Origin of the sequence: Bradyrhizobium sp. 956_D2_N1_4 (assembly GCF_052076025.1) — a bacterium.
GTDB lineage: Bacteria > Pseudomonadota > Alphaproteobacteria > Rhizobiales > Xanthobacteraceae > Bradyrhizobium > Bradyrhizobium barranii.
The window spans coordinates 861,440-918,882 of the sequence record NZ_CP197237.1 but is presented as its reverse complement, the minus strand read 5'-3'; the positions used below and the strand labels follow the sequence as shown (position 1 = coordinate 918,882).

General features: G+C 64.4%; 50 protein-coding genes (2 of these 50 running past the window's edge). 27 read left to right on the top strand and 23 right to left on the bottom strand.

Annotated features, from left to right (window positions below):
- The 3 genes in view from AB7535_RS04365 to AB7535_RS04355 are tightly spaced (each overlapping or abutting the next) and all read left to right on the top strand, a layout consistent with a single transcriptional unit that may run on beyond the window.
- Nucleotides 1-995: the 3' portion of an ABC transporter substrate-binding protein gene (locus AB7535_RS04365; protein ID WP_071915996.1), read on the top strand. The gene continues 355 nt to the left of window position 1, outside the view; the window shows 995 of its 1,350 coding nt (coding positions 356-1,350); the start codon falls outside the window, past its left edge; it ends in the stop codon at nt 993-995.
- Nucleotides 992-1,930, top strand: coding sequence for a carbohydrate ABC transporter permease (locus AB7535_RS04360; protein ID WP_085404495.1), 939 nt, complete (start codon nt 992-994; stop codon nt 1,928-1,930). The genes AB7535_RS04365 and AB7535_RS04360 overlap by 4 nt, the downstream gene beginning before the upstream one ends.
- Nucleotides 1,927-2,781, top strand: a complete 855-nt coding sequence (locus AB7535_RS04355) for a carbohydrate ABC transporter permease (protein WP_094184434.1) — start codon at nt 1,927-1,929, stop codon at nt 2,779-2,781. The genes AB7535_RS04360 and AB7535_RS04355 overlap by 4 nt, the downstream gene beginning before the upstream one ends.
- 58 nt (nt 2,782-2,839) lie before the next feature.
- Here the strand turns inward: AB7535_RS04355 and AB7535_RS04350 are convergent, their stop codons facing one another.
- The 3 genes from AB7535_RS04350 to AB7535_RS04340 form a co-directional block, all read right to left on the bottom strand.
- The gene (locus AB7535_RS04350) at nt 2,840-4,507 is read right to left on the bottom strand and encodes a regulator (protein ID WP_085404496.1); all 1,668 of its coding nucleotides are present in this window, start codon (nt 4,505-4,507) and stop codon (nt 2,840-2,842) included.
- Between the two features lie 4 nt (nt 4,508-4,511).
- The gene (locus AB7535_RS04345; RefSeq protein WP_085404497.1) at nt 4,512-5,216 is read right to left on the bottom strand and encodes a cysteine hydrolase family protein; all 705 of its coding nucleotides are present in this window, start codon (nt 5,214-5,216) and stop codon (nt 4,512-4,514) included.
- A gap of 329 nt (nt 5,217-5,545) precedes the next feature.
- The gene (locus tag AB7535_RS04340) at nt 5,546-6,499 is read right to left on the bottom strand and encodes a hypothetical protein (protein WP_085404560.1); all 954 of its coding nucleotides are present in this window, start codon (nt 6,497-6,499) and stop codon (nt 5,546-5,548) included.
- A gap of 164 nt (nt 6,500-6,663) precedes the next feature.
- Between AB7535_RS04340 and AB7535_RS04335 the strand changes: the two genes are divergently transcribed.
- Nucleotides 6,664-10,140, top strand: a complete 3,477-nt coding sequence (locus AB7535_RS04335) for an indolepyruvate ferredoxin oxidoreductase family protein (protein ID WP_085404498.1) — start codon at nt 6,664-6,666, stop codon at nt 10,138-10,140.
- 323 nt (nt 10,141-10,463) lie between these two features.
- On the opposite strand, the gene AB7535_RS04330 is transcribed toward AB7535_RS04335, so the two are convergent.
- The 4 genes from AB7535_RS04330 to AB7535_RS04315 form a co-directional block, all read right to left on the bottom strand.
- Nucleotides 10,464-12,194 carry an FAD-dependent oxidoreductase gene (locus AB7535_RS04330; RefSeq protein WP_085404500.1) on the bottom strand — a complete coding sequence of 577 codons (1,731 nt, stop codon included), beginning with the start codon at nt 12,192-12,194 and terminating at the stop codon, nt 10,464-10,466.
- A 59-nt stretch (nt 12,195-12,253) separates the two neighbouring features.
- On the bottom strand, nt 12,254-13,273 hold the full coding sequence (locus tag AB7535_RS04325) for a S1C family serine protease (protein WP_071916003.1): 1,020 nt from the start codon (nt 13,271-13,273) through the stop codon (nt 12,254-12,256).
- A 106-nt stretch (nt 13,274-13,379) separates the two neighbouring features.
- Nucleotides 13,380-13,829: a hypothetical protein gene (locus tag AB7535_RS04320; RefSeq protein WP_135215065.1), complete on the bottom strand. Its 450-nt coding sequence runs from the start codon at nt 13,827-13,829 to the stop codon at nt 13,380-13,382.
- Between the two features lie 7 nt (nt 13,830-13,836).
- Nucleotides 13,837-15,435, bottom strand: a complete 1,599-nt coding sequence (locus AB7535_RS04315) for a GMC family oxidoreductase (RefSeq protein WP_135215064.1) — start codon at nt 15,433-15,435, stop codon at nt 13,837-13,839.
- A 201-nt stretch (nt 15,436-15,636) separates the two neighbouring features.
- On the opposite strand from AB7535_RS04315, the gene AB7535_RS04310 reads away from it, so the two are divergent.
- Nucleotides 15,637-16,425, top strand: coding sequence for a thermonuclease family protein (locus tag AB7535_RS04310; protein WP_085404503.1), 789 nt, complete (start codon nt 15,637-15,639; stop codon nt 16,423-16,425).
- A gap of 214 nt (nt 16,426-16,639) precedes the next feature.
- On the opposite strand, the gene cyoD is transcribed toward AB7535_RS04310, so the two are convergent.
- The 4 genes from cyoD to AB7535_RS04290 are packed head-to-tail and all read right to left on the bottom strand — an operon-like array spanning nt 16,640 to nt 20,490.
- Entirely contained in the window at nt 16,640-17,029 is a 390-nt protein-coding gene (cyoD, locus tag AB7535_RS04305) for a cytochrome o ubiquinol oxidase subunit IV (RefSeq protein ID WP_028150137.1), read from the bottom strand.
- Entirely contained in the window at nt 17,026-17,667 is a 642-nt protein-coding gene (locus AB7535_RS04300; RefSeq protein WP_028150138.1) for a cytochrome (ubi)quinol oxidase subunit III, read from the bottom strand. Before AB7535_RS04300 ends, cyoD begins: the two co-directional genes overlap by 4 nt.
- On the bottom strand, nt 17,667-19,667 hold the full coding sequence (gene cyoB, locus AB7535_RS04295; RefSeq protein ID WP_085404561.1) for a cytochrome o ubiquinol oxidase subunit I: 2,001 nt from the start codon (nt 19,665-19,667) through the stop codon (nt 17,667-17,669). The genes AB7535_RS04300 and cyoB overlap by 1 nt, the downstream gene beginning before the upstream one ends.
- Entirely contained in the window at nt 19,657-20,490 is an 834-nt protein-coding gene (locus AB7535_RS04290) for a cytochrome ubiquinol oxidase subunit II (RefSeq protein ID WP_085404504.1), read from the bottom strand. Before AB7535_RS04290 ends, cyoB begins: the two co-directional genes overlap by 11 nt.
- A 233-nt stretch (nt 20,491-20,723) precedes the next feature.
- On the opposite strand from AB7535_RS04290, the gene AB7535_RS04285 reads away from it, so the two are divergent.
- Genes AB7535_RS04285 through AB7535_RS04275 form a run of 3 tightly spaced genes read left to right on the top strand, consistent with a single transcriptional unit; the run spans nt 20,724 to nt 22,904 of the window.
- Nucleotides 20,724-21,536 carry an SDR family NAD(P)-dependent oxidoreductase gene (locus AB7535_RS04285; protein WP_085404505.1) on the top strand — a complete coding sequence of 271 codons (813 nt, stop codon included), beginning with the start codon at nt 20,724-20,726 and terminating at the stop codon, nt 21,534-21,536.
- A gap of 11 nt (nt 21,537-21,547) precedes the next feature.
- Nucleotides 21,548-22,102: a carboxymuconolactone decarboxylase family protein gene (locus AB7535_RS04280; protein WP_085404506.1), complete on the top strand. Its 555-nt coding sequence runs from the start codon at nt 21,548-21,550 to the stop codon at nt 22,100-22,102.
- Between the two features lies 1 nt (nt 22,103).
- Entirely contained in the window at nt 22,104-22,904 is an 801-nt protein-coding gene (locus AB7535_RS04275; RefSeq protein WP_085404507.1) for an SDR family NAD(P)-dependent oxidoreductase, read from the top strand.
- Between the two features lie 46 nt (nt 22,905-22,950).
- Here AB7535_RS04275 and AB7535_RS04270 read toward each other — a convergent pair whose 3' ends face one another.
- Nucleotides 22,951-24,291, bottom strand: a complete 1,341-nt coding sequence (locus AB7535_RS04270) for a PQQ-dependent sugar dehydrogenase (RefSeq protein WP_063984870.1) — start codon at nt 24,289-24,291, stop codon at nt 22,951-22,953.
- 236 nt (nt 24,292-24,527) lie between these two features.
- Between AB7535_RS04270 and AB7535_RS04265 the strand changes: the two genes are divergently transcribed.
- The 3 genes from AB7535_RS04265 to AB7535_RS04255 all read left to right on the top strand — a co-directional run bounded on the left by AB7535_RS04265 (nt 24,528) and on the right by AB7535_RS04255 (nt 27,083).
- Entirely contained in the window at nt 24,528-25,718 is a 1,191-nt protein-coding gene (locus AB7535_RS04265; RefSeq protein WP_085404562.1) for a urate hydroxylase PuuD, read from the top strand.
- Between the two features lie 152 nt (nt 25,719-25,870).
- The gene (locus AB7535_RS04260; protein ID WP_085404508.1) at nt 25,871-26,728 is read left to right on the top strand and encodes a VOC family protein; all 858 of its coding nucleotides are present in this window, start codon (nt 25,871-25,873) and stop codon (nt 26,726-26,728) included.
- Between the two features lie 79 nt (nt 26,729-26,807).
- Complete coding sequence (locus AB7535_RS04255) at nt 26,808-27,083, top strand: hypothetical protein (protein ID WP_085404509.1); 276 nt, start codon at nt 26,808-26,810, stop codon at nt 27,081-27,083.
- A gap of 157 nt (nt 27,084-27,240) precedes the next feature.
- Here the strand turns inward: AB7535_RS04255 and AB7535_RS04250 are convergent, their stop codons facing one another.
- On the bottom strand, nt 27,241-28,215 hold the full coding sequence (locus tag AB7535_RS04250; RefSeq protein ID WP_085404510.1) for a Bug family tripartite tricarboxylate transporter substrate binding protein: 975 nt from the start codon (nt 28,213-28,215) through the stop codon (nt 27,241-27,243).
- A 420-nt stretch (nt 28,216-28,635) separates the two neighbouring features.
- On the opposite strand from AB7535_RS04250, the gene AB7535_RS04245 reads away from it, so the two are divergent.
- Both AB7535_RS04245 and AB7535_RS04240 read left to right on the top strand, forming a co-directional pair.
- Nucleotides 28,636-29,307, top strand: coding sequence for a hypothetical protein (locus AB7535_RS04245; RefSeq protein ID WP_085404511.1), 672 nt, complete (start codon nt 28,636-28,638; stop codon nt 29,305-29,307).
- Nucleotides 29,304-29,573 carry an HGGxSTG domain-containing protein gene (locus tag AB7535_RS04240; protein WP_085404512.1) on the top strand — a complete coding sequence of 90 codons (270 nt, stop codon included), beginning with the start codon at nt 29,304-29,306 and terminating at the stop codon, nt 29,571-29,573. Before AB7535_RS04245 ends, AB7535_RS04240 begins: the two co-directional genes overlap by 4 nt.
- Before the next feature lie 324 nt (nt 29,574-29,897).
- Here the strand turns inward: AB7535_RS04240 and acuR are convergent, their stop codons facing one another.
- From acuR to AB7535_RS04225, 3 genes are all read right to left on the bottom strand, one after another.
- Nucleotides 29,898-30,530, bottom strand: a complete 633-nt coding sequence (acuR, locus tag AB7535_RS04235) for an acrylate utilization transcriptional regulator AcuR (RefSeq protein WP_085404513.1) — start codon at nt 30,528-30,530, stop codon at nt 29,898-29,900.
- 127 nt (nt 30,531-30,657) lie between these two features.
- Nucleotides 30,658-32,343 (bottom strand): alpha/beta hydrolase domain-containing protein, encoded by a 1,686-nt coding sequence (locus AB7535_RS04230; protein WP_135215063.1) that lies wholly within the window; start codon nt 32,341-32,343, stop codon nt 30,658-30,660.
- Between the two features lie 28 nt (nt 32,344-32,371).
- Nucleotides 32,372-32,890, bottom strand: coding sequence for a hypothetical protein (locus AB7535_RS04225; RefSeq protein ID WP_085404515.1), 519 nt, complete (start codon nt 32,888-32,890; stop codon nt 32,372-32,374).
- Between the two features lie 174 nt (nt 32,891-33,064).
- On the opposite strand from AB7535_RS04225, the gene AB7535_RS04220 reads away from it, so the two are divergent.
- The gene (locus AB7535_RS04220) at nt 33,065-33,772 is read left to right on the top strand and encodes a LysR substrate-binding domain-containing protein (protein WP_085404516.1); all 708 of its coding nucleotides are present in this window, start codon (nt 33,065-33,067) and stop codon (nt 33,770-33,772) included.
- A gap of 173 nt (nt 33,773-33,945) precedes the next feature.
- Here AB7535_RS04220 and AB7535_RS04215 read toward each other — a convergent pair whose 3' ends face one another.
- Both AB7535_RS04215 and AB7535_RS04210 read right to left on the bottom strand, forming a co-directional pair.
- Nucleotides 33,946-37,128, bottom strand: a complete 3,183-nt coding sequence (locus AB7535_RS04215) for an efflux RND transporter permease subunit (protein WP_439037227.1) — start codon at nt 37,126-37,128, stop codon at nt 33,946-33,948.
- Between the two features lies 1 nt (nt 37,129).
- The gene (locus AB7535_RS04210) at nt 37,130-38,353 is read right to left on the bottom strand and encodes an efflux RND transporter periplasmic adaptor subunit (RefSeq protein WP_085404518.1); all 1,224 of its coding nucleotides are present in this window, start codon (nt 38,351-38,353) and stop codon (nt 37,130-37,132) included.
- A 355-nt stretch (nt 38,354-38,708) separates the two neighbouring features.
- Between AB7535_RS04210 and AB7535_RS04205 the strand changes: the two genes are divergently transcribed.
- From AB7535_RS04205 to AB7535_RS04150, 12 genes are all read left to right on the top strand, one after another.
- Nucleotides 38,709-38,993, top strand: a complete 285-nt coding sequence (locus AB7535_RS04205) for a hypothetical protein (RefSeq protein ID WP_135215062.1) — start codon at nt 38,709-38,711, stop codon at nt 38,991-38,993.
- Nucleotides 38,994-39,180: 187 nt separating this feature from the next.
- A complete protein-coding gene (locus AB7535_RS04200) occupies nt 39,181-40,425 on the top strand; it encodes an MFS transporter (protein WP_085404519.1) in 1,245 nt (414 codons plus the stop codon).
- 258 nt (nt 40,426-40,683) lie between these two features.
- Nucleotides 40,684-41,445: an outer membrane protein gene (locus tag AB7535_RS04195; protein ID WP_085404520.1), complete on the top strand. Its 762-nt coding sequence runs from the start codon at nt 40,684-40,686 to the stop codon at nt 41,443-41,445.
- A gap of 179 nt (nt 41,446-41,624) precedes the next feature.
- Nucleotides 41,625-42,818 carry a M20/M25/M40 family metallo-hydrolase gene (locus tag AB7535_RS04190; RefSeq protein WP_085404521.1) on the top strand — a complete coding sequence of 398 codons (1,194 nt, stop codon included), beginning with the start codon at nt 41,625-41,627 and terminating at the stop codon, nt 42,816-42,818.
- 90 nt (nt 42,819-42,908) lie between these two features.
- Nucleotides 42,909-43,670: an alpha/beta fold hydrolase gene (locus AB7535_RS04185; protein ID WP_201266257.1), complete on the top strand. Its 762-nt coding sequence runs from the start codon at nt 42,909-42,911 to the stop codon at nt 43,668-43,670.
- A gap of 163 nt (nt 43,671-43,833) precedes the next feature.
- A complete protein-coding gene (locus AB7535_RS04180; protein WP_085404563.1) occupies nt 43,834-44,922 on the top strand; it encodes a mandelate racemase/muconate lactonizing enzyme family protein in 1,089 nt (362 codons plus the stop codon).
- Between the two features lie 193 nt (nt 44,923-45,115).
- Nucleotides 45,116-46,264, top strand: coding sequence for an amidohydrolase (locus tag AB7535_RS04175; protein WP_085404523.1), 1,149 nt, complete (start codon nt 45,116-45,118; stop codon nt 46,262-46,264).
- Between the two features lie 294 nt (nt 46,265-46,558).
- Nucleotides 46,559-47,986, top strand: coding sequence for a sodium:solute symporter family protein (locus tag AB7535_RS04170; protein WP_135215061.1), 1,428 nt, complete (start codon nt 46,559-46,561; stop codon nt 47,984-47,986).
- Nucleotides 47,983-49,197, top strand: coding sequence for a sialidase family protein (locus AB7535_RS04165; protein ID WP_135215060.1), 1,215 nt, complete (start codon nt 47,983-47,985; stop codon nt 49,195-49,197). The genes AB7535_RS04170 and AB7535_RS04165 overlap by 4 nt, the downstream gene beginning before the upstream one ends.
- A gap of 4 nt (nt 49,198-49,201) precedes the next feature.
- Nucleotides 49,202-49,882, top strand: coding sequence for an SDR family NAD(P)-dependent oxidoreductase (locus AB7535_RS04160; protein ID WP_085404525.1), 681 nt, complete (start codon nt 49,202-49,204; stop codon nt 49,880-49,882).
- Nucleotides 49,883-49,949: 67 nt separating this feature from the next.
- Nucleotides 49,950-50,687 (top strand): caspase family protein, encoded by a 738-nt coding sequence (locus tag AB7535_RS04155; protein ID WP_161495920.1) that lies wholly within the window; start codon nt 49,950-49,952, stop codon nt 50,685-50,687.
- Nucleotides 50,688-50,803: 116 nt separating this feature from the next.
- Nucleotides 50,804-51,106 carry a hypothetical protein gene (locus tag AB7535_RS04150; protein WP_085404527.1) on the top strand — a complete coding sequence of 101 codons (303 nt, stop codon included), beginning with the start codon at nt 50,804-50,806 and terminating at the stop codon, nt 51,104-51,106.
- A 94-nt stretch (nt 51,107-51,200) separates the two neighbouring features.
- Here AB7535_RS04150 and AB7535_RS04145 read toward each other — a convergent pair whose 3' ends face one another.
- The 4 genes from AB7535_RS04145 to AB7535_RS04130 form a co-directional block, all read right to left on the bottom strand.
- Nucleotides 51,201-52,133 (bottom strand): dihydrodipicolinate synthase family protein, encoded by a 933-nt coding sequence (locus AB7535_RS04145; protein WP_085404528.1) that lies wholly within the window; start codon nt 52,131-52,133, stop codon nt 51,201-51,203.
- Between the two features lie 92 nt (nt 52,134-52,225).
- Nucleotides 52,226-53,584, bottom strand: a complete 1,359-nt coding sequence (locus AB7535_RS04140; RefSeq protein ID WP_085404529.1) for an ABC transporter substrate-binding protein — start codon at nt 53,582-53,584, stop codon at nt 52,226-52,228.
- A gap of 213 nt (nt 53,585-53,797) precedes the next feature.
- The gene (locus AB7535_RS04135; RefSeq protein WP_085404530.1) at nt 53,798-54,853 is read right to left on the bottom strand and encodes a LacI family DNA-binding transcriptional regulator; all 1,056 of its coding nucleotides are present in this window, start codon (nt 54,851-54,853) and stop codon (nt 53,798-53,800) included.
- A 105-nt stretch (nt 54,854-54,958) separates the two neighbouring features.
- Nucleotides 54,959-56,146: a CaiB/BaiF CoA transferase family protein gene (locus AB7535_RS04130; RefSeq protein WP_085404531.1), complete on the bottom strand. Its 1,188-nt coding sequence runs from the start codon at nt 56,144-56,146 to the stop codon at nt 54,959-54,961.
- A 172-nt stretch (nt 56,147-56,318) separates the two neighbouring features.
- On the opposite strand from AB7535_RS04130, the gene AB7535_RS04125 reads away from it, so the two are divergent.
- A complete protein-coding gene (locus AB7535_RS04125) occupies nt 56,319-57,206 on the top strand; it encodes a VOC family protein (RefSeq protein WP_085404532.1) in 888 nt (295 codons plus the stop codon).
- Between the two features lie 54 nt (nt 57,207-57,260).
- Here AB7535_RS04125 and AB7535_RS04120 read toward each other — a convergent pair whose 3' ends face one another.
- Nucleotides 57,261-57,443, bottom strand: partial view of a hypothetical protein gene (locus AB7535_RS04120; protein ID WP_135215059.1) — the 3' portion only. 102 nt of this gene lie beyond the right edge of the window; 183 of the gene's 285 nt are visible here — the last part of the coding sequence; its start codon lies beyond the right edge, outside the window; it ends in the stop codon at nt 57,261-57,263.

Below are 57,443 nucleotides of genomic sequence, written 5' to 3'. Positions count from 1 at the left end.
AGGGGGGCTGGCTCGCCGACCTGACGCCCTTCATGAAGGATCCGACGCTGACGGCACCCGATCTCGTCGAGAGCGATTTCTCGGCCGCCGGCCTGCAATACGCCAAGAACGACAAGGGCCAGATGCTGTCGCTGCCCTGGTCGGTCGATTACTTCATCCTCTACTACAACAAGGAGCTGTTCCAGAAGAAGGGCGTCGCCGTCCCCAAGACCCTCGACGAGATGGTCGCGGCCGCCGAAAAACTGACCGACACCAAGGAAGGCACCTACGGTTTTGTCGGACGGGGCCTGCGCAACGCCAACATGACGTTGTGGACCAACTTCTTCCTCAACTATGGCGGCGAATTCCTCGACGCCAAGGGCAACATCCTGACCGACGGTCCAGAGGCCGTAGCCGCGACCAAGCTCTACCAGACGCTCCTCACGAAGGTCGCCCCGCCAGGCGTCGCCGGCTTCAACTGGATGGAGTCGATGGCCTCGTTCACGCAAGGACGTTCGGCGATGTGGATCGACGGCGTCGGCTGGGCGCCGCCACTGGAGGACCCCGCCGCCTCGCGCGTCGTCGGCAAGGTCGGCTACACCGTCGTGCCGGCCGGACCGAAGGGGCAATATTCGGCCACCTATGGCGACGGCATCGGCATTGCCGCGGCGAGCAAGAACAAGGAAGCCGCCTATCTGCTCTGCCAGTGGGCGGTCTCGAAGCAGCAGGGCGCGCGGCTGTTGCAGGCCGGCGGCGGCGTCCCGTTCCGCAACTCGATCCTCGGCGATCCCGAGGTCCAGAACGGCGTGAAGATGCCCAAGGAGTGGCTGCAGTCGGTGATCGATTCCGCCAAGATCAGCAAGCTCGGCCTTCCCGTCGTGATCCCGGTCGCCGAATTCCGCGATCTCGTCGGCGCGGCCCTCACCTCGACACTATCGGGCGCCGATCCCGCGACCGAGTTGAAGAAGGCTCACGATCAGTACCGGCCGATCCTGGAGCGCAGCGAAAAAGCGTGAGTGCGTTGACACAATCGACTCCGGCCGCGGCACGGTCCGATGCCGCGCCGGAGAAGGAATTGCGGCCGCCGTCCTACTGGCCGTTCGTGGTGCCGGCGCTGGTCGTCGTGCTCGCGATCATCATCTTCCCGTGGGTCTTCACGATCTGGATGAGCCTGAACGAGTGGAAGGTCGGCTCACCGACCACCTTCGTCGGGTTCTCCAACTATCTGCGGCTGACGAGCGATCCCCGCTTCATCGAGGCGGTGGGCCACACCATGGTCTACACTTTGCTGTCGGTGCTGCTGCCGCTGATCCTCGGCACGTTCGCGGCCGTCGTGTTTCACCAGAAATTCGCCGGCCGCGGCTTTCTGCGCGGTATCTTCATCATGCCGATGATGGCGACCCCCGTCGCGATCGCGCTGGTCTGGACCATGATGTTCCACCCGCAGCTCGGCGTGCTGAACTACCTCTTGTCGCTGGTCGGGATACCTGCGCAGCTCTGGGTCTTCCACCCCGCGACCGTCATTCCCTCGCTCGTGCTGGTCGAGACCTGGCAATGGACGCCGCTGGTCATGCTGATCGTGCTCGGCGGCCTCGCCGCCATCCCGACCGAGCCTTATGAAAGCGCGCAGATCGACGGCGCCAGCTTCTGGCAGGTGTTCCGCTTCATCACCCTGCCGTTGATCATGCCGTTCCTGTTCATCGCCGGCATGATCCGCATGATCGACGCCGTGAAGAGTTTCGACATCATCTTCGCGATCACGCAGGGAGGACCGGGCTCGGCGTCGGAGACGATCAACATCTATCTCTACAGCGTCGCCTTCACCTATTACGACCTCGGCTACGGCTCGGCGATCGCGGTGGTGTTCTTCCTCCTCATCGTCGCCCTCGCGGCCGTGATGCTCTATGCCCGCCAGCGCATGCTGTGGACCGAAATTGCGAGCGGCGCATGAGCCCAAGTCAAGTCAACCCAAGTCGAATCAACCTACGTCAGGTCATTGGCAGGATCGGTCTGTGGCTGTCGGTGTTCGTCATCGTGTCGCCGGCGATCCTGTTCTTCCTCTGGATGGCGTCGCTATCGCTCAAGTTCGAGGTCGACAATGCCGCCTACCCGCCGGTGTTCTTCCCCGATCGCATCGCCTGGAAGAACTATGCCGACGTGCTCGCTTCCAACCGCTTCCTGACCTATTTCGTCAACAGCCTGATCGTCACCGGCGGCGCGACCACGCTGGCCCTGCTCGTCGGCGTTCCCGCCGGCTACGGCATCGCGCGCATGGCCGCGCACAAATCCGCGATCGTGATCCTGATCGCGCGCATCACGCCCGGCCTGTCCTATTTGATCCCGCTGTTCCTGCTGTTCCAGTGGCTCGGATTGCTCGGCACGCTGGTGCCGCAGATCATCATCCATCTCGTCGTGACGGTGCCGATCGTGATCTGGATCATGATCGGCTATTTCGAGACCACGCCGCTGGAGCTGGAGGAAGCCGCGCTGATCGACGGCGCCACGCGGTGGCAGGTCTTTCGGCACGTCGCCCTGCCGATCGCCAAGCCCGGGATCGCGGTCGCCTTCATCCTCGCCGTGATCTTCTCCTGGAACAATTTTGTGTTCGGCATCGTGCTGGCCGGACGCGAGACGCGCACCCTGCCCGTCGCCGTCTACAACATGATCTCGTTCGACCAGTTGAGCTGGGGCCCGCTCGCCGCCGCCGCGCTGATCGTCACCCTCCCGGTGCTGCTGCTCACAGTGTTCGCCCAGCGGCAGATCGTGGCCGGGCTGACCGCGGGCGCGGTCAAGGGCGGGTAGCAAATGAAGCAGCCGGGCGACACGACATCGCCCGGCTGCGTTTCATGTTTTCCGATGCCTACTCCGCCGGCGCGGCGTGCATCTCCGGATGGGTGGCATAATGCTCGGTGGCGCCGAGCCTGCTGGCCGCGAACAGTCCCGCCGCCATCACCGCGTAGGCGAACGCCACCGCGGGCGTGACGCCGAAGCCGCCGCCGATACCGACGGCTTCGCCATGCATGAAGCCGAAGTAGGTGAGCACGGCACCGACCAGCGCGAAGGCCGAGGCCTTCTCGAAGTCGCGCTCGATGATGAAGACACCGATCGCACCGAGGATGAGGCCGCCGAGGATGGAACCGCCGCCCATCACCTCCAAGCCGTGATAGAACACGCCCTGCTGCGGCAGCGCGGCAATCGCCGCGGCCTTGACCGCGTCGGCCTTGTCGGCGGCGAGACCGCCGACAGAGGTCGCCGCCATCATGGTCGAGCCGAGCATCGTGTCGATCTGGAGCTTGGCCCAGGCGGCAAGATGCGGCGTCAGCGCCAGCACGATCGCGGGCGCGTGCTTGACCGGCGTGGTCTGGAACGCCTGCGCACCGATCAGCATGCCGATATAGAGCAGGATCGGCGAGATCGCGACGACGGGCACGAGTGCCAGCAGCACCGAGATGATGCCGAACCAGGCCAGCACCACCACCATGATGCCGGTCGCAGCCGAATAGCCGATGCGGCCGCCCATCGCCTTCCAGCCGGGATGACCGATATAGACGGCGTTGATGAAGGGGTTGCCCATCAGGCAGCCGATCAGGCTGACGACGCCGTCGGCGGTGAGCACCCGCGTGGTCGGATATTCGTCGCCCGCCGCTTCCGCGCTCTCGACATTGTCCATGGCCTCGACGAGGTCGTAGATGCCGAAGGGAATGGCGGTAACCAGGATGATGCCGAGGAATTCGAAGCCCGAGAAGACGTAGCCCACCGCCGGGATCGGCACCGAGAAGCCGAAGTTCGCGAAAGCGTCGCCGACTCCCTTGACGCTCAGCCCACCGAGACCGAGGCCGAACAGGTTTGAGCCCCAGGCGATGACCATGCCGACCGCGATCGCGACGAGGCCCGCGGGAATGCCGCGCCAGTATTTCACGCCGCCGAACCAGCTCACCAGGATGATGGCGAAGCAGACGAGACCAATCTGCGGCGTCATGTACATCTCTAACGCCGGACGCATCGAGATGAAGGTGACGGAGACGCCGGCGAGCGTGCCGAGCAACGCCGCGCGCGGCGTGATCTTGCGGATGAACGGCGCGATGAAGCCCCCGATCATCAGGATAAAGCTCTGGAAGAACACCCAGACGAGGCCAGCCGACCAGCCCTTGAGCGGATCACCGGTCTTGATCGTGATCGGCAGCATGATCACGAAGGTGACGATGAACATGTGCGGTACGCTGACGCCCGAGGGCAGTGCGCAGACATCGTTGCGGCCCGTCTTCTGCGCCAGCCGATAGGCGAGATACGCATAGTAGAAGGTGGAGAGGCACATCATCAGCCCGAGCGCGGGCAGGATGCGGCCGAACACGAGACTATCAGGCATCTTCAAAACGAAGCGCAGCAGGCCCGTGAGCACCAGCATGTTGACGAGGATGTTGGTGCCGAAGCCGAAGAACGCGTTCCAGTCGCCCGATGTCCATAGTGCCGGCTTGAACTCGGACTTGCTCAGATCAGATTTGCCGGCCGTCCCCGTCAATGTGCTCATGATGCTACCCCTGTGTGGTCGAAGTCTTCATTGCCTCCAAGACTGCGGCTGAGTCCGCGACCCAGCCGAAGATGCCGCCTTGGGCCTTGATCATCTTCAGGCCCATCTCGTGAAATTCGGGGAAGTAGGATGCGCAGCCGTCGGAGATGACGACGCAGCGATAGCCGCGGTCATTGGCCTCTCGCACGGTGGTGTTGACGCACACTTCCGTGGTGACGCCGCAGACGAGCAAGTTCTCAATGCCGTATTTCTCCAGCACGTCCGTGAGCTCGGTGGCGTAGAACGCACCCTTGCCGGGTTTGTCGATCACGACTTCGCTGTCGAGCGGATAAAGCTCGGGAATGATGTCGTGGCCGGCCTCGCCGCGAATGAGAATGCGCCCCATCGGGCCGGGATCGCCGATGCGCAAGGACGGGGCGCCGCGCTCGACTTTTGCGGGCGGCGCGTCGGACAGATCAGGCAGATGCCCCTCGCGCGTGTGGATCACCAGCATGCCGGTGTCACGTGCCGCCTTCAGCACCGCGCCGATCGGCTTTACCGCGCGCGCGAGCTGGCTGACATCGTTGCCCAACGTCTCGCCGAAGCCGCCCGGCTCCATGAAATCCCGCTGCATGTCGATGATGAGAAGCGCGGTGGCAGGCCAGTCGAGCCTGATCGGCTCGGGCTCGGCGCTGATGACGCCCAGTGTCGGCTTGGTCGAGCTCAACATGACTCAAGGCCCCCGCGAGAACTCTCTTTGCCAGGAGTTCTGCAAACGCCGTGCCATTGTGTACAATAGCGGTGGGGCACAGGCCGCGAGAGAATTTGCTGCGTACTCAGAAGGTTACGCCGGCGATCGGCGCCTGCTTATTCCCTGTGCGACGGCTTTGCGACGTGCAGTTGCTTAAAGGATGAGCGGGCGGCGACGGACTCGCTCGCCGTCATTCCGTGGCGACGCGACAGCGTCGAGCCCGGAATCCATCGGGCCGCAGTACGCGAGGAAAGTGGATTCCGGGTTCGCGCTGCGCGCGCCCCGGAATGACGGCGGAGGCCGTAGCGCTACCGCCCCGTGCCGTACAGCTGCCGATACTCCATCTCATACGGCGCATACGAATCCTTCAGCGTCGCCATGTTGAGCAGCATGGTGGCCACCACCGCGCCCGTCTTGCCGAACACGCGCGTTTTAATCCAGGCACTCTCGGTGCGGCGGCTGCCGGAGAGTGCGACAACCTCACGCTCGATTTCGTACTCTTCGTCGACGAAGAGCGGCCCCTTGATCAGCCTGATCTCCTGATCCGCGAACAGGCCGACCGCCGGCCCCTTGGCCGGCAGCGGGTCGTCCTTGGAGCGGTACTGGAACAACACGCTCAGCATCTCCATCGGGATGATCGCTCTGCCCCAAGGATTGTCGGCGCCGGAATAACACGGCGAGTTCTCGGTGATGACGGCGAGCTTTTGCCTGAGGGAGAACGGATAGAGGTCGCCCATGTTCTGGTCGAACGCCATCCGCACCGCCTGCCGTTTGCTCGTCTGCGCCACCTTCACATCGCGCAGGATCACGGGATCGGCGAGCGGCTTGAGCTCGGTGAGGCGCGCCTCGAGCGCGGTCGCCGCATGCGGTTCGCCGACCGAGGCCGTGCCCCGCAGCACCTCGGTGCCGTCGCGCTTGACCATCTGGATCTGGCACTGGCTCGTGCCGGGCAGCGGCTTCGATAGCATCGCCTGCACCTCCTCGCCTTCGAAGCAGGCGTTGCGGTAATGCGCGGACAGGCAACCGCTCTCGAACCAGGCCTGCCCCCACAGCCGCGCGCCGAGCGGGGCGAACTGGCTGAAATGCGTCGGGCCTTCGATGGTGCCGCCCTTGAAGCCGAGCTTCTGCGCGGTGGCATCGTCGTGGATCGAGGCGTGCGCGTCATAGACTTGCGCGTGCAGCATCTGGCGCGGCTGGCGCCACGGCCCGATCAGCGCCTCGGCCGTCTCTGTAATCTCGGTGTCGAATGCGTTTGCAGCCATGGTGTCCTCCACAGGCAGCCATGACTAGCAGGAGCGCCACGGATGCGGCTAGCCGTATTGACTTCGCCGGCCCATGCTCTTGACTGTCACAATTCGCGTCGCGCCGCCGCTATCCCTCCCGCAGCGCAAACCCCCACGCCGAACGAGAGACGAGGACTCCTGAAATGACGCTGATGCAGGTCGAGCTGGACGACAAATACCGGCTCGAATCGAAGCGGATCTTCCTGTCCGGCACGCAGGCACTGGTTCGGTTGCCCATGTTGCAGCGCGAACGCGACCGGCTCCAGGGGCTCAACACAGGCGGTTTCATCTCGGGCTATCGCGGTTCCCCGCTCGGCATGTACGACCACGCGCTGTGGCGCGCGAAGTCGCACCTCCAGCAGCACGACATCGCCTTCGTCCCCGGCCTGAACGAGGACCTGGCTGCGACCGCCGTCTGGGGCAGCCAGCAGGTCGGCCTGTTCCCCGGCGCCAAGGTCGATGGCGTGTTCGGCATCTGGTACGGCAAGGGCCCCGGCGTCGACCGCTCGGTCGACGCGCTCAAACATGCGAATGCGGCCGGCACCTCGCTCAATGGCGGCGTGCTCGCGCTTGCCGGCGACGACCATGGCTGCCAGTCCTCGACGCTGGCGCATCAGAGCGAGCAGGTGTTCGCGGCGGCGCTGATCCCCGTGATCAATCCGGCGACGCTCCAGGATTATCTCGACCTCGGCCTCTATGGTTTTGCGCTGTCGCGCTTCTCCGGCTGCTGGGTCGGCTTCAAGGCGATCAGCGAGACCGTCGAGAGTTCGGCCTCGATTGACAGCGATCCTGAGCGTATCAAGATCGTACTTCCAGACGATTTCGAGATGCCGCCTGGCGGCCTCAACATCCGCTGGCCCGATCCGCCGCTGGAGGCCGAGCGACGTCTGTTCGGCCCGAAGATGGCCGCCGTGCAAGCCTTTGCCCGCGCCAACCAGCTCGACCGCATCGTGCTCGATTCCAAGCCGGCACGGCTCGGCATTCTCGCGACCGGCAAGGCCTATCTCGATCTGCGCCAGGCGCTGGCCGATTTGGGCATCACCGACAAGGACGCGCAGGACCTCGGCCTGCGCATCTACAAGGTCGCACTGACCTGGCCGCTGGAGGAAAGCGGCGCCAGGCGCTTCGCCGAAGGTCTTCAGGACGTGCTCGTGGTCGAGGAGAAGCGCGGCTTCATCGAAGACCAGCTGATGCGCACCCTCTACAATATCGCTGCGTCCAGGCGCCCGACCGTCACCGGCAAGCGCGACGAGCGCGGAGCACCGCTGTTGCCGAGCGAGGGCGAGCTGACGCCGACCATTGTCGCAGGGGCGCTGGTGGCACGCTTGCGCAAGCTCGGGCATCACAGCCCGGTGCTGGAGCAACGCCTCGCCCGGCTCGAGGCCTTCGACAATCCCGTCACATCAAGCACGCAGATCAAGCTCGCGCGCACGCCGTTCTTCTGCTCGGGCTGCCCGCACAACTCCTCGACGCGCGTGCCCGAGGGCAGCCGTGCCATGGCCGGCATCGGCTGCCACGGCATGGCCCTGAGCATGCCGACCCGCCGCACCGATCTAATCTCGCATATGGGTGCCGAGGGCGTGAACTGGATCGGCCAGTCGCCCTTCACCACCGAGAAGCACATTTTTCAGAATCTCGGCGACGGCACCTACACCCATTCCGGACTTCTCGCCCTTCGCGCGGCATCGGCCGCGGGCATCAACATCACCTACAAGATCCTCTACAACGACGCCGTCGCGATGACCGGCGGCCAGCCGGCCGAAGGCGCCTTCAACGTCGCGCAGATTGCGCACCAGGTCTGGGCCGAGGGGGTCAAGCGACTCGCGATCGTATCGGACGATCCGACGAAGTATCCGGAAGGCAACTACTTCCCGCAGGGGGCGACCATCCATCACCGCCGCGAGCTCGACGCCGTGCAGCGCGAGCTGCGTGACATCAAGGGCCTCACGGTCGTGATCTACGACCAGACCTGCGCCGCCGAAAAGCGCCGCCGCCGCAAGCGCGGGCTCTATCCCGATCCCGCCAAGCGTGCCTTCATCAACGAGCTCGTCTGCGAAGGCTGCGGCGATTGCTCGCAGGCCTCCAACTGCGTCTCGGTGCAGCCGCTGGAGACCGAGTTCGGCCGCAAGCGACAGATCGACCAGTCGAACTGCAACAAGGACTTTTCCTGCGTCGAAGGTTTCTGCCCGAGCTTTGTCACCGTGCATGGCGGCAGCCTGAAGCGGTTGAAGACGTCGGCGGTCGATTCCGGACAGTTGTTCGCCGACCTGCCGCTGCCTCCTGCCCGCGAGCTCGAGGCGCCGTACAACATCCTCGTCACCGGCATCGGCGGCACCGGCGTCATCACCATCGGCGCGCTGCTCGGCATGGCCGCCCATGTCGACGGCCGCGGCTGCTCGGCGCTCGACTTCACCGGCCTGTCGCAGAAGAACGGCGCGGTGATGAGCCATGTCCGCATCGCGCGGAGGCCGGAGGATATCTCCGCGGTCCGCATCACCACCGGCGGCGCCGACGTCATCCTCGGCTGCGACATGATCGTCTCGGCAGGTCCCTCCGCGCTCAGCCGCGCCGAGCGCGGCGTGACCAAGGCCTACATCAACGCCGACCTGCAGCCGACTGCGAGCTTCGTGCAAAACCCCGATCTCGACTTCGAGATGGGCACGATGCAGACCGTGCTGCGTGACGCCGTCGGCGACACGAACCTCGACATCATCGACGCGACAGGCATTGCCTCAGCCCTGATGGGCGACTCGATCGCGACCAATCCCTTCATGCTCGGCTTCGCCTTCCAGAAGGGCGCGATCCCACTGTCGCTGGAGGCTCTCCTCCGCGCCATCGAGATCAACGGCGCGGCGATCGAGATGAACAAGCTCGCCTTCACATGGGGACGGCTGGCCGCCCACGACATGTCGCGCGTGCGCAGCGTACTGCAGTTCAAGAGCCGCGCTTCCGCGCCGACGAAGTCGCTCGACGACGTGATCGCGACCCGCGCGGAGTTTCTGACCGGCTATCAGGACACTGCCTACGCCGACCGTTACCTCGCGGCCGTCGCCAAGGTGCGCAAGGCGGAGAGCACAGTCTCGCCCGCCTCCACCGAGTTGACCGAGGCGGTCGCGAAAAACCTGTTCAAGCTGATGGCCTACAAGGACGAGTACGAGGTGGCGCGGCTCTACACCGACGGCAGCTTTGCCAAGAAGGTGTCGGAGAAGTTCGATGGCGACTTCACGCTGAAATACCACCTCGCCCCGCCGATCTTCGCGCAGCGCGACAAGACGACCGGGCACCTTCAGAAGAAGGAATTCGGCGGCTGGATGGTCCACGCCTTCCGCGTTCTCGCCAAGCTGAAGTTCCTGCGGGGCGGCGCGTTCGACCCGTTCGGCCGCACCGAGGAGCGCCGGACCGAACGTAAGCTGGTCGCGGATTATCTCGGCATGATCGACCAGCGGATGGCCGGGCTGAAGGCGGAGCAGATCCCGCTGCTGGCGCGGCTCGCCCGCGTGCCCGAGACGATCCGCGGCTTCGGCCACGTCAAGGAAGCCAACATCAAGCTCGCAGCGGCCGAGACAGCCCGGCTGGAAGCCGAGCTGGAGAACAGCCGCTTTGCGGCGGCGGCGGAGTAGCGGTTAGGACGCAAACTCTCTCCACGTCATTGCGAGGAGCGAAGCGACGAAGCAATCCAGAGTCCCTCCGCGGAGGCAGCCTGGATTGCTTCGCTGCGCTCGCAATGACGGAGATTGTGGGACGAGCTCGCCACACACTCAGCGTCATCGCCCGGCTTGACCGGGCGATCCAGTACTCCGAGGCGGCTGTGATTGAACGGATGGGCCGCGGCGTACTGGATTCCCCGCTTGCCGCCTACGCTAAAGCTTCGGCGCCCCTGGACCTCAACCCCGGCGAAGCCTTGGCGTAGCCGGGTCGCGGGGAATGACAGCGGTGGAGATGGCTAGACGGGAGTCCCTGCAACCGCAGACGTCGCCGTCACAACACTCCCCTCCGCCAGATGCCGCCCCGCGATATACCCGAACGTCAGCGCCGGCCCGAGCGTGATCCCCGGTCCCGGATAATTCCCATTCATGATCGACCCCATGTCGTTGCCGCAGGCGTACAGACCCGCAACCGGCGTGCCGTCCTCGCGCAGCACGCGCGCCTGGGCATCCACCTTCATGCCGATGGCCGTGCCGAGATCGGCCGGATAGATACGCATCGCGAAGAACGGCGCGCGGAGGATCGGTGCGACACAGGGATTGGGCTTGTGGGTGGCATCGCCGAGGTGGCGCTGATAGATGGTGCTGCCGCGACCGAATTCGGGATCGCGGCCCTGCTTCGCATCAACGTTGTAACCTGCGATCGTCGCCGTGAGCACGGACGGATTGACGCCGATCTTCGCCGCGAGCTGCGCGATGTCGGGAGCCTTGAGCAACTCGCCGCCCGCCACATAGCGCCGGAGGTTGAGCGTAAACGGCTTGATGTGACCGAGGCCGTAGCTCCACAGGAACTGACGGTCGCAGACGAGATAAAACGGCCGGTCCGGCTCGCCATTGCAGTCGCGCAACATCGCCAGCACGAACTCATGGTGGGACAGCGCCTCGTTGACGAAGCGACGGCCGGCCGCGTTGATGGCGATCACGCCGGGCTTGGCGCGGTCGGTCACCGTATGCGGAAAAACGCCTCGGCTGCCATCGTCGCGACGGAACAGCGAGGCCGGCACCCAATAGGCCGGACTCGTCGCCTCCGTGTTGAGCGCGGCACCGGCCGTGGCCGCAAGCCGGAGCCCGTCGCCAGTGCCAGCGGTGCTGGCCGCCGAGACGAAACCAGCCGCGGCCGGGAAGAAGCGTTTGCGCAACACAGCGTCGTGCGAAAAGCCGCCGGTCGCAACCACCACGCCGCGACGCGCGGCGATCAGGCGGTCACGGGAGCCGTGGCGGATGACAACGCCGCCGACGCGATCGCCCTGCATCGACAGGTCCTCGACATCGGCGCAGAAGAGAATCTCGACCTGCCGCGCCAGCAGCGAGGCATAGAGCCGCGCCGCGAGCGCGTTGCCGAGATGCAGCGTCGTGCCGCGCCGATTGCGCAGCCGCTGCAACGCGTATTCCGAAACGAGCCGCGCCGCGCGCAGGGTCGAACGCAACGATTTTCCGGCCCGCCGCAGATGCGGGACGTCGAGGCGGTTGACCATCATCCCGCCGAACAGCGTGAACTCCGGCAGCGGCGCGCGCAGCCGCGCGAAAGGCGCGCCGAGCCGGGTGCCGTCGAACGCGACCGGCTCCAGCACGCGCCCGCCTGATGTCGCGCCCAGTCGCTCCGGATAACAGTCCGGACAGGCTTTCACCGGCTGGAGGCGCACTTCCGTGTTGGCTTCGAGATAGGCGACCGCCTCCGGCCCGCGCGCGAGGAAGGCGGCGCGCAAGCCGGCATTGGCAGGCTCCGGCACCGTGCTCGACAGATACCGGACCGCGTCCGTGATGCTGTCGGACAGCCCTACATCCTTCATCTTGGGATTGGCGGGGATCCAAACCATGCCGTCGCACCAGGCGGTGGTGCCGCCGACGAACGCCGTCTTCTCGATCACCAGCACGCGCAAGCCTTCAGCGGCGGCCACCGCCGCGGCCGTCATGCCCCCGGCGCCGGCGCCGACGACAATGACATCGTAGATCTCATGCGCAGGCATCATGCGGCAAGGGTCCGGGAACGAGGCATGACACCGTCATACCTCGCCCGGAGGCACCAACGCTAGCGCGCCGGCTTGCGCTCGATCGGGTCGATATCGATCGCCCGCAAGCGGCCGAGCCGCAGCACGTCCATGGCGAGCCGCCGGCCGATCCGGTCGCGGTCGAGCACGCGGATCAGATCGTCGACGCCGTTGATATCGACACCATCGAGCTTGATGACGACGTCGCCGGGCAACAGGCCCGCCTTCGCCGCCGGTCCGTCCGGCTCGATCTGCATCAAGAGCGCGCCCATCTTGTTGTCGACGCCGGCCAGTACCGCGTGCCGCCGCGGGACCGGTGCAGTCTGCCCGGCGACGCCGATAAAGGCGCGGCGGACATAGCCGTGGCGGATGATCTCCGACAACACGAACTGCGCGGTGTTGCTGGCGACCGCGAAACAGATGCCTTGCGCGCCGTTGATGATGGCCGTGTTGATGCCGATCACCTCGGCATTCGACGACACCAGCGGACCGCCGGAATTGCCGGGGTTGAGCGCAGCATCGGTCTGGATCACGTCCTCGATGGTGCGCCCGCTCACCGAGCGGATCGAGCGCCCCAGCGCCGAGACCACGCCGGCGGTCACGGTCGATTCGAAGCCGAGCGGATTGCCGATCGCGATCACGAGCTGGCCGCGGCGCAGGGTCTTGGAGTTGCCGAGCGCGGCATAGGGCAAGTCGCGCACGCCGTTGGCGCGGAGCAGCGCCAGATCGGTGTCGGGATCGACGCCGAGTACGCGGGCCTCACCGACGTTACCCTCGACGTCCCGCAGCCGGATCTCCCTGGAGGAACCGACCACGTGGCTGTTGGTGAGCACGAGCCCGTCCGGCGAGATCACGATGCCGGAGCCGAGCCCGCCGCGCTCGCGACCGTTCGGCACCTTTGGCCCGGTCTCGACGCGCACGACGGCGGGACCGACACGGTCGGTCACGTCGATCACGGCGTTGGAATAGGCGTCCAGCAGGGCTCGGTCATCGACCGGGGCAGACGCTGTCGCTCGCGATGACGCGGCGTCATCGACGATGTCTGAGGTAAAATCCAGCATGGCAAGAGTCCTTGAGGCTCACACAAATGGTGGCCTGTTCCTGCCAGCGCAAGGGACCCGCCTGGGGCGCAAGGCTGGGCTGTCAGGACTTGACCTACCAAGGTGGCTAGGGCGCGCGCCGCAGCGTGCCCGCCCTCGCCTTAACCGGGTCGAGCAGCGACCAGTCGCCGTCCGGGAGCACGTAACCCTTGGGGAACGGCGCGCGCAGCTCGATCCCGAGCGAGCGCAGCACCCGGTCGTCGCGGTAATAGCATTGCAGGACGACGCGGACGAGCGTTGCGGCGGCGCCGCCGCCGGAGCTGCGGAACTCCTGCGCCACCGCATCGCGCCTGGCGGCATCGAGCTCGGCGAACGGTTGCCCTGCGAGCCGGGCCAGATGGTCCAGCGCCGCCGCCACCAATTTGGTGTCGCGGCCCAGCGTCGTCAGAATATCGGCCTGGATCGCGGGGTCGTCGGCGCCGGGCACCTTGTACTCGTCGCTGGCGGGAACGATCATCGCAGCGATGGTACGGAGGTCATCGCGTTGGGCGCGGGTGAGTTGATTGTCTGCGGACATGGCGGCCTCAGTCGAACAAGTTTGCGAGGCGCTGCTTCATCTGGTCGGCGATGTAGAGCGCGAGGGCCTGGATGGTGGACGTCGGATTGACGCCGCCCGAGGTGACGAAGATGCTGCCGTCGACGATGAAGAGATTTTTCACGTCGTGCGTGCGGCCCCATTCGTTGACGACGGAGCGTTCGGGGTCGGTGCCCATCCGCACGGTGCCGAGCAGATGCCAGCCGCCCCACGGGATCGGCGAGTTGACGCAGATGTCGGTCGCCCCCGCCATTTCCAGAACCTCGCGGCCGCGCGCGAGCGCATGCTCCATCATCTTCCGGCTGTTCTCGCTGATGGTGTAGTCGATCCTCGGCGCGGGAATGCCGTGGCTGTCCTTCAGGACAGGATCGAGCGTGACGCGATTGTGCTCCTCCGGCAGGTCCTCGCAGATCGCGGAGAATCCCAGCCGATGGCCATTGAGCTTGCGGAAGACGCGGTGATGATCCGCGCCCCACGGTAAAATGCCCCTCTGCTCGCTCACGACAGCCTCGAACACGGGCCCTGCCCCGCGCACGAACTGGACGCCGTAGCCGCGTACGAAACCGCGCGACAGGTCGGTGTCATACCATTCCTTGCTCCACAGGCAGGTCGGCGGCGCGCGGTTGCTGTCGGTCGGCTCCTTCACATAGCCGTAGATCTGCGCATAGGGATGGAACATCAGGTTCTTGCCGACGAGGCCCGACGAATTGGCAAGACCGTGCGGGAAGCGGTTGGATGCCGAGTTGAGCAGCAGCCGGGGCGTGCCGACGCCGTTGCAGGCGATGATGACGACATGCGCCGGCTGGAACTGCTCGACGCCGTCCTTGTCATAATAGACCACGCCCGAGGCCATGCCGTTCTCGTCGGTGGTGATCTCGCGCACCCGGCAATGCGTGCGAAGCTCGACGCCGGCGCGGATCGCGTGCGGCCAATAGGTAATGTCGGTCGAGGATTTTGCACCTTGGGCGCAGGCCGGCGTGCAATGGCCGAGATTGATGCAGCGCGCGCGGCCCTCATAGTCTGTGGTCGCGACCGTCGTGTCCGACGGCCACCAGTGCCAGCCGAGCGTGTTCATGGCCTTGCCGATGATGGCGCCGGACAATCCCATCGGCTGCTGCGGCATCGGCGGATGCGTCAGCGGCGACAGCGGATCGCCCGACAAGCCTGACGTGCCCATGATGCGATCGTTCTCTTCGAAGAACGGCGTCAGCGCGTCGTAGTCGATCGGCCAGTCATCGGCGACGCCGTCGAGCGTCTTGACCTTGAAATCGGAGGGATGCAGCCGCGGCCAGTGCGCGGTGTACATCACCGTCGAGCCGCCGACCGCGTTGTAGTTGACGACCTTGATCGGCGAATTGTCGTCGTTGATCGGATAGTCCTCGGGCCGGCCGCGGACATTCGGGCTCGACGACCACTCCCCGTAGAACTTGGCCTCCCAGTCGCGGCCCGTGCTGGGATATTCCGCTGGGTTCATCCAGCCGCCCTGCTCCAGGCAGAGAATGTGCATCTTGGTCTCGGCCAGCGACCACGCGATCGCGGCGCCTGAAGCGCCGGCGCCGATGATCAGGACGTCCACGGGGTCTTTCATCGAACTTTCTTCCTCCCGCCCTCGCCGCTTCAAGGGCGATCCGGTCTACGCAGGTTTTTGATCGTGCCGAACGATAGGGGCAGACCGGCCGGTCAGTAAAGGCTGGCACGCGAATGTCGCACTTCGCAGGGCGCAGACCATTGGTATCGCGACTTCCGGATGCTAGGAACGAGGCGCCAGAGCAATCGATAGCGAGACGTTATGTCCTTTAGGAATTCATTTGCCGCCGCCCGCGCCTTCGCGCTTGTTTCGTGTCTCGCTCTGTCCGGGTTTCTGGCCTCGTCCGGGCCGGCCTCCGCGCTGACGGCGGCCGCGACCGTCCGGGACGCCAATTCGATCCAGCTCGGCGACGTCACCTACCGCCTCGACGGCGTCGACGCGCCCGAATTGGACCAGGTCTGCATCGACGATCACGCCGATCCCTGGACCTGCGGCATCGAGGCCCGCGACCAGCTGGCGAAGCTGATCAACAAACGCAGCGTGCGCTGTGACGATGTCGGGCCGGAAAAGAGCTTCGGCAAACGGCACCGGGCGATCTGCACCGCCGAGGGCGACAAGGTCTCGTTGAACGAGCAGCTGGTCAAGCTTGGCTATGCCATCGCCCGCGAGCCGATCAAGGCGAACGTCAAGGCTGCCGCGGCCGATGCCAAAACCGCGTCAGCCGGCATCTGGAAGGGCTGCTTTGTTGCACCGCAAGAATTCCGCATGGGCAAGAAGGACGGCGCGCTGCTCGGCGCCGCCTGCCGCGCCGACCGCGACAAGGAAATCCGCGCGGCGCTGTTTCCGGAGGAGCTGACCATGCCGCCGAGTTGCAGCATCAAGGGCAAGCTCGCCGTGCGCGCACGCGTCACCGGCAATATCGGCATCTATCACTTAAGGGGCTGCCCGAGCTATCCCGCGACCACCAAGCCGGACCGCTGGTTCTGCTCGGAGGACGACGCGCAGGCCGCCGGCTTCCGCAAGGCCTACAATTGCCGCCGACCGAAATGAGGAAGCCCGTCACGAGCATGTGAGCGGTAGCCGGAGACAGTATTGATCCGGAATTGAACTCTCTCGGTGGTTGCTACATCTAATATGTACGCAAGCGCTTTGCGCGAGCGTTCCTTGGCAGCAATCCGGCTTCGGTCCGATTGCTTTGCTCGGGCGTTTCCTCCCTAGACTTGGGCCGCTTGTCACAACAAGCGGCTCTTCTTTCTTGTGCGCCCTATTTCCGCATCGGCATGATCTGGTCCATCGGCGGCATGTTCGCATTGAGATGCCCCATGATCCAGACGGTGCCGCCGACGACCAGGAAGACGACCAGAAGGCCGAAGGCGAGCGCCAGCACGTTGTTGGTGTTGTCAGGCCCCGTCGTGATGTGCAGGAAGAACACGAGGTGCACGCCCATCTGCGCGATCGCCAGCACGATCAGAGCGACGGGGATGGATGGCTGCCAGACCAGGTCGGTTCCGGCGATGAAGAATGACGTTGCCGTGAGCAGCAGCGCGAGGCCGAGACCAACGACGTAGCCGAGCACCCGCTCGCCGACGCTGTGTTGCTCTTCCTCGCCCGGTGCGAGATCGTGTCCGGTCCGCACATGCGTCTGATCGCTCATACGGCACTCCCAAGCAGGTAGACGACGGAGAAGACCCCGACCCAGACGATGTCGAGCGCATGCCAGAACAGCGCAAAGCACATCATCCGGCGCAGGACGTCGGCGCGAAAGCCTTTTGCAAAGACCTGGGCCATCATGGTGAGCAGCCACAATATGCCGGCCGAGACGTGCAGGCCGTGGCAGCCCACCAGCGAGAAGAACGACGTCAGGAACGCACTGCGCGACGGGCCATAGCCGCGTGCAACGAGGTCGGCGAACTCGCGGAACTCGATGGTGAGAAAGATCAGTCCGAGCACGCAGGTCACGGTCATGCCGAGATAGAACCAGAACCGGTTGCGCACGTCGGCGGCAATGCTGGCCATGCCGCAGGTGAAGCTCGACAGCAGCAGGCAGACCGTCTCGATCGCGACGTTGCGCTGCTCGAAGATCTCCGAGCCGCTGGGGCCACCCGCGGTCTGGCCGGACAGCACCGCATAGGCCGCGAAGAAGCAGGAGAACATTACGATATCGGAGAGCAGGAAGACCCAGAAGCCGTAGGCGGTCACGATGCGCTTCGATGCCGGGCCTGGATGCTCGACGACGAGCCCGATGTGGTGGGGGTCGGCATGCGCGCGGCCGGCTGTCGCCGTCATCGACATCAGAGCGCTCCCGCCATGCTGACGAGGCTGCGCCGTTCCTCGAGATTGATACGATCGATCGCTGCGACCTCGTCGGCCGGAATGACGTATTCGTCATGATCGCGCCAGGCGAACACGACGAAGGTCGCGAATGCGCCGATGCCGCCCAGGATCACCATCCACCAGATGTGCCAGATCAGCGCGAAGCCCATGATGGTGGCGAAGAACGCGCAGATGAAACCGGTCGGTGAATTCCTGGGCATCTCGATATCCTGATACTCCGGCCGATCATGCTCGAGCTGCTGCTGCTTGGCATGGGCCTTCTGATCCCAATAAGCATCCTCGCCGCGCACATCCGGATAGAAGGCGAAGTTGAACACGGGCGGCGGCGACGAGGTCGCCCATTCCAGCGAGCGCCCGTCCCAGGGATCGCCGGTGCGGTCGCGCAGGGCCTCGCGGTTGCGGATGCTGACCACGAGCTGCACGATCTGGCAGATCACGCCGATCGTCAGCACCGCCATGCCGGCGGCCGCCACGAACATCCATGGCCGCCAGGCCGCGACGTCGTAGTGCTGCATGCGCCGGGTCATGCCGAGCATGCCGGCGATATAGAGCGGAATGAAGGTGACGTAGAAGCCGAGGAACGTGAACCAGAACGCGGCCTTGCCCCAGCGCTCGTCGAGACGAAAGCCGAACGCCTTCGGGAACCAGTATTCGAAGCCGGCGAAGGCGCCGAACAGCACGCCGCCGATGATGACGTTATGGAAGTGCGCCACCAGGAACATGCTGTTGTGGAGCATGAAGTCGGCCGGGGGCACCGCGACCAGCACGCCCGTCAATCCGCCGATGATGAAGGTGACCATGAAGCCGACCGCCCACAGCATCGGCGTCGCAAAGCGGATGCGGCCGCCATACATCGTGAAAAGCCAATTGTAGATCTTCACCCCCGTCGGTATCGCAATGATCATGCTGGCGATGCCGAAGATGGCGTTGACGTCGGGGCCAGCGCCCATCGTGAAGAAATGGTGCAGCCAGACCATGAAGGAGATGACGCAGATCGCCATGGTCGCGAGCACCATCGAGCGGTAGCCGAACAGCGCCTTGCCCGAGAAGGTCGACACCACCTCGGAGAAGATGCCGAAGGCCGGCAATACGAGGATATAGACCTCCGGGTGCCCCCAGGCCCAGATCAGGTTCATGAACATCATGACGTTGCCGCCGGCTTCATTGGTGAAGAAGTGGAAGCCGAGGTAACGGTCGAGCAGCAGCATCGCGAGCGTGGCGGTGAGGATCGGAAAGGCGGCGACGATGAGCAGGTTGGAGGCCAGCGTGGTCCAGCAGAACATCGGCATGCGCAGATAGTTCATTCCCTTGGTGCGCAGCTTCAGCACGGTGGTCACGAGATTGATGCCGGCGACCAGGGTGCCGACGCCGGAGATCTGGAGAGACCAGGCGTAGTAGTCGACGCCGACGCCCGGCGAATAGGACAGTTCCGACAGCGGCGGAAAAGCCAGCCAGCCGGTGCGCGCGAACTCGCCGACCACGAGCGAGATATTGACCAGCAGCGCGCCGGTCGCTGTCAGCCAGAAGCCGACCGAATTCAGCGTTGGGAAAGCAACGTCGCGCACACCGAGTTGAAGCGGCACGATCAGGTTCATCAGCCCGATCACGAACGGCATCGCCGTGAAGAAGATCATGATGGTGCCGTGCGCCGAGAAGATCTGGTTGTAGTGCTCCGGCGGGAGATAGCCTTGTGACTGGTAAGCGACCGCCTGCTGGAGCCGCATCATGATGGCGTCGCTGCCGCCGCGCAGCAGCATGACCGAGGCCAGCAGGATATACATGACGCCAATGCGCTTGTGGTCGACGCTGGTGATCCACTCGTGCCAGAGATACGGCAGATGTCCCTTAACGACGACCCAGATCAGCACGCCGAGGATCGCGACCAGCACCACGGCACCCGCAATGAGGGGTATCGGCTGGTCGAACGGGATCGCCGACCAATCGAGCTTACCGAGCATCGTGGCCTCCACTGTGCGGCCTGCCGGCATCGGAGAGCAGCTCCGGGCCGGGCCCTGGCGGAATGTGCTGGGTTGCGATCAGGTCGAACAGACGGGGATCCGCCAGGCGAAAGGTCAGCCTGTTCTTCTCGATGCCCTGCTGCATCAGCTTCTTGTAGCTGTCCTCGTTCAGCACGGCATCGGTCTTCGCCGTGGTCGCGACCCAGTCTGGGAAGGCGAGCGGCGAGATCACGTTGACGTCGAACATCATGTCGGGAAAGCCGTCGCCGGAGAAATGCGCCGACAGGCCCTGCAACTTGCCCTCATTGTCGGCGCGCAGGTTCAGCTTCGTCACCATGCCGTTCATGGTGTAGATCATGCTGCCGAGCTGCGGGATGAAGAACACGTTCATCACGCTCGACGACGTCAGCTGGAAATTCAGCTCGGCACCGGCCGGCACCGTCAGCGTGTTGACGGTGGCGATGCGCTGGTCCGGATAGATGAAGAGCCATTTCCAGTCGAGCGAGACCGCCTGGATGCGGACTGGACTGCCGGTGCCCGGCACGGGCGCGGCGGGATCGAGCTGGTGCGAGCCGATCCAGGCGACGCCGCCGAGCAGGATCACGGTGAGCGCGGGGATCGCCCACACCACCATCTCGACGCGGCCGGAATAGACGAAGTCAGGCTGGTAACGTGCTCTCGGATTGGACGCGCGAAACCAGAACGCAAAGGCCAAAATCGCGAAAATGGTCGGCACCACGATCACGAGCATGATGAAGACGGAATCGACCAGGATGGTGCTGTTGGCGACAGCCACCGGCCCTTGTGGATCGAGCAGATTCATCGGCAAGCCACTGACGATTGGGAAACCCCAGGCGAGAGCCTAGCGCGGAAAAGCCCCCGCAACAAACGCAAGCTCGGCAGAACGGTTCCGCGACATGCCCGCTTAATCGCGCGCCGTGCCGCCCGGCGGCATGCAATTCCATGCGATGTCAATGACATCTGCGCGGGACCATCGGCCTTCTCTCCTGTCAGGGCGATTGCTAATCTGCACGAAAATAATTGGGATGAAACGACATGCAGGGCCCCGAGGACGATGCCGGCCTCGCCGGCAAGGTGGCGCTGATCAGCGGCGGTGGCGCCGCTGGCGACGGCATCGGTAACGGCCGCGCTGCAGCAATTCTGTTGGCCCGCGCCGGAGCAAAAGTGCTGGTGGCCGATCGCGACCTCAAGCTCGCCGAGCGCACCGTGGAGATGATCCGGGACGAGGGTGGCACGGCAGCGGCGCATGGCGGCGACGTCACCAGCGAAGCCGATTGCAAGACACTGGTCGAAGCTACACTCGACCGCTGGGGCCGGCTAGATTTCCTCGACAACAATGTCGGCATCGGCAGCCGTGGCAGCGTGGTCGACGAGACACCCGAGCAGTATCGCCGTGTCATGCAGGTCAACGTCGAGACGATGTTCCTGCTCTCCAAGCACGCGATCCCCGCGATGATCAAGACCGCCAAGGGCGGCGCGATCGTCAATATCTCCTCGATCTCGGCGCTGCGGCCGCGCGGGCTCACGACCTACACGACATCGAAGGCCGCCATCATCGGTCTGACGCGCGCCATGGCTGTCGATCACGGCCGCGACAACATCCGCGTCAACTGCATCTGCCCCGGCCCGATGTACACGCCGATGGTCTATGCCCGCGGCATGAGCGAGCGGGCCCGCGCCAACCGCGCCAGGGCCTCGCTGCTGAAGACCGAAGGCACCGGCTGGGATGTCGGCCACGCCGTCAAATTCCTGCTCAGCAACTTTGCACGCTACATCACCGGCCAGGTGTTGGTGGTCGACGGCGGCGTGACGCTGCAAGCGCCGGAACGTGAATCACAGGAACACTGAAAGGAACACGGATGGCCCGCCTACCCTATCTCGAGGCCGACCAGGTCGCGCCCGAATATCGCGACATGCTCAAGCGCAACACGAACCTGCACAAGCTGCTGGTCAACTCGCCGGAGATGGCGCGCGCCTTCAACGGCATCGGCAGCTATATTCGCTTCAAGAGCAAGCTCGACCCGCGGCTGCGAGAGCTCGCGATCCTCCAGGTCGGCTGGATGGAGAAGTCGGAATACGAATTCACCCACCATGTGAAGATCGGCAAGGAGTTTGGCGTCACCGACGAGGACATCACAGGCCTGATGGCGGAGACCGAGGGCAAGCCGTCGAAGCTGGAGCCGCTCGCAAAAGCGATCCTGAAAGGCGCCCGCGAGATGGTGCGCCAGCTCGCGATGTCGGATGCCACCTTCGCCGAGATCAGGCAGCATCTCTCCGACGAGCACATGGTCGACCTCGTACTCACCATCGCCTTCTATTGTGGTGTGGTGCGGGCGCTCGCCACCATGAAGATCGACAACGAACCGTATTACAAAGAGGTACTCCAGCAGTACCCGATCCCGGGAGTGAAGTGACATGCGCTTGAAGGACAAGGTCGCCATCGTCGTCGGCGCCGGCCAGAGCCCCGGTGAAGGCATGGGCAACGGCCGCGCCACCGCGCTGACCTTCGCGCGCGAGGGTGCCAAAGTGCTGTGCGTCGACCACCACCTGGAATCGGCGCAGGAAACCGTCGATCTGATCGCAGCGGAGCAAGGCACCGCTGCGGCCTTCAAGGCCGACGTGACCAAATCCGCGGACATCAAGGCGATGGTCGTGGACGCGCAGGCGCGCTGGGGCCGCATCGACGTGCTGCACAACAATGTCGGCGTCAGCCTGTCCGGGGGCGATGCCGAGCTGCTTCAAATCACCGAGGAGGCGTTCGACCGTGTCGTCGCCATCAATCTGAAGAGCTGCATTCTCGCCGCGAAGGAAGTGATCCCGATCATGCGCGCGCAAGGAAGCGGCGCCATCATCAACATCTCCTCGATGGCCGCGATTACGACCTATCCTTACGTCGCCTACAAGGCGACGAAGTCGGCGATGATCGCCTTCACCGAGCAGCTCGCCTACCAGAACGCCGAATACGGCATCCGTGCCAACGTCATCCTGCCCGGCCTGATGAACACGCCGATGGCCGTCGACACCCGCGCCCGCGAGTGGCACAAGACCCGCGCCGAGGTCGAAGCCGAGCGCGACAGCAAGGTGCCGCTGCGCAAGAAGATGGGCACCGGCTGGGACGTCGCGAACGCCGCGCTGTTTTTGGCGTCGGACGAAGCGAATTTCATCACGGGCGTGACGCTGCCGGTGGACGGTGGCGCGAGTGTGAGACGGGGGTAATTCGAGCGCGCTGCTTACCCTCCCCTGGAGGGGGAGGGAAACAGCGTCACTGCGGTGCGCGCGTCGCCCGCCAGATGGTGCCATTGCCGTCCTCCGACACCAGCAGCGATCCATCCTTCGCCACGGCGACACCAACCGGCCTTCCCCAGACCTCCGTGTCACTCACGACAAACCCCGTGACGAAATCCTCGTACTCGCCGGTGGGCTTGCCGTCCTTCATCCTGATACGGATCACCTTGTAGCCGGTGCGCTTGGAGCGGTTCCAGGAGCCGTGCTCAGCGGCGAAGGCATCGCCTTGATAGTCGGACGGAAACTGCGTGCCCTGATAGAAAGTCATGCCGAGCGAAGCCGAGTGCGGCTGGATCAGCACGTCGGGCACCGTCACCTTGTCCTTGAGATCCGGCCGCGCGCCGGCGTGGCGCGGATCTTCGTTGCCGCCGATATAGAACCACGGCCAGCCGTAGAACGCGCCCTCCTTCACGCTGGTGACGTAATCGGGCACGAGATCGTCGCCGAGCCCGTCGCGCTCATTGGTCGAGCACCAGGGCAGCCCGCTCTGCGGCTCGATCGCAAGACCGACGCAATTGCGGATGCCGGTGGCATAAATCTTCCGGTCCTTGCCGTCAGGCGTGAATGCCATCACGGTGGCGCGCTCGAGCTCACTGGCCCAGGCCGCGCCGAGCGGCTGCGTCTTCGACCAGCCATCCAATCCGCCCGGCGGCGTCCCCATGCCCTCGGCGACGTTGCTGAGCGAGCCGACCGAGACCAGCATGCGCTTGTTGTCGGGCGTGAAGACGATGTCGCGGGTGGAATGGCTGCCGTCCTGCGGCAGGCTTGCCACGATCGTCTCCGCCCTGCCGCGCGCCTTGAGATCGCCGGCCTGATAGGGAAACCGGACGACGCTGTCGGTGTTGGCGATATAGACCCATTGCGGATTGTCGCCGTTCGGAAAGAAGGCGATGCCGAACGGCCGTCTCAATCCGCTGGCAAACACCTCGTTGGTCGCGGCCTTGCCGCCATCCCCGGCGCGCAGCACGCGGATGGCGTCGGCCCGCGTCTCCGCGACGAAGACATCGCCGTTCGGCGCGACCCTCACAATGCGCGGCGCGCGCAAGCCTTCGGCGAACAGCTCGATCTTGAAACCCGCCGGCACACGTGGCGTGGCCTCCGGCGGTCGCGACGCCACACGCGCGGTGCTCGCAACCGACCGTGTCGCGCCGGGCCTGACGAGGTCCTGCGGCCGGATCAACCTGACCGTGCCGGGCTTGTCGGCCTGCCAATCGCCATAGGCGTCCTTGCCTTGCAGAACCGGCTCGGCCTGCGCGCTGGCAGCAACCGCGACCAGCAATCCCGCAGCCGTTGCTGCGGACGAAATCCTGCTTTTCACGTCGTCTTCCTCCCAGCCTGCGCGTCCTGAACGTCGACGCTTATAGGTCCGCAAATGTTCTACGGCAGTTCAAACACCTGCCGAATCCCACGTCAGCTCATGCCCGCACGATGTGCATCGGCCACGGCCCATCGTACTGGAAAATGCGGCAGATCGGTGCGACACATTGTAAGGGCGCGACCGCCGGTTGCGGTCATCAAAGCTGCGGCATCCAGGTCGCAATTGATGGGGTGATCATGTGGGGATCCATCATATCGGAATGGGCGAGCCTGCTGCTGCGCTGGCTGCACGTGGTGGCGGCGATCGCCTGGATCGGCAGTTCCTTCTACTTCATCGCCCTCGATCTCAGCCTGAAGCCGAAGACTGACCTGCCGGACGGCGTGCAGGGCGAAGCCTGGCAGGTCCATGGCGGCGGCTTCTACCGGATCATGAAATATCTGGTGGCTCCGAGCCAGATGCCGGAGGAGCTGACCTGGTTCAAATGGGAGGCCTACACCACCTGGCTGTCCGGCTTCGCGCTGATGGTGGTGGTGTACTATCTCGATGCCGACCTGTTCCTGGTCGACAAGTCGATTCTCGACCTCACACCGATCCAGGCCGGGCTGTTCAGCTTCTGCAGCCTGGCGCTGGCATGGCTGCTCTATGAGGCGGCCTGCCGCACCGGGCTTGCGCAGCGCGAGCTGCCCTTTGCCATCGGCGGCTATCTGTTCCTGGTCGCGCTCACTTACGCCTTCACCCACGTCCTGAGCGGGCGCGGCGCCTTCAACCAGATTGGGGCGATCATCGGCACCATCATGGTCGCCAACGTGTTCGCATTGATCATCCCGAACCAGAAGAAGATCGTGGCCAGCCTGATCGCGGGACAGGCGCCCGATCCGAAGCTCGGCAAGGCCAGCAAGGAGCGCTCGGTTCACAACAACTACCTGACCTTGCCCGTCGTCGTGCTGATGATCAGCAATCACTATCCTCTGCTCTACGCGACGCGCTTCAACTGGATCATCGTCGCGATCATTCTGGCGCTCGGCCCCGTGATCCGCCACTTCTTCAACGAGCGGCACGCGGGGCACAAATCGCCGTGGTGGGTGTGGGGTGTCGCCGCATTGGGCGTGATTGCGATCCTCTTGCTCTCCGCCGCAGGCCCGCGCGAGGTCAAGACGGGCGCGCTGTCGGCACAGCCGACGCGCGCCAATGTCGAGGAGATCGTGATGTCCCGTTGCAGCATGTGCCACGCGGCAGAGCCGGTCTGGGCCGGCATCGTGACCGCGCCCAAAGGCATCTTGCTCGACGCGCCCGAGCACATCCATCGCAACATCCGCCTGATCGGCCGCGTGGCGGCGTGGTCCAATGCGATGCCGCCGGGCAACATCACCGACATGACCAGCGAGGAGCGCGCCATTCTCGCCGCCTATATCGAGCAGGCGCAGTGACGCCATCGCGCGTCGATACCGCATTTCGCGAAATGAAATTCCGCATCTAGCGCCGATTTGAAAATGACTTGATCGCCTATCCGGCGTAGACAGGGCCAGCGGCCGCTGGCGCGGTCCAGATCGAAATTTGCATTTGCTGCGGGGAAAGAACAGTGGCCCTCAAGAACATCATCGGTATCGACCACGCCGTGGTCATGGTTCGGGACCTCGACAAGGCCGCCGAAAACTACAGGCAGCTCGGTTTCACCCTGTCGCCGCGCGGCACCCACAGCGCGCATATGGGCACCGGCAACTACACCATCATGTTCGACCCCGACTATATGGAGCTGCTCGGCGTGCTGGTGGCGACTGAGCACAACGCACCGGCCCGCGCCTTCGTCGACAGGCACGGCGAGGGCATCGAGCGCATCGCCTTCACGGCGATCGACAGCGCAGCCGGCGCCGAGGAGATCCGTGCGCGCGGCCTGACGCCGATCGGCCCGACCGATTTCGAACGGCCGGTGACGCTGCCCGATGGCACGATCTCGGCTGCAAAATTCCGCACCTTCATGTGGCCGACCGCTGAGGCGCCCGGCGGCGTGCGCATCTTCGCCTGCCAGCACAAGACCCGCGAGACGGTGTGGATTCCTGAATTGATGAAGCACGCCAATGCGGCGAAGCGGATCAGGCAGACGCTGATCGCAACGCCCGAGCCCGCGCAGGATGCGGCGCATCTCGGCCGCCTAATCGACCGCGAACCGAAGGCGGAAGCCGACGGTGCAGTCGCCGTGCCGTCCGGCGGCGACCGCGCCGACTTCGTCTATCTGACGCTGGACCAGCTCGGCAGACGCTATCCCGGCGTGCCGCTCACCGGCCTTTCCGCGCGCGGTGGCGCCGCCCTGGTCCTCGTCAGCGGCGATCTCGCAGCCACCGAGAAGGCGTTGGGTCCGGCTGCGTTGCGCAGCGGGGCCGCGATCTGCGTGCCACCGGCCAAGGCCAACGGCACCCTGCTCGCCTTCGTTGCCGGCTGATTTGAACTAATTCTTTAACAAGCGTTTACCGGGCAAGCCTAGGCTTTTCGGGCTTTTCACGCCGCCCGAGGCCAAGCGCATGTTCAAAGAGGAATCGCCGATCGCCTATGACGCGCCGGCCGAACTGAAGAAGTGGCCGTCGCTGAAAGGCGAGAGACAGAAGGACCGGGGTCCGCCCTATCTCGTCTACAACGGCACGCTCGCCGACTGCGTTCGCGTGCTCATGGATAAGCCGATCAAGGGCATTTCGCTCTATGACATCATGACGAAGCCGCAGCCGGCTTTTGAGCAAACGGTGCTGTCGCCCGGCGACGCCGCCGAGATCGCGATGCGCAAGGATTTTCCCAAGGACTAGCTCGAAGCCCGCTTCGCGGCCGGTTTTCCCTGCTGCTTTAATGAGGATTCCGTCGGCGCATCGAGGAAGACGACCGGCGCGAAGGCCCGCGCCGTGCGCCTCGCATCGAGCGAGCCCTGATCCGCTACCGCAAGCAGATCCTCTCGCGTGACGCCCCCTACTCCGCCTTGATGTTCGCGGCCGCGACGACCTCGGCAAGATCCGTCGTCTCCTTGGCGATCTTCGCGGCGTAGTCGGCCGGGCTGAGCACGCTGACGACGCCTTGCGACTCCAGGCGCTCCTGCAACGCCGGATCCCTGGCGGCGGCGACGATCTCACGGTGCAGCGTCTCGCGGATCGGCGCGGGCACGGCCTTCGGCATGAAGAAGCCGACCCAGAACGAGATATCGAAGCCGGGATAGCCGGCCTCCGCGACGGTCGGCACGTCAGGCAGCGCCGGCAGCCGCTCGGCCGATGACACCGCAAGCGCGCGCAGCTTGCCGGCCTTCACCAGCGGGACGGCGGACAAGGGATCGAACACCGCCAGGACCTCCTGCGCGAGGATGCCGACCTCGGATGCCGCGCCGCCGCGATAGGGCACGTGAATCAGCTTGATGCCGGCCTTCTGGCTGAGCAGCTCCATGGCGAGATGGGCAAGGTTGCCGTTGCCGCCCGAGCCGTAGGCGAGCGCGCCGGGCGCGGCCTTCGCCGCCGCGACCAGATCGGCGACGGTGTTGATGTTGGCCGTTTTGGGATTCTCGGGATTGACCACCAGAACGAGCGGCGCCGAGATGACGGTGGTGAGCGGCGCAAAATCGCCTTGCGGATCGTAGCGGGCGTCCTTGAACAGCGTCTTGTTGAGCGTGATCGTGGACGAGTTACAGGCGAGGATGGTGTAGCCGTCCGCGTCCGCGCGCGCCACGCCCTCGGCTGCGATCATGCCGTTGGCGCCGGCGCGGTTCTCGACCACGAAGGGTTGGCCGAGCTTGTTGCTCAGCCGGTCGCCGACGATGCGCGCGACCACATCGACCGGGCCGCCCGCGCTGAAGCCGACCATGATCTTGACCGGACGCGTCGGATATTTCTGCGCGAGAGCCTCGGTCGTCACGCACAATCCGGCGACAATCGCCAGCAGGCGAAGCGTTCGTTGCATTCGTTCTCTCCCCGGACCCGCGCTGCCGCTTTTGCATGGTGCGGCGCCTCTGGAGATCATGATTAGCGGTCGCGCCGGATTTCGCAATCGCGTTTGCACGCCGGCATTCCGTCGTGCGGCACGCGAGAGCCGCATCCAAACAAAAAATGCGAAAACAACCCCATGCACAGTAGCCGGCCCCTGTCAGGACAAGGACTTGCGCAGGACAAGAACCTTCGGATACCACGAAATGCAGTTTGACACGTCGGGCAAAACACCGGCATGATGGCATCATCGCAACAATCGCCAGCGTCCAGGCCGCCCGCTCCTCGGGCGACTCGCCGCGATCGCGCGCAAGCCTCTCATCGACATCTCAAAATTCGTAGCCGCGCAGCACGCGAGCGGTCGTTCGCGCACCTGCGCCGGTAAAGGACACGACACATGACGACATCCCCCGATCGCCACACCACGCCGCCGGTTGCGGCAAACGATCGCAGCGACCCGGCTGCGAGCCCGCGCGTCAAACTCTACAGGCGGCGCATTGCCATCGATCATCCCGACCCGAGAACCGGCGAACGGCTGCTAGCCGACGCGCTCGGTGCCGTCGACCGTGACGCGTTGCAAGGCATCCTGAAGCAATTGGTGAAGGCCAGCGTGACTGCGCAGAAGCCGGACGAGGCCAATCTCGCCTTCATGATCTCGATGATGAAGAGCATCGCGCCGCGGGACTCCATCGAGGCCATGCTGGCGGCACAGATGGTCTCCATTCACGTCCTGGCGATGCGCTGCGCCCATCGCCTCGCCTTCGCTGACGACATCCCGCGGCAGGACAGCGCGTCACGCGCGCTCGCCAAGCTGGCGCGAATCTTTCCGGCCCAGGTCGAGGCGCTCAACCGGTACCGCAACAATGGCGAGCGGGCGATCACGGTGGAGAGTCTGACGGTGCAGGATGGCGCAGGAGCCATCGCGAGCCACCCCGTCCAGCACACGGGCATGATCGTAACGGAGCAAAGCGTCGCGGACACGCCGATGGGAGCAGGATCGGTCTCGCCTCGCGAAGCCGGCGAAGGCGAACATGAACTGGTCGATGCCGCACAAGGTGCCACCGCATGAGCGGCGATCACCCCCGCAACATGGCTGCGATGCTGGCGAGTCCGCGCTGCGGCGCCAGGACACGCAGCGGCAGCGCCTGCCTCGCGCCGGCGGTGCACGGCAAGACCCGCTGCCGCATGCATGGCAGCGCCGCGAGATCAGGCGCACCGAAGGGAAATCAAAATGCGCGGAAGCATGGGCTATTCACGCAGGACCGGATCGCAGAACGAAGGGCGATACGGGCGTTGCTGGGCGAGACGCGGAAGCTGCTGCAGGAGCTGGGCTAGGCCGTGTGCCCATAAACCCCGCGGCGTGATGCGAAGGCTACGTCTGCGTTGCCCCAATAGCGACCAGGTTCGTGCGGCAAGGCAAGAGGTCGCGATGGGCCAGAAGGCGACATTTATTCAGATCAACTCGGGGATGCACTTGCAAAACCAAGAATCGCAACCTTAGCGCCGTTTGCCACGAGCATGAGATCGATCAGCTCAACGGGATGCTCTAGATCGGCAGGCTCTCGCGGCCGAGCGCGAGCGGCTGATCAAGTCGGTTGAAATGATAGCGCGGAGATAGTGTGGTGGATTGTGCCTTCGGCCATCTACACGAAAAACGACTCATTCACCGAGGAGCTTGAAAAAGCCCTTCGAGAAGGAATGAAGCGGTTCGGAACGGCGTTCGAGTTTGGCGCGAAGAACCGCGCCCTCCCAACCGATCCAGAAGAACTCGGCAAGCCAGTCGCAATCTTGGTTGGAAGAGATTGCACCAGTAGCCTGGGCAGCTCTCAAGCACTTGGCAGTGCGCTGCTGCCAGTCGATGAACACATCGAACAGCTGCTGGCGAAATGATTGTGGAAGTACGCTCATCTCCTGCCCAAGATTGCCCACCAAACAGCCTCGCGCATAACGGAAGCGCTTCATGGCGGACGTAGCATCGTCGGTAAAACTTCTGAGCCTTTCGAGCGGGGAATGCTGCTCGTTCAGGAAGAAGCTGTCGAGCTTTCGCGAAAAGTAGCCAGCGTAGCTGTCGATCAGCTCCGCTCCAAATGCCTCTTTGCTCGGAAAGTAGTGGTAGAACGACCCCTTTGGCACGTCGACGCTCCGCAAGACTTCCTCGATCCCCGTCGCGGAATAGCCCTTCTCCGTCAGCATAACGACACCTGCACGGACAAGCGCGTCACGGGTCGCGCTGGTGCCGGCAAGTTCCTTAGGAGGTCGCCCGCGACGGCGGCGAGGCAGCGTCTTGCTCATGCAAATCGTAATAGACCGATCGTCTAGAAGAAGCAAACTGCCCGTGATGCGGCGTTCTGCAGGTGGCGGAAACCCTCTCACTCCATCCACCAGTTCGGTGGTAGGCCTAGGCTCCGGCTTGGCTCACTCAACGTGGCTCGGCATTCGTTGGTGCGGGCGCGAACAGGTTAGTCGACGCGGCTTCCTGAACGATCACTGCCGCGTCTTCCGGCAGCAGAAACCCACGCGCTAGCAGATCCTGGGCGGCGATCCGGATCCGGTTCACGTAATCGTCGCGGCCGTGATAGCGCTCTTCGATCGACGGGCGGGCGTCACCGGTACGCTCTCGTTCCGCTTTCGTCGCTGCGAATGGCGAGAAGGACCCGATCAGCATGCAGGTGAATGTCTGCGGCTGGTTCTGGGCGCCATTGGTGCCGGTCGGCACCGCGACATCCGGCAGCCGCACGCCGCCGAGCGCATTGCCGTCCTGATCGCGCTTTGGCACTTGTATCACTGCGGCGGAAAGCCGAGTCGGGGCGCGCAGCGCAGGTGGCTCGCCGCCCGCGGCTTCAAGCGACATCAGCTCGCTGGCGGGCGGCTTGGTGCCGCGGCTTACCCAGGCATCAAGGTGCAGCAGGAGGGCCCGCGACAGCGGCGACCAATCGAGGCGGCCTGGCGTCAGTGTGCAGGCCGGTGCCTTGGGGGCGGGTATATGCGGGCCTCCCGCGATATCGTACATCCGCACATTGGCGGGCAGTGGCTGATCCGCGGTTCCGGACGCGCCCGTGCGGCCAAGCGAAGCGCGCAGCGAATAGTAGTCCGTGGTGGAGCTCACGAGTATCATCCTCGGAGGCACCTCGCCGCGCGCCTCGACCTTGGCCGTGATCTCCCCGATCGTGAGCGGTCCGTCATTCACGCCGGGAAAATCCGGGTTGTCGAATGTTGGAGCCCCCTCGGCGCTCGACATTGGTCCAAGGCCCGTCTGCAGGATCGGTAGAAGGCCAGCGGCCGAGACGAACACATGCATTCCGTCGAAGACGCGCCGGTTGCCCATCATGTTGAAGCCGTTCAGGAGAAAGGTCTTCAGGAATCGTCCATCCTGCGACCTGCCGCTCGCGAGCACGCGGTTGATCGCTCCCTTGAGCGGGTTGGGCGTTCCACCCTTGTCAGAAGCTGCATGCGCGAAGAAATCCGCGGCATCGCGGACGATCGCAAAGCCCACTCCCTCGACGAACCGTGTCTTGCCATCGGCGTCAGCGAACGAAGGCAGGTCCGCACTCTGTCCAAGCTCCCAAAATACCTCCGCAACCGCGAAACCATGGTCTTGAAGAAAGCCGGTGCCCTGCTCCAGCGTGCCCGGGAGAAACCGCACGTCGCGTGGCGAGTTGTAGATCGCCTCGGCCCAGACTTGCCCGCGGTTGGGTACGTCTACCAGCAACGCGCCGTTTTCCCCGCGCGGAGCCGCCGGCATCATGAGAATGACCTTCGCCGCGTAGTCGACGCGCCCGCGTTCATTGCGCGGCGCCTTGTTGATCCCAGGGATGGCTTCTTGCGGCGATAGGTCGCCGCGGATCTTGCCCTGCCAGATCACATAGTCGCCGGCGCGAAATGTGCCGTAAGGCTGCTTCGACGTGAACTCGATCCGGGTAACTTCTGCGCTCACTGGCCGCGCCGTAGAGATCAGGCTGAACAAGCAAAACAAGAACATCACAATTCGCCCGTTTCGACGGTGCGGCATGAGAATTCTCCATAGGGGATAGCGGCTGGTTTCGAGCATTTTTTGATCACGACACGCCGTATCAGAACGGACATGATGGACCGGCAACTTTTTCACCGGTCCATCGCCTATGGCGAAGGCCTTCTCACTCCATCCAATAGTCGATGTCCGTCTGATTTGCATTGGTGCCGGCCTTCGGCTCGGACGGGCCATGACTGCTGATGATGCCACGCATTCTGGCGAGGCTACCCGTGCCACCGGTAATGACGCCCGATGTCATGTTCGTAAGTTTCCCATCTCCACTGCTTTGAGCGACCAGAGATGTCCTGACAAAAAACTTCTCCCCGTTCTCCAGTATCCAAACGTTGTAGATGAGAGCCGGACCGTTGTTGTCGATGTAGTCCGACATGCCGCGTGTCCACTGCTCCTTCAACCTCGATCCGTTGATAAGGGGGGCATCGTCACCATAGGTCCGCCGAATTTCGAAGAGCCGAGCTTGATGTCCCGGAATGTCGCCAACGTCGATGACGTGTTGTTGGGTGTATACCGTCTGAGTTGCCGGCGTATCATAGCTGACGTGGTGCTTTTGCTGCGCAATGGCCACCGGCGCGGTTAGAGCCATTGCGAGAGTGATCATCATTCCAAGCGCGATACTGCGAAACATGCGTGACCTCTCATGCTGAAATCCACCCAACCATGAAGATATGGTCGGACGATGTTTGTTGAAGATTCCCTCATCAACCAGTCAGCGCTCGGTAGCGACCGAGCCCCAACCAAAGCTGATTTCACCGCGCTTTTCCGAGGTGCCATACATTAGACCGATCGTCTAGTATTCGGCTTGGCTGCAAGCGATTTCGCCCATCAATCTTTTTTGACAGCGCTTTGTCGGACAAGGCCGGCGGAGCGCTCCATTCGCGCCGCGCAGAGGGCTGCGCGGGGTCAAATCGGTTCGCTGCGGGTGGGCTTTACCAACTCGGCACCATTTAATCCCGTTGTTACCTCGACAATCCGATCGTTTCGCCGAGCTTATCCCGATGTGGATCTGACGCTGGAGGAAGCAAGCACATCCCGCCTCCTTGCGGGCCTTCGGGAAGGAGAGCGGGACGCGGTGTTCCTGCGCCCCGATGAGGGCGAGGACGATCTACAGTTTCGGCGTCTCTCCAACGAGCCGATGCTCGTCGTATTGCCCGCAAGCCATCCGGTGGCGAAGTCGACTGAAATCGATCTTATCAGGCTGAAGGGGGATCCGCTCATTCTGACGCCGCGCGGATCGGCCTGGGTTGACACAGTCATCGCGGCCTGTCGGCGGGCGGGCTTCGAGCCGACCCTCGGGCAGTCCGCGCCGCAGATCAGCTCTGTCGTCAGCCTGGTGGCAGCTGAGCTTGGCTTTTCGCTCGTGCCGGCGTCAATGCGCCAGCTTCATGTAACCGGCGTCACCTATCGTGAGGTCAAAGGGATCGCTCCAATCGTGCGCTTGGCTCTGGCGTTCCGGCGTGGCGAGACCTCGAAGATCGTCCGCAACTTCATTGCCCAGGCGGTGGCGTGAAGCAGGGGGAGACTGTCAGACGGAAGCTGAAATGCTGATCGTCAAACGGTCCGACAATCACGAAAATCAGGTACAACCAGTCCGAATTTGCGCATGGTTAGCCGCCGCGCGTTGGCCATGCATACATGAGCCAGATCGCCGCGCTCGCCGTCGTCGGCGCGGATGTCAAACAGTCATTCTGCCGCAAAGACCCTTGATTTCTTCGGGTCCAGCTTTTCGACGACGTCCAGATCGCCGTCGTCGACAACGTCCTCTTCCTGAGGATCGCTTCCTGCGTGTGGTTTCGGACTGAACCATTGCGAGACACGGTCCAGATAAAGATAGACAACCGGCGTGGTGAAGAGCGTCAGGACCTGGCTGACCAAGAGACCGCCGACCATGGCGTAGCCGAGCGGTTGACGCAGCTCCGAGCCGGTGCCGTGGCCGAGCATCAGCGGCACGCCGCCGAGCACCGCCGCCATCGTGGTCATCAGAATCGGACGGAAGCGCAGAAGGCATGCCCTTCGAATGGCCTCAACCGGCGACAGGCCCTGATCCCGCTCCGCCGCGATCGCGAAGTCGACCAGCATGATGCCGTTCTTCTTGACGATGCCGATCAGCAGGACGAGGCCGATCAACCCGATCAAACTGAAGTCGAAATGGAAGATGAGGAGCGTCGCCAGAGCACCGACACCGGCCGACGGCAGGGTCGACAGAATCGTCAAGGGGTGAATGTAGCTCTCGTAGAGCACGCCGAGAATGAGATAGACCACGATCAGCGCCGCCACGATCAGCAAAGGCACAGAGGAGAGAGACTCCTGGAATGCCTTCGCCGTGCCTGCGAAAGTCGAGGTGATCGCGGCCGGCACGTTCATCTGCTGTTCCATCGCGTCGATCGCCTGCGTCGCCTGGCCGAGCGCGACGTTGGGCGCGAGATTGAAGGAGATCGTCACCGCAGGAAACTGGCCCTGGTGATTGATGGCCAACGGCCGCACTGGAGCCGTGGTCCACTTGGTGAACGCCGACAATGGCACCTCTCCCCCCGTCGTCGGTGAGCGGAGGTAGATCTGCTCCAGCGTGGACGGATTCTTCTGGAGCGAGGGCAGCACCTCGAGGACGACATAGTAGGTCGACAATTGGGTGAAATATGTCGCGATCTCCCGCTGCCCGAATGCGTCATACAGGGTCGCGTCGATCACGTCGGGCGTGATCCCGAAACGCGCGGCCTGATTGCGGTCGATCGACAGCGTCAGCGTGGTGCCTGACGTCTGCTGGTCGGACGCGACGTCGCGAAGCTCGGGCATCTCCTTCATCTTCGCGAGCAGCTTCGGGGCCCATGTGTTGAGCTGGTCCATGTCGGTCGACTGCAGCGTGAACTGAAATTGCGTCCGGGAGGCCCGGCCGCCGACACGAACGTCCTGCGCCGACTGGAGATAGAGCCGCGCGCCCTGGACCTTCGCCGTCTGGACCTGCAGACGACGGATGACCTGGTCGGCCGAGTCGGTGCGTTCATCCCGCGGCTTCAACGTAATGTACATCGTGCCGTCGTTGAGCGTATTGCCGCTTCCGCCCATCCGCATCGCCATGTGGTCGATCGCAGGGTCCTTCAGCACGATCGCGCCGATCTCCTGCATGTGCTTCGCCATATCGGCGATCGACACGTCCTGCGACGTTTCGACGACTCCGGTGATCAGCCCGGTATCCTGCTGCGGAAAGAACCCTTTGGGGATGATCACGAAGAGATAGACCGTCAGCGCGATCGTCGCGAAGAACACCATCAAGGTGATGAAGCGGAAACGCAGCACGAGGTCGAGGCCGCGCGCGTAGCCGTTCACGAGGGCCTGGAACATCCGCTCGCTGAGCATATAGAGCCTGCCGTGATGCTCCTCGTCGTGCGATTTGAGGAAGCGCGACGCCATCATCGGCGTCAACGTCAGCGATACCAGGGCCGACACGGCGATCGTCATCGCGAGCGTCACCGAAAATTCGCGGAACAGGCGGCCGATGATCCCGCTCATCAGCAATAGCGGAATCAAGACCGCGATCAGCGAAACGGAGATCGAGATGATCGTGAAGCCGATTTCGCTGGCGCCCTTGAGCGCGGCGGCCATCGGCGTCTCGCCCTCCTCGATGTAGCGGGTGATGTTCTCCAGCATCACGATGGCATCGTCGACCACGAAGCCGACCGCGATGGTGAGGGCCATCAGTGACAGATTATCGAGGCTGTAGCCGGCTATCCACATCAGCGCGCAGGCGCCCAGCAGCGCGAGCGGAACCGTGATCGACGGGATGATGGTGGCCCAGACGCTGCGCAGGAAGACGAAGATCACCATCACGACGAGGCCGATCGTCAGCAGCAGCGTGAACTGCACGTCCTTCACCGCCGCGCGGATCGTCTGCGTGCGGTCCGACAGCACCGAGACCTTGATGGCCGGCGAAATGCCGGCCTGCAGATGCGGCAGCTGCTTCATGACGCTGTCGACGGTGTCGATGACGTTGGCGCCGGGCTGCTTGAAGATGACCAGGAACACCCCGGGCTTGCCGTCGACCCAGCCGTACTGGGTATTGTCCAGCGGCGCACTGACGGCATGGCCGATGTCGCCGACACGGACGGGACTGCCGTTCCGATAGGCGATGACGATGTCGTTCCAGGCCTCGGCCTTGGTGAACTGATCGTTGGCATAGACGGTGTAGGTGCGCGTGTCGCCGTTGAGGGTTCCCTTGGGATTGTTGACGGTGATCACCGAGAGCGGGGTGCGCACATCCTCCAGCGACAGGCCCTTGGCGACCAGCTTGGCGGGATCGATCTGGACACGGATCGACGGCGCCTGCTGTCCACCGACACTGACCTGGCCGACGCCGCTGATATGGCTGATCGCCTGCGCGAGCTTGGTGTAGGTCTCGTCGGACACCTGCGTCATCGGCAGCGTCGTCGAGGTGGCACCGAGCGTGAGAATGGGCGAGTCGGCCGGATTGACCTTTCTGTAGGTCGGCGGGGCCGGCATGTTCTTGGGCAATTGCCCGCTCGCGGCATTGATGGCGGCGAGCACGTCGGAGCCGGCGCCATCGATGTTGCGCGAGAGATCGAACTGCAGAACGATCTGGGTCGAGCTGGTCTGGCTCTGCGACGTCATCTCCGAGACGCCGGGAATGAGCGCAAACTGCGATTCGAGCGGTTGCGCCACCGAAGAAGCCATCGTTTCCGGATCCGCGCCGGGAAGGTTGGCGGAGACCTGGATGGTGGGGAAGTCGACTTCCGGCAGCGGCGCCACCGGCAATTGCGGATAGGCGATGATCCCGACGAAGACGATGCCGACCATCAGCAGCGACGTCGCGATGGGGAGGCGAATGAAGGGAGCCGAGATACCGCCAGCCATGTCAGTCAGCCGATCCGGTGGTCTTGGTTCCGCTATTGGCCTGAGCAGTGCTGGCGCTCGCATCCGCCGTCGGCGCGGCCTGGGGCTTGTCGTCGACCAGTGCGCCATCGAACAGGCGTGACTGTCCGGCCACCACGATCCTGTCTCCGACGTTCAGGCCTTCGGAGACCACGGCATTTGCATCGCCGCTCTGGCTGACCTTGATCGGCCTCGCGCTGACCTTGCCATTGTCGCCTATCACATAGGCGAACAGACCCGACGGCCCGTGCTGCACGCCATCCTGCGGCACGACGATGACGTCCTTGCGCGTATCGATCAGCATCCGCGTGGTCACCGACAGGCCGGGCCACAGCGCATTGTCCTTGTTGTCGAAGCGCGCTTTCAGGCTGATGGTCCCGGTGGCCTGGTTCACCGAATTGTCCATGACCACGAGCCTGCCTTGCGACAGTGTCCTGGTTCCGTCCGAGGTCAGCGCCTCGACCGGCACCTCGCCGGTGTCAAAGGCCTTGTCGATGGCCTGCAATTGCTCTTCAGGCTCCGTGAACTGCACTGCGATCGGCTGCAGCTGGGCGATGGTGACGATCCCCGTCGTATCCGCGGCATGCACGATGTTGCCGGGGTCAACCAGCCGGAAACCCGTTCGTCCGCTGATCGGCGCCTTGATCGAGGTGTAACCGAGATTGGTCTGCGCATTGTCGATGGCGGCCTGGTCGCCCTTCACCTGCGCGATCATCTGATCGACCAGGGCCTGCTGGGTATCGAGATTTTGCTGGGTCTCGAATTGCTGCTTCGCGAGCTTCTGAAAGCGCTCCAGGTTCAAGCGGTCGTTCCTTAGATTGGCCTCGTCCTGGGCCTTCTTCGCCACCGCCTGCTCGAGAGCCGCGGTAAAGGGGCGTTGATCGATCTCCAGAAGTGGATCGCCCTCCTTCACCATCTGCCCCTGTTTGAAGAACACCTTGATGATCTGACCGTCGACGCGGCTCTTGACCGTCACCGTCTTGAACGGCGAGACGACTCCGAGACCGTAGGCGCGCACGGGAAAGTCGGCCTTCTTCACTACGAACGAGGTGACGGGAATCTTCGCCGCGGCCTGACTGGCAGCGCTTTGGGCGGCCGCTGCGGCTGGCTTGACGCCCCCGAGGAGCTCATACCACACGCCATAGGCCACCGCGGCTATTGCAAGGATTCCAAACAGCGCAACGCTGAGCTTCGGTCGCGTTGACAAATTGATGGCCCTCTAACTGTTTGTACCTGCCTACGGGTGACTCGACTGATTGCAGGTGAAACCGCCGCCTCTGATTGGAAGTATCGCGGACAAAATCCCAGCGTCAAAATGACGATCGCGTGCGAAAATCTGTACAAATTTTCATGTTCGCTCGTCGCAAAACGCAGTCGCTCGATCAAAGCCGTCCAACGAAGGACAGGCAGAAACAAACAGAAACGAAATGGAGAGACGTGAGAGGTCACCGCGGCATCACGCTGAATTGCGCCAACAATCGCGAATTTCAGGACCGCTCGCCTCAAGTCAGGCCCTATCATTGAAATTCAGCAAGCGCTGCTTGATGGGAACGAGGCGCGGGATGAAGGCTGATCAACCGAACCACCGGGGAAATGTCGTACCGTTTCGAACGCGATCGGGAGGCGGCCGAGATCCGGCTGATGATGCACGGCCCGACAACATCTTGCGCATGCTGGACCTCTCGAAGTTCGAACACCATCGCGCCACTGTCGAGAACCGCCCCAGCATGCGTTCCAACATCGCAGCAATGGTTCTGCTCGGACTTCTCGTATTCATTGCAACAGAGGACTTTTCCAGGCTCGAGCAATCGAACCTGTGCTTCGATAAATCGGAATGCAGGAATTGAACAGCGCCCGTCATCAACTGGCGACGTAACGACGAATCGCAATTTCAGCGGCATCGACGCGGGGCATGGCTCGATCAGCGGGGCTCCGGAAGACACAAAGCATCGCGCACCGGATCGGCCCTCCCCCATTGGCACCGTCCCGCCAATCGTGTAACCCGGCCGAAACCCTCGCCGGGACGGGACGCTGATGAGTGCGGTTGCTACTGATAACGCGGGAGATGGCACCCGCGCGCTGATCTTTGCGCTGCTTGCGCTCGCCTGCGGGCACATGCTCTCGACCTTGCTGCGCACGATTCCCGCCGTCAGCCTCGACCTGATGGCGGCGGATTTCCACATCGAGCCGCAGGCGCTGGCGAGCCTCACCTCGGTCTATCCCTTTGCCTTTGCCGCCGCGCAGATCCCGGTCGGTGCGGCGATGGATCGCTTTGGCGTGCGGCCGGTGTCGCTGAGCCTGCTTATGGGAACCGTGATCGGCGCCATCGCGTCGGGATTCGCGACGGGGCCGGAAAGCTTTGCGGTCGGGCAGGTGATGCTGGGCATCGCGACGTCGGGCATGCTGATGTGCCCGATGACGCTGGCGGCCAAGCAATTGTCGGCGGCGCGGTTCGGGCTATGGTCCGGCGCGATCCTCTCGATCGGCAATATCGGCATGCTGCTGTCGTCGAGCCCGCTCGCCTTCGTGGTCGATCATTACGGCTGGCGCGCCGGATTCTGGATCTCGGCGCTCGGCGGCGTCCTCGTCGCGCTCGCCGTGTTCTTGCTGGTGCCGAGGCAACCGGCCGAGCACAAGGACGAGTCCTCGCCGCTGTCGCAGATGATCGAGGTGCTGCGGCTCGGGCTCTCGCGCCCCCTGCGTGGCCTGATCGCGCTGGCGCTGGTGTCGCTTGCGACCTCGCTGGTGCTGCGCGGCCTGTGGGGCGGACCTTGGCTGATGGAGATCAAGGGACTGACGCGGGTCGAGGCCGGCAACCAGCTCGGCGCATTCACGCTGGCTATGATCGCAGGTCCCCTGTGCATCGGCATGATCGACCGCAGGCTCAGTCGCCGCCGCGAGCTGGTGGCGGGCACGCATATGGTCGGCGCGCTGCTGCTGGCGCTGATGGCGCTGGGGGCGCCGCATTATGCGGTCTCGATGCTGTTCGGCGTGCCCGTGATGCCGCCGCAATATGATCTCGTGCTGTTCGTGCTCATCGGCCTTGCGACCTCCGCCCAGCCGCTGCTGTTCGGCATGTCGCGGCAGCTGGTCGATGCGCAAACCGCGGGCAAGGCGCTCGCGGCGATCAACCTCGCCTTCTTCCTCGGCGCCGCCCTGATGCAGTCGATGACGGGCGCGGTGGCGGCGTTCGCGGGGCTGCCGGCGGTGCTGCTGTTCATGGCGGCGGCGCTTCTTCTGGGCGCGCTGATCTTCCTGGCCTATACGCGCACTGCGTGAAGCAGCCTCGTACAACAGCGTGGCGCAGGGGATGCTCCCGATTCGTCCTGTCGCGCCAGCCTCTGTGAAAAGTCGCAACCTGCAGTGGCCGTTATTTCCACTGTGACCCGGTGGTTACAGCCGCCGCATGACTCGCCGGATATTGTGACCGGATCGCGAAGTCGGACAACTCACCAGATGAAGTCGCTGGCCTGTGCGATGCCGACACGCACGATGCGCCTCAGGCGCCATTGCCGTTAGTTGAAGGAAGATCCTCGCATGACCACCAAAACCCTTTTCAGCGCCATTGCGCTGGCCGTTTCGACGTTGACCTCGGCCATGGCGGCGGACGTGTCGATGCCGTACAAGGCGGCGCCTGCGGCCCCGGCGTTCTCCTGGACCGGTTGCTATGTCGGCGGCAATGGCGGCGGTGGCCGCGGGGTCAACGAGCAGCAGCCCATCGTCGGGCAAACATTCAATGCCGATCACAACAGCGGCTGGCTCGCTGGCGTGCAAGGGGGCTGCGACTATCAGGTCGGCTCCCTGGTGGTCGGCCTCGAAGGCCAGTTCGATTGGGCCGACATGAAGGACACCAGCACGACACTGATTCCGGGCGGCGCCGCCGGCTTCCTGCTGACGACCCAGCTCGATCGCGTCGCCACCGCGACCGGCCGCATCGGCTACGCCTTCGATCGCGTGCTGTTTTACGCCAAGGGCGGCGCCGCCTTCGCTCACTTCAATTATCAGATGACGCAGACCGATTTCGCCGCCTTCTCGGTTGATTTCAAGGGGTCGCGCGATGTGACGGGATTCGTCGTCGGCGCCGGCCTCGAATATGCGCTGCTGCCAAACCTGTCGTTGAAGGCCGAATACAATTATTTCGACTTTGGAACGAACGGCTACACCCTGAACTGCACCAGCAGTCCCGGATGTGCTACTCCCTTCTTCCCGGCGAGCGTCCGGCAGAACATGCAAACCGTCATGCTCGGCGTGAATTGGCGATTCAATACGGCTGTCGCCCCGCTCGTCGCGCGATACTGATTTTTGTGCCGAAAGCGTCGGCGGCGCGTCGTGTTCGGCGCGCCGCCGCCAACAGCCGCCGTGGCTTTGATGCGGTCGTCCCTGCCCCGCCCTAAAACTCACCGGACTGTCCGAGAGGCCTTGCGAAACACGGCGCAGCGAAGGATGCTGACGCGTACCGTGCATCAAAGGACCATCTCATGCCTGTCGATACCAAAGCCGCCACCGATCGCCTCATGCGCTTCCTCTCCGTCGAGGGCGTCACCGGACAGGAGGCGGCGATCGGGCGTGAGCTCACCGCTGCGCTGAAGGAGAGCGGCGTGCCGTCCAAGGCGATCCGGCTCGACGACGCCAACACCCGCATTCCCGTGCCGACCGAGACCGGTAACCTCATCGTCGACCTGCCCGGCCGCGGCGCGCTGCACAACCAGCCGCGCATCATGTTCATGACCCACATGGACACCGTGCCGCTGTGTGCCGGCGCCAAGCCGAAGAAATCCGGCCGCAAGATCGTCAACGAGGCCAAGACCGCGCTCGGCGGCGACAACCGCTGCGGCTGCGGCGTGCTGGTGACGCTGGCCGCCGAGCTCGCCAAGCAGAAGCTCGATCATCCCCCGATCACGCTGCTGTTCTGCGTGCGCGAGGAGAGCGGGCTCTACGGCGCGCGCCACGTCAAGCTGGACGAGCTCGGCTCGCCGGCGATGGCCTTCAACTATGACGGCGGCTCGGCCTCCAACGTCATCATCGGCGCCGTCGGCGCGGACCGCTGGAATGTTGAGATCTTCGGCCGCGCCTCGCATGCCGGCGTTGCACCGGAGCGCGGCATCTCCTCGACCATGATCATGGCGCTCGCGCTTGCAGACGTGAAGTCCAGCGGCTGGTTCGGCAAGGTCGTGAAGGGCAAGAGCCAAGGCACCAGCAATGTCGGCCCCGTCACCGGCGGCGAGGGCCGCCCGGCGGGCGATGCCACCAACGTCGTCACCGACTACGTCCATGTGCGCGGCGAGAGCCGCAGCCACGACGGAAAGTTCTTCAAGGAGATCACCAAGGCCTACAAGGCCGCGTTCGAGAAGGCCGCCAAGAAGGTGACGAACGCGCAGGGCAAGTCCGGCAAGATCAAGTTCAAGGCCGAGACCGACTATTTTCCGTTCCGCATGAAGGACAATCTCCCCGTCGTCAAACGCGCGGTCGAGGCGGTGTCCGCGGTCGGCGGCACCCCGAACGTCCGCACCGCCAATGGCGGCCTCGATGCCAACTGGATGGTCCGCCACGGCGTTCCCACCGTGACCTTCGGTGCCGGCCAGAACGAGGCGCACACGATCGACGAGTGGATCAACCTCGACGAATACGACCGCGCCTGCGCGCTGGCCGTGCAGCTCGCGACGATGCGGTGAGGCGCGTCGCGCGTGAGCTCAGAGAGATCATTTGTCGCCAATGACGGCACCGTCATTGGATATCGGCAACTGGGCTCAGGCCCCGGACTGGTGCTGCTCCATGGCGCGCTGCAGAGCGCAGCGAGCTTTACTGACCTTGGCGCAGCGCTGGCCGACCGCTTCACCGTTCTCATCCCGGACCGGCGCGGTCGTGGTCTGAGCGGACCGTTCCGGCCCGACCACTGCATGGCGACCGAGATCGATGATCTCGGCCGGCTTCTCGCCGAGACGGGCGCACAAAATGTGTTTGCATTGAGCGCCGGGGCCTTGGTTGCCATGCACACCGCGCTCGCCAATCCGGCGATCGCGCGCCTCACGCTTTACGAGCCGCCGCTCGAATTCGGCGGGGTCCAGCCGCGCTACTGGGCCGCTGGCTATGAGGCGGCCCTGGCGAAGGGGGATCTGCCGGGCGCCCTTGTTGCCGTGCTCAAAGGCACCGGCGACAACGAGATCATGACAAGGCTCCCTGCGCCTGTCCTTAAATCGTTCTTCGCCATGATGATGCGGCTCCGTCCCAACGCGGCCGTTGGCAACGGGCCGCCTCTGGCCACGCTCATCCCCACGGTCCACTACGACATCGAGCTGATTGCGGAGAAAGCCGGCGACCTTGACCGCTTCAGGAGCTTGAGCACGGAAACGCTGCTGCTTGGCGGCGATCGGAGCCAGGGCTATCTCGCCACCGCTCTCGATGCTCTCGCCGCGATCCTGCCGAACGCGACGCGCGTTGAATTCAAGGGCGCCGGACACATCGCGGCAGACAACGAAGGCGACCCGATTCGCGTTGCGGCGGAGCTGCGTCGTTTCTTCGCATGAAGTCGTCCGCAGGATGGGGAGAGTGCAGCGAAACCCATCGCCGCGGTAACGAAGATGATGGGTTTCGCTTCGCTCTACCCATCCTACAGAACTGCCCTGCATCGCCCGCGGTTGCCCGCCGATGCCTGTCGGCCTAGCCTGCAAGGAAAAGCAGGAAGGAAACATGGCACGCATCTCGACAATCGAGACCGGGTTCTACCGGATCCCCCTCCCCGTCACGCTGTCGGACTCGACGCATGGCGAGATCGCGGCGTTCGAGCTGATCACCTGCCGCATCCGCGATGCCGACGGCGCCGAGGGCGTCGGCTACACCTACACGGTCGGGCGCAATGGCGGGGCGACTGCCGACATCCTCAAACGCGAGATCCCGCCACTCGTCGAAGGACGCGAGGCCGACGACACCGAGGCGATCTGGCATCACGTCTGGTGGGGCCTGCATTATGGCGGGCGCGGCGGACCGGCGGTGCTGGCACTGTCCGCGCTCGACATCGCGTTGTGGGACCTGAAGGCGCGGCGCGCGAAATTGCCTCTGTTCCGCCTGCTCGGCGGCTTCGATGCGCACGTGCCCTGCTATGCCGGCGGCATCGACCTCGATCTCTCCGTCGAGGCGCTGCTCGCGCAGACCGACGGCAATCTCGCCAAGGGCTTTCGCGCCATCAAGATGAAGGTCGGCCGGCCCGATCTCAAATCCGACGTCGCGCGCGTCGCGGCCATGCGCAAACATCTCGGCGACGGCTTTCCGCTGATGGCGGACGCCAACATGAAATGGACGGTCGAGGACGCGATTCGCGCCGCCCGCGCCTTCGTCCCCTACGACCTCACCTGGCTCGAGGAGCCTGTTATCCCCGACGACGTCGCGGGCCATGCCCGCATCATGCAGGCCGGCGGCGTGCCGATCGCGGCCGGCGAGAATCTGCGCTCGCTGTGGGAGTTCAAGAACTACATCGTCGCGGGCGCGGTATCCTATCCCGAGCCTGACGTCACCAATTGCGGCGGCGTGAGTGCGTTCATGAAGATCGCGCGGCTGGCGGAGGCGTTCAATCTCCCGGTCACCAGCCACGGCGCGCACGACATCACGGTGCATCTGCTCGCGGCCTGTCCGAACCGCTCGTATCTGGAAGCGCATGGATTCGGGCTGGACAAGTATATCGAGCACCCGCTGGTGCTCGCGGACGGCAAGGCCGTGGCGCCGGACCGGCCGGGCCATGGCATCAGCTTCGACTGGAAAGGACTGGCGAAGCTCTCGCCGTAGGGCAATCCGTCATGGCCGAAGCAAGACGTGGATGGCCGGGTCATAGGCGAGCGGAAGCGACGCCGTCCTTCGGACGGCTATGCCCGGCCATGACGATGTTGCTGCACGCGAGACACTCGCAGGCGCTTGACGGGTCGGCTCAATATTCGGCTATGCTGGCATTAGCCGGCCCTCCTTACGAAAGATCCCCGCCTTGCCCCCCGAGCTGCACCAGAAACTGACCCAGTGGCGCCGGCATCTGCATGCGCACCCGGAACTGGGCCTCCACGAGAAGGCCACCTCGGCCTTCGTGCAGGAGAAGCTCACCGAGCTCGGCATTCCCTTCGAAGCGGGCATCGGCGGCCACGGCGTCGTTGCGACGCTGACGCGAGGGGCGGCGCAGGGCCGCGTCGGCCTGCGCGCCGACATGGATGCGCTGCCGATCACCGAGGACACCGGCCTGCCCTACGCCTCGACGACATCAGGCGTGATGCATGCCTGCGGTCATGACGGGCACACCGCCTCGCTGCTCGGCGCGGCCGCGCTGCTGGTGGCCGACACCGGCTGGAGCGGCACCGTCGACTTCATCTTCCAGCCGGCCGAGGAAGGCCTTGGCGGCGCGCGCGCGATGGTCGGGGCGGGCCTGTTCGACCGCTTTCCGATGACGCGGGTGTTCGGCTTCCACAACTGGCCGGGGCTCGCAGCCGGCACCATCGCGGTCCACGACGGCGTCGTGATGGCTTCCGGCGGACGCGTCAGCATCACCATCGACGGCCATGCCGGACATGCCGGCATGCCGCATCTGACCCGCGATCCCGTCATGGCGGCGGGACACCTGATCGTGGCGCTGCAATCGGTCGTGTCGCGCAGCATCGATCCGCTCGACACCGCCGTGCTCTCGCTGTGTACGCTCGAAGGCGGCACGGCGCGCAACCAGATCGCGGGACGCGTCACCATCGGCGGCACGCTGCGGTATCATCGCGACGCGGTGAAGGACGTCATCCTGGCGCGGATCGGAGAGGTCTGCGCAGGCATTGCAACGACCTTCGGCGTCAAGGTCACGCCCGAAATCGTCATGGGCGTCGGCGTGGTGGTCAACACGCCTGCCGAGGCGGGCCTGGCGCGCCTTGCCGCGGAGAGGGTGCAGACCGAGGTGCGACGCGATCTCGCGCCGAGCATGGCCGGCGAGGATTTTGCCTTCTTCCTCAAGCAGTGCCCCGGCGCCTTCGCCTGGATCGGCAACGGTGAATTGCGCGACGGCGCCGAGCTGCACGGCCCGCGCTACGATTTCAACGACGCGATTTTGCCCGTCGCGTCCAGCTGGATGGCCGAGGTCGCCAAGGTGGCGCTGAAGTCGAACTGACCCCGGAACGGCAGGACCTCGGATTCCCTGCGCATGACGTCGGCCGTGCGCCGACCGTCCCGCCGCACTGTCCCACCGACACTTTTTTCTTTGGCCTGCAACCCTTTGAACATGCAGCGGCGATGACTGCCCGACCGGGCGCGTTGCAGCACCGCACCGCTGCGCGCGCTTGACGCGGGACGTGCGGGCAGGAATAATGAAATTAAAGAACAATTGTTCGCATTCCGAACAAACTGCAGCGGGACCAAGCGGGCTCACAACACCGCATCCGCGCCACCAGAGGAAACGTCATCGATGCAAGCCATCCTCAATGGCGACAGCACGCTCATCGTCGCAATGATCGTCGCCTACATCGCCTTCACGTCCTGGCTCACGTTCAAACTGCGCAGCAGGACCAGCGATCAGTTCATGACGGGCGCACGCGCGATGCCGGCGGTGGTCGTCGGCGTGCTGATGATGTCCGAATTCGTCGGCGCCAAATCGACCGTCGGCACGGCGCAGGAAGCGTTCCAGTCGGGCATCGCGGCGGGGTGGGCCGTGCTCGGCGCCTCGATCGGCTTCCTGCTGTTCGGGTTCCTGATGGTGAAGAAGCTCTACAGTTCCGGCGAATACACCATCTCGGCGGCGATCGCGCAGAAATACGGCAAGTCGACCATGCTCACGGTGTCGGTGATCATGATCTACGCGCTGCTGCTCGTGAACGTCGGCAACTATGTGAGCGGCGCAGCCGCGATCGCCACCGCACTGCATGTCAGCATGCCCGTTGCGATGTGCATCATCGCCGTGGTCAGCACCTTCTACTACGTGTTCGGCGGGCTGAAGGGCGTCGCCTGGGTGACGATCCTGCACAGCGCCATCAAGGTCGTCGGTATCGTCATCATATTCTCGGTTGCGATGTCGCTGACCGGCGGCATCGCGCCGATCCAGGCCAAGCTGCCCGCCTATTACTTCAGCTGGGACGGCAAGATCGGCTTTGCGACCATCTTCGCCTGGACCTTCGGCACCGTCGGCGCGATCTTCTCGACCCAGTTCATCGTGCAGGCGATCTCCTCGACGCCGAGCGCTGATGACGCGCGCAGGGCCACCTTCTATGCGGCGGCGTTCTGCCTGCCGCTCGGATTTCTGCTCGCCCTGATCGGCGTCGCGGCGAAATTCCTCTATCCCGACATGAACAGCCTCTACGCGCTGCCGGTGTTTTTGGAGAAGATGCCGCCGCTGGCCTCGGCTTTCGTGACCACCTCGCTCGTCGCCTCGATCTTCGTCAGCGTCTGCACGGTTGCGCTCGCGATCGCCTCGCTGGTGGTGCGCGACTTCTACGTCCCCTACTGGAAGCCGACGCCCGAGCGGGAGCTGAAGATGACCCGCCTGTTCTCGGTGGCGATCGGCATTGCACCGCTGGTCTTCGTCTTCTTCATCCCGGAAATCCTCAAGCTGTCGTTCTTCACGCGCGCGCTGCGCCTGTCGATCACCATCATCGCGATGATGGGATTCTATCTGCCGCTGTTTGCCAGCAACCGCGGCGCCACCGCGGGCCTGATCGGCGCCGCGATCTCGACGACGGCCTGGTACATGCTCGGAAACCCCTTCGGTATCGACAACATGTATGTCGCGGCCGCGACACCGCTGGTGGTGATGGCGGTCGAGCGCCTGGTGATGGGCCGCGCTCCGGCCGCCGCCGCGACGTCGCAGCCAAATGCATTGATGGAAAGGACTTCGACATGATCATCGATACCGAGATCGTGACCACCGACATCGGGACCGCCGCCGACGGCGTCGTTCGCCCGGCCGCCGGCGATCCCGACCGGTCCGACGCTTTCATTCCCTCGCCTTGCGTGCAGAACCACGCCGCCAATCTGATGCCGCTCGCGAACGGCGATCTGGCCTGCGTCTGGTTCGGCGGCACGCAGGAGGGCATGTCGGACATCTCGGTCTATTTTTCGCGCCTGCCCCGCGGCGCGACGCAGTGGTCTCCGGCCGAAAAGCTGTCCGACGACAACGGACGTTCGGAGCAGAACCCGGTGCTGTTTCCCGCACCTGACGGCACGCTGTGGCTGATGTGGACGGCGCAGCTGGCGGGAAACCAGGACACCGCGCTGATCCGCCGCCGCCTCTCCCGCGACAACGGCAAGAACTGGGGCCCGATCGAGACGCTGTTTCCCGAGCAGCGCGGCCGCGGCACCTTCATCCGGCAGCCGATCGTCGTGCTCGACAATGGCGACTGGCTGCTGCCGGTGTTCTATTGCCACAGCACCCCGGGACGGAAATGGAACGGCGACGAGGACACCAGCGCGGTGAAGATCTCGTCCGATTCCGGCGCGACCTGGCGCGACGTCGACGTCCCCGGCAGCCGCGGCTGCGTGCATATGTGTATCGCGCGCCTCGACGACGGCTCGCTGATTGCCCTCTACCGCAGCCGCTGGGCGGACAACATCTATCAGAGCCGGTCCACCGATCACGGCCGCACCTGGTCGGCGCCGGTCCAGACCGTGCTGCCCAACAACAACTCCTCGATCCAGGTCACGCGACTTGGCAACGGTCATCTCGCGCTGGTCTTCAACGATTCCAGCGCCAGGGATGCGACCGGGCGCCGCCTCTCGCTCTATGACGAGATCGAGGACGATTTGCCGCCCGTGCTCGCCGGCGACGGCAAAAGAACGGATGAACGCACCGCGTTCTGGGGCGCGCCGCGGGCGCCGATGACGCTGGCCGTCTCCGCCGACGGCGGGCGGACGTGGAGCAAGCGCAATGTCGAGACCGGTGACGGCCTTTGCATGACCAACAATTCACGCGATCAGACCAATCGCGAACTGTCCTATCCTTCGGTCAAGGAGACCGCCGACGGGGCGATCCACATGGCCTTCACCTTCCATCGCCGCGCGATCAAATATGTGCGCGTGACCGAGCCATGGGTGAAGCGCGCCATCCGGGACTGAGAGCATGGACAAGAGGCCGCACGCGCTAGTGACGGGCGCAAGCTCGGGGATTGGTGCGGCGATCGTCGAGCAGCTGCTGCGCGACGGCTGGCGCGTCACCGGGATCAGCCGCCGCCTTGCGACGTTCGACCATCCGGCGTTCGATCATTTGTCGCTCGACCTCGATGATGTCGACAGCATTGCCGACGCCTTGGCAGGCTTCACGCCGACCGCGCTGGTTCATGCCGCGGGCCTGCTCAAGGTCGGTGCGCTCGGATCGCTCGACCATGACGACGGCGCGGCGATGTGGCGGCTGCATGTCGACGTCGCCGGGCGCCTCGCCAACGCGCTGGCGCCGCGCCTGCCGAACGGCGGACGCATCGTCTTCATAGGCAGCCGCACCGCATCGGGCGCCGCGGGCCGCGGGCAATATGCCGCGACCAAGGCGGCGCTGGTCGCGCTGGCGCGGTCCTGGGCGCTCGAGCTCGCACCTCGCGGCATCACCGTCAACGTCGTTGCCCCCGCCGCAACCGAGACGCCGATGCTGAAGGATCCCTCGCGCGCCAATGTCATGCCAAAGCTGCCGCCGATCGGCCGCTTCATCCGCCCGGAGGAAGTCGCAGCCGCCGTGGCCTTCCTGCTCTCGACGGAAGCGGCCGCCATCACTGGACAGCAACTCGTCATCTGCGGCGGCAGCTCGCTCTGAGTTCGACCCGTGGCTACTCCAAATCGGTTGTTGTACGATGGATCTCGTTCAAGCAAGCGAGATCCCAATGGACCGACGCGAATTTGTTTCGGGACTGACCCTTGCGACTGCCGCGGCAGGCCTGATGCCGACCGGCGCCGCGGCGGAAGGCAGGCGCGTCGCGCTGGTGATCGGCAACGGCGCCTACAGGAACGTGCCCACGCTGCTCAATCCGCCAAACGACGCCGGCGACATAGCTGCAGCGCTGAAGCGGCTCGGCTTCTCGGTCCGTCTGGTCACCAATGCCAGCTTCGACGAGATGCGTCGCGGCCTGATCGCATTGGGGCGCGACGCCGCCGGAGCCGATATGGCGACCGTGTATTTCGCGGGCCATGGCATGGAGATCAATGGCGAAAACTGGCTGATCCCGATCGACGCAGAACTGAAGCGGGACACGGACGCGGCAAACGAAGCCATCAGCCTGCAGAGCGTGATGTTGCAGGTTTCCAATACCACGAGCCTTGGCCTCGTCATCCTCGACGCCTGCCGCAATAATCCATTTGCCGCCAGGATGAACCGCACGCTCGCCACCCGGGGGACGCCGACCGGCGGGCTCGGTCGCATCGAGCCCGTCGGCAACGTTCTGGTCGCTTATGCCGCACGAGACGGCACCACGGCGCTTGACGGCGACACGCGTAACAGTCCGTTTGCAGCGGCGCTCCTTCGCAACATCGAGACACCGGGCGTCGAGGTCACGTTCATGTTCCGCAACGTCCGCGACGAAGTGATGGAAGCCACCCGAAACGAGCAGCAGCCGTTCGTCTAGGGCTCGCTGTCTCGCAAGGGATTTACCTGGCCGGGCAACCAAAGGGCGGCGCCGAGGGAGCGGAACCTGTCGCCCCGCTTCCGGCTGTCGCGTCCCCGGCACCGTCAGGCGCGTCGATGTCATCGACGATCGATCCTGCGTTGGTGGGCACCTGGGAGATCATGGTACCGGGCCGCCGCGGACAATCGCGTTGGATCTGGCAGATCATGAACGACGGCACTTACAAATTCCACGCCGTGCCGCAGCGCTCGGCCCATCCGCACGAAGGCACGATGATTGCTGCAAATGGCCACTGGACCCTACAAGCCCGAAGGGGCCTTTCGGGTTATAGCGATGGCGGCGCCTACGAGATCCGCGATACACTCGCGGTGATCACGGGCAAGCTGGGCACCGGCGCCTGGAAGCGCAGCGCGGAGTGAGGGCACGAGCCCAGTACGCATCCGATAGATGGTGCCGCTCTGCCGCAGTCACGCGACGATCGCCCCATATCATCGAGATTTGCGAGAGCCGCGATCAGCGCGTGGCCGCGATCCTTGCGCGGAAGCTCGCCTGCCCCTGCATGATCTTGTCGAGCAGTGCATCGAGCGCCCAGAAGCGCTCACGGATGTCGAAATCGATGGTCCGGCTGTGGGCGCAGGCGAACGTGCCGAGCCTCTGATGGTACAGCTTGGCCAGCTTGGGATATCCCATCGGCTCGGCCATCGCCGCGAGGGCGAGATAGACGGAGAGATCGTCCGCCAGCGCCGGATGCCGCGCGCTATCGGTCAACAGCCATTTGTAGAGATCGGGATGGAAGTTCGTGAACACGCCGGTGAAGCCGGCGGATCCGCTTCTGATGGCGTCGAAGGCGATCGCCGCATTGGCGTTGACGATGGCGAGCGAGGAGTTTTTCGTCAGCGCCACGCGACGCTTCACCGTCTCGAGGTCGCAGGACACGTCCTTGAGGATCGCGAAGCGCCCGCTCTCGGCGCAGAACGCCAGCTCGTCGTCGGACATGAGCCGCCGGAACGGCGCGGGACATTCGTAGAGGCCGAGCGGAAGATCGGCGGGCAGCGCATCGAGCAGATGGCGCAGATGATCCATGAAGACGGTGCCGCCCTGCCCCTTCGGATCGAACCGGTTCGTCACCAGCACCAGTCCGTCCACGCCGGTCGCGGCGATGGAGGTCAGCTCGGTCACTTGATCGTCGCGGGATTCACTGACGTGGCCTGACGCGATGACGGGCACCCGGCCCGCCGCCTGCCGCACGACGAAGCGCGCCAGCGCGACCCGCTCCTCGAGGCTCAAAAACTGCATCTCGCTCGACTGGGCCACGGCGAACAGCGCATCCGCGCCGTTGGCAATGTACCATTCGACGAGGTTTTCGAGGCCCGCATAGTCGATTGCGTCGGCTTCGGTGAACGGCGTCAGCATCACCGGAATGATGCCCTTGATGGTTGCGGTCACAAATCGGCTCCCAGGCGTTGAAATTGTTGACAGGCAGGAGCCTGCCGCTCACGCGTCTTGCAACGCGTGAGCGTAGCTGTTCGGGCCGGCGATCAGTTGCCGGCCACTTCCTTGATGCGTGCGATCATGTCGTCGACGGCCTTGTCGACCGGCACCTTGTTGGTGACGATGGCGTTCACGGCCTTCATCCAGACGTTCTCGTTGTTGAGGGTGGTGAACTTGTAGTTCTTGCTCATCTCGTAGCCGCCGACGCCGGCGAAGAACTGGTCGCGCACGGCGCGGCGATGAACGTCGCCGTCCCAGAAGGCGGACTTCTGTGCGGCCGTCTTGACCGGGAACCAGCGGCCGAGCGCGCCTTCGACATAGGGCTGGAGGTTCTCGTCGCGCAGCAGGAACGAGACGAACTCCTTGGCGCGGTCCTTGTTCTTGGCCTGCTCGAAGATCAGGCCGACCACCACGGAGGCGCGGGTGTGGACCGGCGTACCATCCGGCTTGTTGGGCCAGACCATGGTGCGGATGCGGTCATTATAGTTCTTCTTGGCTTCGTCGCGCTGCTCGGCGGTGAGCGTCTCGTTGCCGGCGTCGTCGAGCCATTTGCCGGGGAGCGAAACCGTCGAATTGTGGGTCATGATCGTCGTCTTGTTGTGGAAGGCGACGTTGTTGTCGGGATCCTTCCAGCTCGTCGCCGATTGCGGCGTGCAGCCTTTCGCGGCGAACTCGACATAGTCCGTCATGGCGGCGACGAGGCCCGCCTTCACCTTGGGATCGTCGACCAGGAGCTTGCCGTTGTCGTCGACCAGCACGACGTTGTAGGCGTCCATGAACACCAGGAACGAGATGAAGCTGTCGGTGGCGTCGACGCCCATCGGATGGCCGACGCCGTAGATTCGCTTGCCGGACGCCTTGCGCACGGCCGGTTGCGCCTTGTCACACCAGAACGACCAATAGCCCTTCCAGTCCTTCGGGATGTCGGTCTCCTTGAGACCTCCCTCCTCCAGCATGTCCTTCCAATAATGCAGATGCAGCGTCGCCTGCTTCAGCGGGAAGGCGTAATAGGCCTTCGCCTTGGTCTTGTCGTTGTACAGCATGACCGTTTCGAGCGACTGCGGGGAGAACTCGCCCTTGATCGGTGCGAGCACGGAGCCGAGATCGACCAGCTTGCCCTCGGAGGCCCACTTGCCGGCGCCCTGGAAATGGTAGGTGTCCGCATAGGTCACGTCGGGCGGACTGCCGGCATCGAGCGCCGCCACCAGCTTCGGCATCATGTCCTGCGTCGCATATTGCGACAGCTCGACCTTGACCCCGGTCTTGGCCTCGAACTTCTTGATGACGGCGAGCAGCGCGTCTTCCTCGGCCTTGTAGTAGCCCTTGTTCCACCAAACGACGAGCTTCTCCTCGGCGGCCGCGGGGCTCGCCGTTCCCATCATCGGCAAGAGCAGCGAAACCGCCATCGAACAGTTTCTGGCCCACCGCAAAACGCTATTCCGCATTGTCGTTTCCTCTCCGTCTCATCCGGCGAGGGGCCCGCCGGTTGCGCTCATGGCGTTTAAAACGCGGTTATGTAAGCGCTTACATATGAGGAGTCAAGCGGCCCTTTTGCGCGGGAAGCCGCCCTCTTGGCGGGACCAGGCGCGCTATCGAAGAGACGACCGCTCTCTGCGGGATCAGGCGCCCCTCGCGTGACCTGCGCTGTCGCGGATTTTCAGAACAGGCACGACTTCGCGCGACTGCGCCTGCGCTTGCCGGCCCGCGATCACGGCGAGGAGCTCGTTGGCCGCCAGGACACCGATCTCCTGATTGTCGACCTTCATCGTCGTAAGCCCCGGAGAAAAGCGCGATGAAATCGCAAGATCATCGAAGCCGGTGATCGAAAAATCCCCGGGCGCGTCGAGGCCGCATTCCCGCGCGGCCATCAACGCACCGAGCGCCAGATTGTCGTTGCCGCAAACGATCGCGGTCGGCCGGATGTCGACGGCTTGCGTCATCAATCCGGCAAAGCTGGCCGCGCCGAACTCCAGCGTCGAGGGACCCATCATCAGATCCTGCGCCGCAATTTCCAAACCCGCGGCCGCGAGCGCTTCGCTGACGCCGCGAAGCCTTTCCTTGACGCGGTCGTTGTTGGTGTCCGGCTGGAAGATGGCGGCAAACCGGCGATGGCCGAGCGACAGCAGATGCTCCGTCATGCGGCTGAACGCGGCGCGATTGTCAAAGCCGATGCACGGATGCGGTGACAGCTTGTTGTATGAGTATGTCACGACATAGGGAATGCCGCGCGAGTTAAACGCGTCAAAGAGCTCGGGGGGATGATTTTCACCGACCACGGCAATTGCTTCCACGCCGCGCGCAAGCATCGCTTCGGCCTGCCGCAAGCCCTCGTCCGGATCGTAGTTCGAGCAGCCCAGGAACAGCGTGAAGCCGCGTTCGCTGAAGACGGTCTGCATGCCGCCGATCTGGTGGGCGAAGATTTCGTCGTCCAGGGTCGGGATGATGGCGCCGGCGATATGCGTCCGGCGCGAGGCCAGCGCCCGTCCCGCAGCATTGGGAATCCAGTTCAGCGCGCGTGCGGCGTCCTTGACCCGCTGCCTGACCTCTTCGGAGACCTTGTCGGGTTCGTTGAAGGCGCGCGAGACGGTCGCGGTCGAGACATTGGCCTTGCGGGCGACCTCCTCGAGCTTGACGCGGCCGCTGCCTCCACGCGCTCTCTTTGAACCTGCCACCATCCCCGCCACGTCGGTCGAACGCTTGATCGATCAATACCTTGCCATGGTATTGACGACCACCGGAGTCCTCAATGAAAATCTCCTAGCGTGAGGCGCGCGCGCTTCCTAGACGATCCCGCCCTGCCGAAGCGCCGCAATCGCAGCCACGTCGTAGCCAAGCTCCGTCAGGACGAGGTCGGTATGCTCGCCGAGCGTCGGCGGACGCGATGCGATCTCGCCGGGCGTTTCCGACAGCCGGACGGCAGCGCGGGCCACGGGTGCGCGTTTCGGCAGGCCGGGATACTCGACATCCTGCATGAAGCCGGCGGCGCGAATATGCGGATGGTCCAGCGCCTGTTGCGGGCTGAGGACGGGCCCGGTCGGAATCATGGCCTTGCCCAGCGTGTCGACAGCCTCCTGCGTGGTGCGCTCGGCGCACCAGCGCGCCATCCGCGCGCTGATGACGGGGCCGTTATTGCCGCGGCTGATGTCGTCGGCAAAGCGCGGATCGTTCAGCCACTGGTCCTCCTCACCCATCAGCTTCGCCCAGCGTTTGAACAGCGGATGCCCCGTGACCTGGCACAGCACCCAGCCGTCTTTGGTGCGGTAGATGTCGGCCGGTGCTGCAGTCTGGCCGAGATTGCCCGTCGGCACGCGATTGACATTGATGACGGCCTGCTCGATCAGCGTGGCATTGGTGAAGGACAGCGCGGTGGCGAGCAGCGCGCCCTCGACGATCTGCCCGCGTCCGGATTTGCCGCGCTCGATCAGGGCTGCAAGCGTCCCGAACGCGCAATGCAGCGCCGTGCCGAAATCGACCCAGTTCACCGCGGCCCGATATGGCGGGTCGCCAGCACCGGTCATGTACACCGAGCCCGACATGACCTGGCCGACGCCATCGAAGCCGACGCGGTCGGACCATGGCCCCGGCCCGCCGAACGCGGTGGCGGTCGTCAGGATGATGTCGGGCTTGATCGCCTTCAGCGAGTCGTAGTCGAGCTTCATCGCGCGCAGGGTCTGCGGCGGCAGATTGGCGACGACGACGTCCGCGGTCGCGATCAGGCGGCGCATCACCTCCTGCCCTTCCGGCTTCATCGGATCGAGCGTGATGCACTTCTTGTTGCGGTTGACCTGCAGGAACAGCGCGCCTTCGCCGCCCTCGCCGACCGGCGCCACGAAGCGATCCTCGCTGCCGTCGCGCTTTTCCACGCGGATGACCTCGGCGCCGAATTCGGCCAGCAAGGTCGCGCAATAGGGCCCTGCGATATAGCGCCCGAAATCGAGGACGCGCACGCCCTCCAAAACTCCTCCCATCGATCCCTTCCCATATTCATATGTTCTGGCCAGATTACAGGGACTGGCTGCCACGGCAAGGCGGCAACGGACATCATGCCCCTGCCCTCAAGATGTGATCGGCGAACAGTTTCGGCCGGCGGAAATTCTGCTCTAGTATCGATCTCTCAGTCCCCCCAGCCAGAGCACATCCATGCCGCAACAATTCGATCGATCCGCAGAAGATCTCGGCAACGCGATCCATTTCGAGCACGTCAACATCCAGGTCCCCGACCAGCGCCTCGCCACGCTGTTCTACGTGACCGGGCTTGGACTGACCCGCGATCCCTACCTGATGGTGTCCGACACCAACATGTGGATCAATGCCGGACGGAGCCAGTTTCACCTGCCGAGCGGCAGGCCGCAGGTGCTGCGCGGCCATGTCGGGCTGGTCATCGAGGGCCGCGAGGCGCTGCTGGCGCGGCTCGCGTCGGTCGCGAAGAAGCTCGAGGGCACGGCGTTCGCATTCGCCGAGCACAACGATCATGTCGAGGCGATCTGTCCGTGGGGCAACCGACTGCGCTGCTACGAGCCGGACGCCGCACGCTTCGGCCGCATCGCGCTCGGCATTCCCTATGTCGAGTTCGACGTGCCGGAAGGCACCACGAAGGCGATTTGCGCCTTCTACCCCGAGATCATGGGCATGCCCGCAAGCTTGCGAAACGGCGACGGCCAGGTCGCCGCCGTGAAGACCGGCCGCGACCAGCATCTGTTGTTCCGCGAGACCGATCGGCCCCAAGGCGACTACGACGGCCACCACGTGCAGATGTACATCACCGACTTCTCCGGCCCTTACCGCAAACTGCTGGCGCGCGACCTGATCTCGCGCGAGGACAATCAATACCAGTACCGCTTCTGCGACATCGTCGATCTCGACAGCGGCAGGCATCTCTTCACGGTCGAGCACGAGGTCCGCAGCGCGACCCATCCGATGTTCATGCGGCCGATGGTCAATCGCAATCCGGCGATCAACAACCGCAATTACGCATTCGGCCACGATCAGTCGCTCTGGGCGATGGGGCCGGATCAATACGAGGGATAGGAGATGGCGAACGCGCGCCTTACGGCGCGCGCCATCCGTGACCTCGGCCGGCCATCAGCAGCCACGGCAGATGATCAGCCGGCGGTCGATCTCCCTGTCGAGCCGCTGCAGCTCCGCGTCTTGGGGCGAGGCTTGCGTCGACCCGGGCACGTCGCTGCGTCGCGGCTGCCGGTGACCGATGGGAGCCTGCCGGGACAGGTCCGCGAACTTCATTGCGTCCACACTGCCAGGCGAGGA

Excerpts from the sequence above, each read along its gene's own strand:
- AB7535_RS04355 (WP_094184434.1), top strand. The coding sequence starts at position 1,927 with ATGAGCCCAAGTCAAGTCAACCCAAGTCGAATCAACCTACGTCAGGTC.
- AB7535_RS04350 (WP_085404496.1), bottom strand. The coding sequence starts at position 4,507 with ATGAGCACATTGACGGGGACGGCCGGCAAATCTGATCTGAGCAAGTCC.
- AB7535_RS04345 (WP_085404497.1), bottom strand. The coding sequence starts at position 5,216 with ATGTTGAGCTCGACCAAGCCGACACTGGGCGTCATCAGCGCCGAGCCC.
- AB7535_RS04340 (WP_085404560.1), bottom strand. The coding sequence starts at position 6,499 with ATGGCTGCAAACGCATTCGACACCGAGATTACAGAGACGGCCGAGGCG.
- AB7535_RS04335 (WP_085404498.1), top strand. The coding sequence starts at position 6,664 with ATGACGCTGATGCAGGTCGAGCTGGACGACAAATACCGGCTCGAATCG.
- AB7535_RS04330 (WP_085404500.1), bottom strand. The coding sequence starts at position 12,194 with ATGATGCCTGCGCATGAGATCTACGATGTCATTGTCGTCGGCGCCGGC.
- AB7535_RS04325 (WP_071916003.1), bottom strand. The coding sequence starts at position 13,273 with ATGCTGGATTTTACCTCAGACATCGTCGATGACGCCGCGTCATCGCGA.
- AB7535_RS04320 (WP_135215065.1), bottom strand. The coding sequence starts at position 13,829 with ATGTCCGCAGACAATCAACTCACCCGCGCCCAACGCGATGACCTCCGT.
- AB7535_RS04315 (WP_135215064.1), bottom strand. The coding sequence starts at position 15,435 with ATGAAAGACCCCGTGGACGTCCTGATCATCGGCGCCGGCGCTTCAGGC.
- AB7535_RS04310 (WP_085404503.1), top strand. The coding sequence starts at position 15,637 with ATGTCCTTTAGGAATTCATTTGCCGCCGCCCGCGCCTTCGCGCTTGTT.
- cyoD (WP_028150137.1), bottom strand. The coding sequence starts at position 17,029 with ATGAGCGATCAGACGCATGTGCGGACCGGACACGATCTCGCACCGGGC.
- AB7535_RS04300 (WP_028150138.1), bottom strand. The coding sequence starts at position 17,667 with ATGTCGATGACGGCGACAGCCGGCCGCGCGCATGCCGACCCCCACCAC.
- cyoB (WP_085404561.1), bottom strand. The coding sequence starts at position 19,667 with ATGCTCGGTAAGCTCGATTGGTCGGCGATCCCGTTCGACCAGCCGATA.
- AB7535_RS04290 (WP_085404504.1), bottom strand. The coding sequence starts at position 20,490 with ATGAATCTGCTCGATCCACAAGGGCCGGTGGCTGTCGCCAACAGCACC.
- AB7535_RS04285 (WP_085404505.1), top strand. The coding sequence starts at position 20,724 with ATGCAGGGCCCCGAGGACGATGCCGGCCTCGCCGGCAAGGTGGCGCTG.
- AB7535_RS04280 (WP_085404506.1), top strand. The coding sequence starts at position 21,548 with ATGGCCCGCCTACCCTATCTCGAGGCCGACCAGGTCGCGCCCGAATAT.
- AB7535_RS04275 (WP_085404507.1), top strand. The coding sequence starts at position 22,104 with ATGCGCTTGAAGGACAAGGTCGCCATCGTCGTCGGCGCCGGCCAGAGC.
- AB7535_RS04265 (WP_085404562.1), top strand. The coding sequence starts at position 24,528 with ATGTGGGGATCCATCATATCGGAATGGGCGAGCCTGCTGCTGCGCTGG.
- AB7535_RS04255 (WP_085404509.1), top strand. The coding sequence starts at position 26,808 with ATGTTCAAAGAGGAATCGCCGATCGCCTATGACGCGCCGGCCGAACTG.
- AB7535_RS04250 (WP_085404510.1), bottom strand. The coding sequence starts at position 28,215 with ATGCAACGAACGCTTCGCCTGCTGGCGATTGTCGCCGGATTGTGCGTG.
- AB7535_RS04245 (WP_085404511.1), top strand. The coding sequence starts at position 28,636 with ATGACGACATCCCCCGATCGCCACACCACGCCGCCGGTTGCGGCAAAC.
- AB7535_RS04240 (WP_085404512.1), top strand. The coding sequence starts at position 29,304 with ATGAGCGGCGATCACCCCCGCAACATGGCTGCGATGCTGGCGAGTCCG.
- acuR (WP_085404513.1), bottom strand. The coding sequence starts at position 30,530 with ATGAGCAAGACGCTGCCTCGCCGCCGTCGCGGGCGACCTCCTAAGGAA.
- AB7535_RS04225 (WP_085404515.1), bottom strand. The coding sequence starts at position 32,890 with ATGTTTCGCAGTATCGCGCTTGGAATGATGATCACTCTCGCAATGGCT.
- AB7535_RS04215 (WP_439037227.1), bottom strand. The coding sequence starts at position 37,128 with ATGGCTGGCGGTATCTCGGCTCCCTTCATTCGCCTCCCCATCGCGACG.
- AB7535_RS04205 (WP_135215062.1), top strand. The coding sequence starts at position 38,709 with ATGAAGGCTGATCAACCGAACCACCGGGGAAATGTCGTACCGTTTCGA.
- AB7535_RS04200 (WP_085404519.1), top strand. The coding sequence starts at position 39,181 with ATGAGTGCGGTTGCTACTGATAACGCGGGAGATGGCACCCGCGCGCTG.
- AB7535_RS04195 (WP_085404520.1), top strand. The coding sequence starts at position 40,684 with ATGACCACCAAAACCCTTTTCAGCGCCATTGCGCTGGCCGTTTCGACG.
- AB7535_RS04190 (WP_085404521.1), top strand. The coding sequence starts at position 41,625 with ATGCCTGTCGATACCAAAGCCGCCACCGATCGCCTCATGCGCTTCCTC.
- AB7535_RS04180 (WP_085404563.1), top strand. The coding sequence starts at position 43,834 with ATGGCACGCATCTCGACAATCGAGACCGGGTTCTACCGGATCCCCCTC.
- AB7535_RS04170 (WP_135215061.1), top strand. The coding sequence starts at position 46,559 with ATGCAAGCCATCCTCAATGGCGACAGCACGCTCATCGTCGCAATGATC.
- AB7535_RS04165 (WP_135215060.1), top strand. The coding sequence starts at position 47,983 with ATGATCATCGATACCGAGATCGTGACCACCGACATCGGGACCGCCGCC.
- AB7535_RS04160 (WP_085404525.1), top strand. The coding sequence starts at position 49,202 with ATGGACAAGAGGCCGCACGCGCTAGTGACGGGCGCAAGCTCGGGGATT.
- AB7535_RS04155 (WP_161495920.1), top strand. The coding sequence starts at position 49,950 with ATGGACCGACGCGAATTTGTTTCGGGACTGACCCTTGCGACTGCCGCG.
- AB7535_RS04150 (WP_085404527.1), top strand. The coding sequence starts at position 50,804 with ATGTCATCGACGATCGATCCTGCGTTGGTGGGCACCTGGGAGATCATG.
- AB7535_RS04140 (WP_085404529.1), bottom strand. The coding sequence starts at position 53,584 with ATGGCGGTTTCGCTGCTCTTGCCGATGATGGGAACGGCGAGCCCCGCG.
- AB7535_RS04135 (WP_085404530.1), bottom strand. The coding sequence starts at position 54,853 with ATGGTGGCAGGTTCAAAGAGAGCGCGTGGAGGCAGCGGCCGCGTCAAG.
- AB7535_RS04130 (WP_085404531.1), bottom strand. The coding sequence starts at position 56,146 with ATGGGAGGAGTTTTGGAGGGCGTGCGCGTCCTCGATTTCGGGCGCTAT.
- AB7535_RS04125 (WP_085404532.1), top strand. The coding sequence starts at position 56,319 with ATGCCGCAACAATTCGATCGATCCGCAGAAGATCTCGGCAACGCGATC.